The 57132-nt window shown below is 44.0% G+C and carries 63 protein-coding genes and 1 pseudogene (2 of these 64 running past the window's edge); 18 read left to right on the top strand and 46 right to left on the bottom strand.

The window, feature by feature from the left end:
* The 5 genes from EKN56_RS08030 to EKN56_RS08010 all read right to left on the bottom strand — a co-directional run.
* Positions 1-145, bottom strand: partial view of an MmcQ/YjbR family DNA-binding protein gene (locus EKN56_RS08030; protein ID WP_142665318.1) — the 5' portion only. Its footprint begins 41 nt before the window's first position; 145 of the gene's 186 nt are visible here — the first part of the coding sequence; its start codon is at positions 143-145; its stop codon lies beyond the left edge, outside the window.
* A 123-nt stretch (positions 146-268) separates the two neighbouring features.
* The gene (locus EKN56_RS08025) at positions 269-481 is read right to left on the bottom strand and encodes a KTSC domain-containing protein (protein ID WP_130591299.1); all 213 of its coding nucleotides are present in this window, start codon (positions 479-481) and stop codon (positions 269-271) included.
* 16 nt (positions 482-497) lie between these two features.
* Positions 498-2258 (bottom strand): ATP-binding protein, encoded by a 1761-nt coding sequence (locus EKN56_RS08020; protein WP_130591298.1) that lies wholly within the window; start codon positions 2256-2258, stop codon positions 498-500.
* Positions 2248-3441 carry an SIR2 family protein gene (locus EKN56_RS08015; RefSeq protein ID WP_130591297.1) on the bottom strand — a complete coding sequence of 398 codons (1194 nt, stop codon included), beginning with the start codon at positions 3439-3441 and terminating at the stop codon, positions 2248-2250. The genes EKN56_RS08020 and EKN56_RS08015 overlap by 11 nt, the downstream gene beginning before the upstream one ends.
* An 80-nt stretch (positions 3442-3521) precedes the next feature.
* Complete coding sequence (locus EKN56_RS08010) at positions 3522-4094, bottom strand: recombinase family protein (protein WP_130591296.1); 573 nt, start codon at positions 4092-4094, stop codon at positions 3522-3524.
* Positions 4095-4253: 159 nt separating this feature from the next.
* On the opposite strand from EKN56_RS08010, the gene EKN56_RS08005 reads away from it, so the two are divergent.
* Positions 4254-7268 carry a Tn3 family transposase gene (locus EKN56_RS08005; protein ID WP_130591295.1) on the top strand — a complete coding sequence of 1005 codons (3015 nt, stop codon included), beginning with the start codon at positions 4254-4256 and terminating at the stop codon, positions 7266-7268.
* Here the strand turns inward: EKN56_RS08005 and EKN56_RS08000 are convergent.
* From EKN56_RS08000 to EKN56_RS07985, 4 genes are all read right to left on the bottom strand, one after another.
* Entirely contained in the window at positions 7246-7722 is a 477-nt protein-coding gene (locus EKN56_RS08000; RefSeq protein ID WP_130591294.1) for a hypothetical protein, read from the bottom strand. The two genes, EKN56_RS08005 and EKN56_RS08000, sit on opposite strands and share 23 nt — an antisense overlap.
* 166 nt (positions 7723-7888) lie before the next feature.
* On the bottom strand, positions 7889-8737 hold the full coding sequence (modD, locus tag EKN56_RS07995) for a ModD protein (RefSeq protein WP_130591293.1): 849 nt from the start codon (positions 8735-8737) through the stop codon (positions 7889-7891).
* A 4-nt stretch (positions 8738-8741) separates the two neighbouring features.
* Positions 8742-9554 (bottom strand): class I SAM-dependent methyltransferase, encoded by an 813-nt coding sequence (locus EKN56_RS07990; RefSeq protein WP_130591292.1) that lies wholly within the window; start codon positions 9552-9554, stop codon positions 8742-8744.
* Between the two features lie 267 nt (positions 9555-9821).
* Positions 9822-10298, bottom strand: coding sequence for a DUF2846 domain-containing protein (locus tag EKN56_RS07985; RefSeq protein ID WP_130591291.1), 477 nt, complete (start codon positions 10296-10298; stop codon positions 9822-9824).
* A gap of 302 nt (positions 10299-10600) precedes the next feature.
* Between EKN56_RS07985 and EKN56_RS07980 the strand changes: the two genes are divergently transcribed.
* On the top strand, positions 10601-10972 hold the full coding sequence (locus EKN56_RS07980; RefSeq protein ID WP_130591290.1) for a VOC family protein: 372 nt from the start codon (positions 10601-10603) through the stop codon (positions 10970-10972).
* A 52-nt stretch (positions 10973-11024) separates the two neighbouring features.
* Here EKN56_RS07980 and EKN56_RS07975 read toward each other — a convergent pair whose 3' ends face one another.
* The 7 genes from EKN56_RS07975 to EKN56_RS07945 form a co-directional block, all read right to left on the bottom strand.
* Entirely contained in the window at positions 11025-13709 is a 2685-nt protein-coding gene (locus EKN56_RS07975) for a bpX6 domain-containing protein (RefSeq protein ID WP_130591289.1), read from the bottom strand.
* Positions 13699-15297, bottom strand: coding sequence for a hypothetical protein (locus EKN56_RS07970; protein ID WP_142665308.1), 1599 nt, complete (start codon positions 15295-15297; stop codon positions 13699-13701). The genes EKN56_RS07975 and EKN56_RS07970 overlap by 11 nt, the downstream gene beginning before the upstream one ends.
* An 8-nt stretch (positions 15298-15305) precedes the next feature.
* Positions 15306-15551 (bottom strand): hypothetical protein, encoded by a 246-nt coding sequence (locus EKN56_RS07965; protein WP_130591287.1) that lies wholly within the window; start codon positions 15549-15551, stop codon positions 15306-15308.
* Between the two features lie 2 nt (positions 15552-15553).
* Positions 15554-15991, bottom strand: a complete 438-nt coding sequence (locus EKN56_RS07960) for a bpX5 domain-containing protein (RefSeq protein WP_260676971.1) — start codon at positions 15989-15991, stop codon at positions 15554-15556.
* Positions 15988-17106: an AAA family ATPase gene (locus tag EKN56_RS07955; RefSeq protein WP_130591285.1), complete on the bottom strand. Its 1119-nt coding sequence runs from the start codon at positions 17104-17106 to the stop codon at positions 15988-15990. The genes EKN56_RS07960 and EKN56_RS07955 overlap by 4 nt, the downstream gene beginning before the upstream one ends.
* 145 nt (positions 17107-17251) lie before the next feature.
* The gene (gene bhsA, locus EKN56_RS07950) at positions 17252-17506 is read right to left on the bottom strand and encodes a multiple stress resistance protein BhsA (protein ID WP_130591284.1); all 255 of its coding nucleotides are present in this window, start codon (positions 17504-17506) and stop codon (positions 17252-17254) included.
* 258 nt (positions 17507-17764) lie between these two features.
* A complete protein-coding gene (locus tag EKN56_RS07945; RefSeq protein ID WP_130591283.1) occupies positions 17765-18196 on the bottom strand; it encodes a carboxymuconolactone decarboxylase family protein in 432 nt (143 codons plus the stop codon).
* Between the two features lie 89 nt (positions 18197-18285).
* On the opposite strand from EKN56_RS07945, the gene pdxR reads away from it, so the two are divergent.
* Positions 18286-19713, top strand: a complete 1428-nt coding sequence (gene pdxR, locus EKN56_RS07940) for a MocR-like pyridoxine biosynthesis transcription factor PdxR (protein WP_130591282.1) — start codon at positions 18286-18288, stop codon at positions 19711-19713.
* Between the two features lie 37 nt (positions 19714-19750).
* Here the strand turns inward: pdxR and EKN56_RS07935 are convergent, their stop codons facing one another.
* Positions 19751-20335: an isochorismatase family protein gene (locus EKN56_RS07935; RefSeq protein ID WP_130591281.1), complete on the bottom strand. Its 585-nt coding sequence runs from the start codon at positions 20333-20335 to the stop codon at positions 19751-19753.
* A gap of 19 nt (positions 20336-20354) precedes the next feature.
* Positions 20355-21425, bottom strand: a complete 1071-nt coding sequence (locus EKN56_RS07930) for an alkene reductase (protein ID WP_407656534.1) — start codon at positions 21423-21425, stop codon at positions 20355-20357.
* 143 nt (positions 21426-21568) lie between these two features.
* Between EKN56_RS07930 and EKN56_RS07925 the strand changes: the two genes are divergently transcribed.
* Positions 21569-22438 (top strand): LysR family transcriptional regulator, encoded by an 870-nt coding sequence (locus EKN56_RS07925; protein ID WP_246020006.1) that lies wholly within the window; start codon positions 21569-21571, stop codon positions 22436-22438.
* A 43-nt stretch (positions 22439-22481) separates the two neighbouring features.
* On the opposite strand, the gene EKN56_RS07920 is transcribed toward EKN56_RS07925, so the two are convergent.
* From EKN56_RS07920 to EKN56_RS07910, 3 genes are read right to left on the bottom strand one after another with little or no spacing between them, the layout of a single operon-like run.
* On the bottom strand, positions 22482-22934 hold the full coding sequence (locus EKN56_RS07920; RefSeq protein WP_456085569.1) for a WapI family immunity protein: 453 nt from the start codon (positions 22932-22934) through the stop codon (positions 22482-22484).
* A 27-nt stretch (positions 22935-22961) separates the two neighbouring features.
* Positions 22962-23840 (bottom strand): arginase family protein, encoded by an 879-nt coding sequence (locus EKN56_RS07915; RefSeq protein WP_130591277.1) that lies wholly within the window; start codon positions 23838-23840, stop codon positions 22962-22964.
* Positions 23841-23865: 25 nt separating this feature from the next.
* The gene (locus EKN56_RS07910) at positions 23866-24459 is read right to left on the bottom strand and encodes a TetR/AcrR family transcriptional regulator (RefSeq protein ID WP_130591276.1); all 594 of its coding nucleotides are present in this window, start codon (positions 24457-24459) and stop codon (positions 23866-23868) included.
* Between the two features lie 186 nt (positions 24460-24645).
* Between EKN56_RS07910 and EKN56_RS07905 the strand changes: the two genes are divergently transcribed.
* From EKN56_RS07905 to nemA, 3 genes are read left to right on the top strand one after another with little or no spacing between them, the layout of a single operon-like run.
* The gene (locus EKN56_RS07905) at positions 24646-25227 is read left to right on the top strand and encodes a flavin reductase family protein (RefSeq protein ID WP_130591275.1); all 582 of its coding nucleotides are present in this window, start codon (positions 24646-24648) and stop codon (positions 25225-25227) included.
* A gap of 51 nt (positions 25228-25278) precedes the next feature.
* The gene (locus EKN56_RS07900; RefSeq protein WP_130591274.1) at positions 25279-25878 is read left to right on the top strand and encodes a TetR/AcrR family transcriptional regulator; all 600 of its coding nucleotides are present in this window, start codon (positions 25279-25281) and stop codon (positions 25876-25878) included.
* A gap of 54 nt (positions 25879-25932) precedes the next feature.
* Positions 25933-27030, top strand: a complete 1098-nt coding sequence (nemA, locus tag EKN56_RS07895; RefSeq protein WP_130591273.1) for an alkene reductase — start codon at positions 25933-25935, stop codon at positions 27028-27030.
* Between the two features lie 140 nt (positions 27031-27170).
* Here the strand turns inward: nemA and EKN56_RS07890 are convergent, their stop codons facing one another.
* Together EKN56_RS07890 and EKN56_RS07885 are read right to left on the bottom strand one after the other, a co-directional pair.
* On the bottom strand, positions 27171-27476 hold the full coding sequence (locus EKN56_RS07890) for a hypothetical protein (protein ID WP_130591272.1): 306 nt from the start codon (positions 27474-27476) through the stop codon (positions 27171-27173).
* Positions 27477-27600: 124 nt separating this feature from the next.
* The gene (locus EKN56_RS07885; protein ID WP_130591271.1) at positions 27601-28527 is read right to left on the bottom strand and encodes a LysR family transcriptional regulator; all 927 of its coding nucleotides are present in this window, start codon (positions 28525-28527) and stop codon (positions 27601-27603) included.
* Positions 28528-28716: 189 nt separating this feature from the next.
* Between EKN56_RS07885 and EKN56_RS07880 the strand changes: the two genes are divergently transcribed.
* Positions 28717-29880: a mandelate racemase/muconate lactonizing enzyme family protein gene (locus EKN56_RS07880; protein ID WP_130591270.1), complete on the top strand. Its 1164-nt coding sequence runs from the start codon at positions 28717-28719 to the stop codon at positions 29878-29880.
* 65 nt (positions 29881-29945) lie between these two features.
* Here the strand turns inward: EKN56_RS07880 and EKN56_RS07875 are convergent, their stop codons facing one another.
* The 4 genes from EKN56_RS07875 to EKN56_RS07860 form a co-directional block, all read right to left on the bottom strand.
* On the bottom strand, positions 29946-30293 hold the full coding sequence (locus EKN56_RS07875) for a hypothetical protein (protein WP_130591269.1): 348 nt from the start codon (positions 30291-30293) through the stop codon (positions 29946-29948).
* 20 nt (positions 30294-30313) lie between these two features.
* On the bottom strand, positions 30314-30607 hold the full coding sequence (locus EKN56_RS07870) for a hypothetical protein (RefSeq protein WP_130591268.1): 294 nt from the start codon (positions 30605-30607) through the stop codon (positions 30314-30316).
* Positions 30608-30706: 99 nt separating this feature from the next.
* Complete coding sequence (locus EKN56_RS07865; protein WP_130591267.1) at positions 30707-31036, bottom strand: hypothetical protein; 330 nt, start codon at positions 31034-31036, stop codon at positions 30707-30709.
* A gap of 308 nt (positions 31037-31344) precedes the next feature.
* Positions 31345-32781, bottom strand: a complete 1437-nt coding sequence (locus EKN56_RS07860) for a DKNYY domain-containing protein (RefSeq protein WP_130591266.1) — start codon at positions 32779-32781, stop codon at positions 31345-31347.
* 205 nt (positions 32782-32986) lie between these two features.
* Here EKN56_RS07860 and EKN56_RS07855 point away from each other — a divergent pair, with 205 nt between their 5' ends.
* From EKN56_RS07855 to EKN56_RS07845, 3 genes are all read left to right on the top strand, one after another.
* Complete coding sequence (locus EKN56_RS07855) at positions 32987-33787, top strand: hypothetical protein (protein WP_130591265.1); 801 nt, start codon at positions 32987-32989, stop codon at positions 33785-33787.
* A gap of 81 nt (positions 33788-33868) precedes the next feature.
* Complete coding sequence (locus EKN56_RS07850) at positions 33869-34423, top strand: hypothetical protein (protein ID WP_130591264.1); 555 nt, start codon at positions 33869-33871, stop codon at positions 34421-34423.
* 28 nt (positions 34424-34451) lie between these two features.
* Positions 34452-34715 carry a hypothetical protein gene (locus EKN56_RS07845; protein WP_130591263.1) on the top strand — a complete coding sequence of 88 codons (264 nt, stop codon included), beginning with the start codon at positions 34452-34454 and terminating at the stop codon, positions 34713-34715.
* Between the two features lie 15 nt (positions 34716-34730).
* Here the strand turns inward: EKN56_RS07845 and EKN56_RS07840 are convergent, their stop codons facing one another.
* From EKN56_RS07840 to EKN56_RS07810, 7 genes are all read right to left on the bottom strand, one after another.
* Positions 34731-34922: a hypothetical protein gene (locus tag EKN56_RS07840; protein ID WP_130591262.1), complete on the bottom strand. Its 192-nt coding sequence runs from the start codon at positions 34920-34922 to the stop codon at positions 34731-34733.
* 239 nt (positions 34923-35161) lie between these two features.
* Positions 35162-36265: an MBL fold metallo-hydrolase gene (locus EKN56_RS07835; protein ID WP_130591261.1), complete on the bottom strand. Its 1104-nt coding sequence runs from the start codon at positions 36263-36265 to the stop codon at positions 35162-35164.
* Between the two features lie 214 nt (positions 36266-36479).
* The gene (locus tag EKN56_RS07830; RefSeq protein WP_130591260.1) at positions 36480-37916 is read right to left on the bottom strand and encodes a 6-phospho-beta-glucosidase; all 1437 of its coding nucleotides are present in this window, start codon (positions 37914-37916) and stop codon (positions 36480-36482) included.
* A 45-nt stretch (positions 37917-37961) separates the two neighbouring features.
* Positions 37962-38351 carry a VOC family protein gene (locus EKN56_RS07825; RefSeq protein ID WP_130591259.1) on the bottom strand — a complete coding sequence of 130 codons (390 nt, stop codon included), beginning with the start codon at positions 38349-38351 and terminating at the stop codon, positions 37962-37964.
* Between the two features lie 29 nt (positions 38352-38380).
* Positions 38381-39841: an AMP nucleosidase gene (locus EKN56_RS07820; RefSeq protein WP_130591258.1), complete on the bottom strand. Its 1461-nt coding sequence runs from the start codon at positions 39839-39841 to the stop codon at positions 38381-38383.
* Between the two features lie 162 nt (positions 39842-40003).
* Positions 40004-40525: an RrF2 family transcriptional regulator gene (locus EKN56_RS07815; protein ID WP_130591257.1), complete on the bottom strand. Its 522-nt coding sequence runs from the start codon at positions 40523-40525 to the stop codon at positions 40004-40006.
* A gap of 72 nt (positions 40526-40597) precedes the next feature.
* The gene (locus tag EKN56_RS07810) at positions 40598-41266 is read right to left on the bottom strand and encodes an FMN-dependent NADH-azoreductase (protein ID WP_130591256.1); all 669 of its coding nucleotides are present in this window, start codon (positions 41264-41266) and stop codon (positions 40598-40600) included.
* Positions 41267-41504: 238 nt separating this feature from the next.
* Here EKN56_RS07810 and EKN56_RS07805 point away from each other — a divergent pair, with 238 nt between their 5' ends.
* From EKN56_RS07805 to yidA, 4 genes and pseudogenes are all read left to right on the top strand, one after another.
* Entirely contained in the window at positions 41505-41846 is a 342-nt protein-coding gene (locus EKN56_RS07805; RefSeq protein ID WP_130591255.1) for a metalloregulator ArsR/SmtB family transcription factor, read from the top strand.
* 74 nt (positions 41847-41920) lie between these two features.
* Positions 41921-43210, top strand: coding sequence for an arsenic transporter (locus tag EKN56_RS07800; protein ID WP_130591254.1), 1290 nt, complete (start codon positions 41921-41923; stop codon positions 43208-43210).
* A 4-nt stretch (positions 43211-43214) separates the two neighbouring features.
* Entirely contained in the window at positions 43215-43643 is a 429-nt protein-coding gene (arsC, locus tag EKN56_RS07795; RefSeq protein ID WP_130591253.1) for a glutaredoxin-dependent arsenate reductase, read from the top strand.
* 62 nt (positions 43644-43705) lie between these two features.
* Positions 43706-44516 (top strand): annotated as a pseudogene (gene yidA, locus EKN56_RS07790) (sugar-phosphatase).
* A 50-nt stretch (positions 44517-44566) separates the two neighbouring features.
* Here the strand turns inward: yidA and EKN56_RS21020 are convergent.
* From EKN56_RS21020 to EKN56_RS07735, 11 genes are all read right to left on the bottom strand, one after another.
* Complete coding sequence (locus EKN56_RS21020; RefSeq protein WP_210405340.1) at positions 44567-45574, bottom strand: NUDIX hydrolase N-terminal domain-containing protein; 1008 nt, start codon at positions 45572-45574, stop codon at positions 44567-44569.
* A 134-nt stretch (positions 45575-45708) separates the two neighbouring features.
* The gene (fghA, locus tag EKN56_RS07780) at positions 45709-46557 is read right to left on the bottom strand and encodes an S-formylglutathione hydrolase (RefSeq protein ID WP_130591252.1); all 849 of its coding nucleotides are present in this window, start codon (positions 46555-46557) and stop codon (positions 45709-45711) included.
* A gap of 74 nt (positions 46558-46631) precedes the next feature.
* On the bottom strand, positions 46632-47750 hold the full coding sequence (locus tag EKN56_RS07775) for an S-(hydroxymethyl)glutathione dehydrogenase/class III alcohol dehydrogenase (RefSeq protein ID WP_130591251.1): 1119 nt from the start codon (positions 47748-47750) through the stop codon (positions 46632-46634).
* Between the two features lie 61 nt (positions 47751-47811).
* Positions 47812-48087 carry a metal/formaldehyde-sensitive transcriptional repressor gene (locus tag EKN56_RS07770; RefSeq protein ID WP_130591250.1) on the bottom strand — a complete coding sequence of 92 codons (276 nt, stop codon included), beginning with the start codon at positions 48085-48087 and terminating at the stop codon, positions 47812-47814.
* Positions 48088-48231: 144 nt separating this feature from the next.
* Positions 48232-48612 (bottom strand): aspartate 1-decarboxylase, encoded by a 381-nt coding sequence (gene panD / locus EKN56_RS07765; RefSeq protein ID WP_456085568.1) that lies wholly within the window; start codon positions 48610-48612, stop codon positions 48232-48234.
* 25 nt (positions 48613-48637) lie between these two features.
* On the bottom strand, positions 48638-49486 hold the full coding sequence (gene panC / locus EKN56_RS07760) for a pantoate--beta-alanine ligase (RefSeq protein WP_130591248.1): 849 nt from the start codon (positions 49484-49486) through the stop codon (positions 48638-48640).
* A 23-nt stretch (positions 49487-49509) separates the two neighbouring features.
* On the bottom strand, positions 49510-50355 hold the full coding sequence (gene panB, locus EKN56_RS07755; RefSeq protein ID WP_130591247.1) for a 3-methyl-2-oxobutanoate hydroxymethyltransferase: 846 nt from the start codon (positions 50353-50355) through the stop codon (positions 49510-49512).
* Complete coding sequence (locus EKN56_RS07750; protein WP_130591246.1) at positions 50352-51200, bottom strand: Rossmann-like and DUF2520 domain-containing protein; 849 nt, start codon at positions 51198-51200, stop codon at positions 50352-50354. Before EKN56_RS07750 ends, panB begins: the two co-directional genes overlap by 4 nt.
* Before the next feature lie 40 nt (positions 51201-51240).
* A complete protein-coding gene (locus EKN56_RS07745; protein WP_130591245.1) occupies positions 51241-52005 on the bottom strand; it encodes a TIGR03915 family putative DNA repair protein in 765 nt (254 codons plus the stop codon).
* 8 nt (positions 52006-52013) lie between these two features.
* A complete protein-coding gene (locus EKN56_RS07740) occupies positions 52014-53276 on the bottom strand; it encodes a putative DNA modification/repair radical SAM protein (protein WP_130591244.1) in 1263 nt (420 codons plus the stop codon).
* Positions 53277-53655: 379 nt separating this feature from the next.
* Positions 53656-54084 (bottom strand): universal stress protein, encoded by a 429-nt coding sequence (locus tag EKN56_RS07735; protein WP_130591243.1) that lies wholly within the window; start codon positions 54082-54084, stop codon positions 53656-53658.
* A gap of 334 nt (positions 54085-54418) precedes the next feature.
* Between EKN56_RS07735 and ivbL the strand changes: the two genes are divergently transcribed.
* From ivbL to ilvN, 3 genes are all read left to right on the top strand, one after another.
* Entirely contained in the window at positions 54419-54514 is a 96-nt protein-coding gene (ivbL, locus tag EKN56_RS07730) for an ilvB operon leader peptide IvbL (protein ID WP_108899406.1), read from the top strand.
* 112 nt (positions 54515-54626) lie between these two features.
* On the top strand, positions 54627-56321 hold the full coding sequence (gene ilvB / locus EKN56_RS07725; protein WP_130591242.1) for an acetolactate synthase large subunit: 1695 nt from the start codon (positions 54627-54629) through the stop codon (positions 56319-56321).
* 2 nt (positions 56322-56323) lie between these two features.
* Complete coding sequence (gene ilvN / locus EKN56_RS07720) at positions 56324-56617, top strand: acetolactate synthase small subunit (RefSeq protein ID WP_130591241.1); 294 nt, start codon at positions 56324-56326, stop codon at positions 56615-56617.
* A 76-nt stretch (positions 56618-56693) separates the two neighbouring features.
* On the opposite strand, the gene EKN56_RS07715 is transcribed toward ilvN, so the two are convergent.
* Positions 56694-57132, bottom strand: partial view of a response regulator transcription factor gene (locus tag EKN56_RS07715; RefSeq protein ID WP_130591240.1) — the 3' portion only. Its footprint extends 173 nt past the window's final position; the window shows 439 of its 612 coding nt (coding positions 174-612); the start codon falls outside the window, past its right edge — the gene reads right to left on this strand; its stop codon occupies positions 56694-56696.

The raw sequence follows: 57132 nt of genomic DNA, 5'->3' as shown, positions 1-57132 counted from the left end.
AAATCTCTTCTACTGGCACAGAGCCATCCAGACGAATAGTTATCCAGTATTTTTTATTCATATGAAAACCCGGGAAATACTTTTTACCGTCGGTAAGCATAATGATGTCATTGGGATCCATACGTAAATGGGGTTTGAGGGCCAATGGGGCGAAAACCTACGCTAAGCGATAGACCATCAAATAAACAATGGGTTGCCTTATCGTATGAGATACCAATAGTGACTGCCTCCGATCTCTATTATGTTTCGGTGGCAGTTCATTCATAGGTTATCCCACTTGAGACTCTCGATAATTATTCTTTATGGAGCTATGAAAAAATTTACCGTGTGATTCTGCCCCATCAAATTCATACCAACTTGCAAGCGGAAAATCATAGTAATTCCATACTGCACCACTATTAAATTCAATCTCTAATGTAGAAATAGATTCGTCGTACCCGATACTCCGAATCATGTTTGATGAAATACTTCTTCGTTCCATTTTTACACTCCATTGGTTATATTTTCTGTTCACGTATTTTAGTTACAACAATTTTATAATTATCAGCATCGAGAGAAAATGTTTTTGTCCAACATTCAATTAACTTTGGATCTTCACTTGTAGGTCTTGGGTGATTCAATTTCAATCGAACTCTTGAGGGAATTTTTATAGCCTCACCTGAAATAACTGCCTCACCTATACGCAAAGACGAAAGAAGGTCCATAAGACTATTTAAATTATCGGGTGCTGATGATTTTACTATAGATTGATCGCTTGAATTGGTAAGCCTAAGAGCTATCAACGTACCAATTTGGGAAATTATAGTCTCTGACAACTCCGAGGGGCGTTGAGAAATGACTAGTGCTCCTACGCCAAATTTTCTACCCTCTTTAAATATTTTTTCAACTGCGGCTTTTGAATAATTACTCTTATCATTTTTCCCTAGATACGTATGAGCTTCCTCGAATGCCAAGAGCAGTGGTCTTTGCTTACCGGTATATGACTCTTTACGTCCCCAGAACATGCTGTCGTAAACAAACCGCGTAATCAAGCCTATGGTTATGTCTAGAACCTCAAATGGGACACCGCTAAGATCTAGTATTGTTAATCTCTGCTCACATCCTATCCAGTCAGCTAGTAAATCATGCAAATCTTTTTCAGAATCTGCCGTTTTATAATCTCCGGGATTGAAGAGAAAGTCATATCTCGTATCTCTAAGACGAGAAAGTAATTTTTTCTCATAAGCAAAATACTCTGTATGCTTGGACTTATAAGGAGCAGCAGTACCCATTGAATAAGGCTCAAATGTCGCAGGTGTCAATGTTTCTGCGTCTCCAGAATTCTTTTCTTGAGCAGTTTTCTTAGTTTGTTCATCTTTCGTTGTAGAAGAAAATGATGCATTAAGATACCAATTCATCTCATGCCACAACCGCCTTGCACTAAAAGGGATTGGTGAATCTGCTGTAACAAGATCTCCATTAACAATACCAGCCTTTAAATTTATATTTTCCTTCTTTAGCTCAGTTACAAGGTCCCTCAGTAATCGATATTCTATTTTTTGTTCATCACGATGATCTGCCCCCACTAAAAAATATGCAAGCTCCTCAAATGTCATAAGCCAAAAAGGTATTACTAATGGAGACCCTGCCTCATTAATTCTAAGCACTTTGGCATCAGGAAATGCAGATGCATATTCACCGTGCGGGTCTACCAATATAATTCTTGAACCAACATAACCATGTAAAATAGATTTCAAAATACTGACAGTAGTATTGGATTTTCCGCTACCTGTTGAGCCTAAAATTCCACAGTGGCGTAAAATTAAGTTATGAGTATCTACATAAACACCTAAGTTTTCAGATGAAGAATGTTTTCCAATTTCAATGGAACCTGCATCCTTTTCACCATAAATTTCAAATAAGTCGTATTCAATTACAAGGTGTACTTCATCACCTATTGTAGGATAAGTGCCCACTCCTTTTTCAAACTCACTGTCACCGATTTTTTCGCCAATCAGTTGTACTGAAAGAAATTTTGAGCTTACTCTATACTCATCATCACTACTATCTGTGAATGGTCTGTCACTTACCGCAGCAACGATAGCGTAGATAGTAATATTTCCCATTGGCATTTTTACAAATGTGCCAATCTGGCCAATTTTATACAGTCGACCATTGATTATTGGTGCAGCGGAAGGTATTTCTGATGAAACTTCCACCTCTACAGTACTGGAATCCACACGAATAACCTTTCCTAAATATGTAGAATCAGTCTTCATTTATAGATACCTCAATTTCACTACTACGACCAGAATTACCAACTAAGAACTCAACCAAATAATTAAAATCACCAAGCAAGAATTTTTCATCTTCGGCATTCCAAAAACTATCACATTTTTCTTTGTTTTTTAGCTCGGATTGGCCAAAGGACCATTTTCCTAATGTTCCGTTTATAATCGCAGTTGTTGGTCCGAATACAGATAGATTTAGATATCCTGCTGAGAGTGAATGTAGTTTTTTAACGTCACTGTCTGCATAAAAAAACACTACAACACTAAGCCTGTTGTTTTGCCTCAAGCAATTAAAAATAATTTCATTAATATGCTGATCTAAAAATGAGTATCCGGTAAAAATGAATAATAGCTCACTGCTCAATAAATAGTTTTTAAGGCGATCGAAGTAAACTAGAAAAGGTTGCCTACGAGATAGATCATATTTTTCTTTTGATGGGTAAATAACTATCTCATTTTTCTCTTCTTCAATTTTATCTATTTTCCCAAGACGTATAACTTTATGCGACTTCAGATTCTCTCTTTTTTTCCAAAACCAACTAAGAGAACCATGTATCTTCCATAGTCTAATCCAGTTCTGAGTTAGATCATTTCTACGAACAAGTGTTTCAACACTTTCTTGCCAAAAAAATGGTTCATAAGAACCAACAAATCCATCAAAATACGGAGCGCGAATAGCTTCAAGAGATTTTTCTATTACCAGATCATAATTTGTAGTAAAAATCTCTTTTGAAAAATCTCTGTTTTGCATGTTTAACCACGCAAAAAATTTCTTTGGGGCAGTCAGATTCGCACTAACTTCTTTCTCCGTGATTAGATTATAAATATTTTTGCAAATTTCAACATCCAGTTCACGTGCATTTATACCAGAAACCCCGAGAAATTCTCTATCAGACCTTTCTTCAGTAATTTCGCGAATCCGTCTTATCTGATTAAGAATATCTTCAATGCTAATTATTTCATCAGGTCTTGATAAGTCAGTTTTAATTATATGAAAATAATACAATAATGGTCCTGTTAACGCACTTTCGACTTGTTCAGTTAATTGAGATATATTTGGTAAGCCCAAAGCACAGGAGGTACCGGCCCCCATAAAAAAACCAATATTTTTAGCGTAGGATAGTTGACTTTTTAGCTCACGAATTTCTTTGAGTAGATTTATTTCTTCCATATTTTTAATTCCCTATCATAATTTGTTATTGTATGACCTGATCTCTGCTTAGAATAGTTTGTTTTAAATCATGGTTAATATTATCTTTCTGATGATTTTTGATTATTTTCCGATTTTTTTAACCGAAAATAAGTAGCCCGAGAAACCCCAGTCTTTTCTAGGATTATTTTTTCTGATTGCTTCTGATTGATTAATTGCCTGACAAGTGCTGCTTTCGAGTGCGGTTTCCGTCCAAATTTGACACCGGATGCCATAGCGAAAATTCTGCCATCATTAGTGCGTTCCAGAAGACGTTCTCGTTCTGCTTCTGCAACAGCTGCCAAAATTTGAATCACCATTTTCCCCATAGTTCCTTCTGTACTTAGTCCGTTCTCCAGAAAACGAATGGCTATTCCCTTTTTATAGCAAGCATCAACAATGTGGATCATGTCTGCGGTATTGCGACCAAGCCGATCCATTTTGGTACAAATAATGATGTCATCCTTTTCTGCACGGGCAAGTAGCCGTTGTAACCCTTCACGCTCATCCGTGGCTCCTGACATCATATCAGTAAAAATCCGGTCATCTCTGACACCTACAGATTTCAGCTCCATAATCTGTACCGTCAGTTTCTGATGGCTGGTTGATACTCTTGCATATCCCAGTAATGCCATATTGGTCTCACAAATCGATATTGATACTGCGTAGTATCATAAAGTATAAATCGCGATTTTTGATACTCATGTTTGAAGTCGTTTTGAGTGGTCTCAAAACTTATAACATTTGAGATAGTTAAAAATAGACCTAAGTCATAGTTACGCAAGGAGTGCTGGATGCCTATCGATTTTTTGACTGAAGAGCAGAAGCAAAATTATGGATGTTATGCGGCAGAGCCGAACGAGGTACAACTGGCCCGTTATTTTATTCTGGACGAAAATGACCTGACATTCATCGCACAAAGGCGCGGGGACCAAAACCGTCTTGGCATAGCCCTTCAACTAACATCAGTCCGATTTTTAGGCGCGTTCCTGTCTGATTTGACTCTGATTCCGCAAAATGTACAAACCTTTGTTGCCACGCAACTTTCAATCAGTCGGACTGACATTCTGGCTGAATACGCAAAACGCGAACCAACCCGCTGGGAGCATTACGCTCAAATCAAAAAATATTATTACTATCATGATTTCGGGGAGTTTCCGTGGACCTTCAGATTGAACCGGTTGCTGTATACCCGAGCTTGGATTAGCAACGAACGCCCCAGCCTGATGTTCGATTTCGCCACCGCATGGCTGGTACAGCATAAAATTTTATTACCAGGAGCCACAACACTCTCCAGAGTGATCACCGAAATCCGTGAACGAGCAGCTCACCGTCTTTGGCAAAGATTACTGGCATTGCCTAATGATGAACAGAAACAACAACTGGATGAATTACTGAGCTTTAGCGAAGGCCAGAGAGTATCCATGTTCGAGCAACTGAAAAAAGGCCCGGTGACAATCAGTAGTCCTGCGTTTAATGATGCACTTGATCGTTATAATAAATTGCACCAACTGGGTTTTCAGCAACTCGATTTTACAGGCCTTCCACCGGCTCAGCTAAAAAGTCTTGCCCGCTATGCCAATGTTACCTCGGTAAAAAAGATAGCTCGTATACCCATGAAGAAACGTACAGCGATACTTATTGCCTTTGTTAAATCATTAGAGGTCATTGCGCTGGATGAAGCCATCGATGTTTTGGATATGCTAATCACTAATATTGCCGGAGAGGCTAAAAAAGCAGGGCAAAAGAAGCGGTTGAGGACGCTGAAGGACTTGGACCGCTCTTCGTTGATACTGGCAAAAGCCTGCGCACTCTTGCTGGATGAGGTAACTGATGATGCGCACCTCCGAAAATCGATTTTTTCCTGTATTCCCAAAGAAAGACTGGCTGAGTCGGTAAAAATGGTCAACGAGTTGGCCCGACCGGCAGACAATAATTTCCACGATGAAATGATTGAACAATATGGACGAGTTCGCCGTTTTCTGCCCAGAGTGCTCAGGGAATTAACTTTTCTGGCCGCCCCGGCGGGAGAACATACTCTGGCAGCTTTTAACTATTTATCGTCGCTAGGCACTTCAAAAAAGCACATCCTTGACGATGCCCCGAAAAATATTATTACTGGTGCCTGGAAGCGTCTGGTTTTTGACGAAGAAGGCCGAGTAAGACGGCCTGGCTATTCACTATGCCTGCTGGAGCGGTTTCAGGATGCATTAAGGCGGCGGGATATTTATCTTGAGAATAGCGATCGTTGGGGAGACCCACGGTCAAAGCTATTACAAGGGACAGAATGGCAAGCTCAACGCATCCCTGTCTGTCGAGCATTAGGTCACCCAGTCAATGCTCGGCAGGCAACAGAAAAGCTTGCTCAGCAGTTAGATTTTGCCTGGAAAACAGTAGCTGATGGTTTTGATGATAATGCGTCAGTCCATATAGAACACGGAGGAAAATATCCTACGTTGACTATCAGCAGCCTTGAGAAACTGGATGAATCACCAAGTCTGATAGCTCTCAACAGGCAAGTCAGGCGTCTTTTACCTTTGGTGGATCTGACGGAGCTATTACTGGAAATCAATGCCCATACAGGATTTGCCGAAGAATTTACCCATGTCAGCGAGTCGAATGCGCGAGCGAAAGATCTGCATATCAGCATTTGTGCTGTATTACTGGCAGAAGCCTGCAACATTGGCTTTGAACCATTAATTAAGCACAATATTCCATCATTAACCCGGCATCGTCTTAGCTGGGTGAAACAAAATTATTTTCGGGCCGAAACGCTTATCAAAGCTAATGCTCGCCTGGTTGATTACCAGGCTACGCTCAGTCTGGCTCAGCGATGGGGTGGAGGAGAAGTCGCTTCTGCTGATGGTATGCGTTTTGTTACGCCAGTTAAAACGATTAACGCCGGCCCCAATAGAAAGTACTTTGGCTCCAATCGTGGAATTACCTGGTACAACTTTATCTCCGATCAGTTTTCTGGTTTTCACGGCATTGTTGTACCGGGTACGTTGAGAGACTCAATCTTTGTTCTGGAGGGGTTACTTGAACAGCAAACGGGGTTGAATCCACAAGAAATTATGACTGACACAGCAGGTGCCAGCGATTTGATATTCGGTCTGTTCTGGCTTTTGGGATACCAGTTTTCCCCGCGTCTGGCGGATGCCGGAGAGGCTGTTTTCTGGCGTGTGGATAAAAATGCGGATTACGGCCCTCTCGATGACCTGGCCCGTGGTTGCATTAATCTGGCACTGATTGAGGCGAACTGGGACGATATGATGCGGATTGCGGGTTCTCTTAAATTGGGAACTGTACAAGCATCGGAGCTAATCCGCAGTTTATTGAAGAGTACGCGCCCGTCCAGTCTGGCACAGGCCATCATTGAAGCGGGGCGAATAAATAAAACGCTTTACCTGCTGAATTATATTGATGATGAAGATTATCGTCGTCGAATACTAACGCAACTAAACCGGGGGGAAGGGAGACACAGTGTGGCTCGCGCCATTTGTCATGGTCAACGTGGCGAAATCAGAAAACGCTATCGCGAAGGGCAAGAGGATCAACTGGGATCATTGGGGCTGGTAACAAATGCTGCTGTTTTATGGAATACGCTGTATATGCAGGAAGCCCTTGGACATATTAATACCGATAGTCAGCCTGGTGAAATTAATGAAGACGATATATCCAGATTATCGCCATTGATGCATGGCCATATCAATATGTTAGGGCATTACTCATTCACCTTGTCTGAAAAGGTGATGAAGGGTGAGCTAAGGCCGTTGAATCAACAGGTTAACGAATATATAGACGCTTAGCGTAGGTTTTCGCCCCATTGGCCCTCAAACCCCTATTACTGCGGTTACGGAAAGAGAGCTGGTAGCGTTCCCCTTCTTTGGCACTCAGGGCGTATTCGCCGTTACTCCGCTGTTTGATTGCCATATTACGACCGCTGTCATCCTGAATATTCATTTTTACCGATGGTACTAAAGTCAGATCGGTTCGATTTTGGCCAGTGACTTTTGAAGCAGTATAATAAATTTCAACCAGGCTCTCTGGTGTATTACGTAAACGGGTAGCTTCAACGCTAACCACGTTTGAGTTAACATTCTCCCCCCATTTAGTACCAAGATTCTGAGAGAGTTTAGCCGCCGGTGCACTGTCTTCCATGGCCGGTGATTCAGAGGAAACCTGTTGTTGGCTACTGCATCCAGCAAGGATCATAACCAGACCAAAAATTAAGGCGATATTACGTTTGAGATTGATTTTCATGCCAGCTCCTGCCTGTGGTTTTCGTTCCTGTAAGATGATAAATCAAATTGGATATCCGTTGTGTGATAGCAACAAACTGGTTGTTGTTTAATCATTATTCATTAATGCTATTTGTTTTTCCAGTTTGATAGCCAACTGGAACGGCTTTTATAACATTGCTGGTTAACTAATTTGTCGGTTGTAATACCACCTTAATATCTGCCGGAATTGCATAATACGGAGCGGAAGTGACGATAAGTTCAACACCTGTTTCAGCATACTGTTGGATATTGTCCCGGTTTACACCACCGGCAACGGAAATCAGGCAATGTGGTGCTATTTGATGCGATAAGGCAATCAATTCCGTTATTTGTGGTGGTGAGAATTTATCCAATTGCAAAATATCAGGCTGTGCCTGTAGCGCTAACAGGGCTTCTTCCATGGTGTCGGCTTCAACGATGATCTTCTTTTCTGGTGCATCGGTGCGAAGCAATGAGACTTGATGGTGCCAGTTATCAGATTGAGCAAAAAAGTGCCGATGATTGGCAAACATCAGCACCGTTTCAGCCGTGCCTCCCCGGTGAATGATTCCGCCACCATCAATGACTGCCGGAATAGCCAAAAACTTAGTTCCGGGAATACTCTTTCGGGTACAGGCGATGCGAATAGCCGGATTGATTTTTTTTGCGGCCTCAACCATTTCTGCCATATAGCCAGCTACGCCACAACTCCACTCTAAAACGTTTTGAGTGACCTTCCATCCCTGATGGAGTGCCGCAGCCGATCCTGTTGCAGTAAGTAATACATCGCCGGCCAGAGCATCATGACCATCCTGAGCGTTAAGTGTCACATTAAGAGATAGTTTGGTTAACAAGCGAGAAGCCACCGTCAAACCGCTAATCCGCCCAGACTGTCGACGGATAAACACCATGTTTCCAGGATGCTGTCCAATTCCTAATGCGCGAGTGGTCAAATCTCCGTGTTGAATATCATCAGACAACAATTGATCTATTTGGCTATCAGCAATGTAAAACATAAGGTTAGCTCCGCCCCTGATTTTTATCCCATGAAATAAATGCCCAACCGCGCAGCGGCGAGATTAATGGTTCGGGCCCATTTTTACCCTGTTGATAGTATTTATGTAGGTTGTCGCGTTCCCGATCGGTTAATTCCCCTAGCGACCAGCTAACGGTTTTCTCAAACTCTTCGTAACTGTCTGTTCTGGCCTGACAGTTACGGCTATAGATGTAGTCCAGACGCGGATTAATACCCATCTGACACAAAATATTTAATGGATAGATATAGTTAGGCAAACCGGTATTTTCTCTACCCAATGCGCGTAAAATTCGAATATCCATGAAATGAGGATCAATAGGATGGGTGGTATAAACCCGCATTAGTGCTTTATCGTGAAGTTTTTTTAGTGCGGCACCCATATCAGCAACCAATGTGGAACGTGAGGCAACCACAATATCGCTTGGCGGAATGTCATCCCAGTTATCATCCCATGCTCGTTGAAACAAAGTTACGTTATCCAATTCCATCACGTTGGCCCGGCGTTCGGCAACTTCCAGCATTCCGGCACTGTAGTCCAGCCCGTAAACGTGCTCGAGCTTATTTGCAGCCTGCAGGCAAATGGTACCGGGACCACAACCAATATCCAGCAATGTTTTTGCCCCCGTTAAATCCATCATCGATAAAAATTTTTTCAGATACTCATCTTCAGGATTAGCACAGCTTTCAGCCATTTTTTCTGCTTTAGCATCCCAACTGCTGGCAGGTTTGGTTACCCTTCCTGCTTTGGCCATATGGTTTTTATACAGAGAGGAAAAATCAATATCGCTAATAATCATGGTTTCAACCTTATTAACTTTTATTCTAAGTTTGACAAGAAGATGCTTTCCTTATGGGAAGGCTCTCTCATCACTATATATCATTTTATATAACGATTTGGAGGATATTTAGGAGGCGATGATAAGAGAAGTTGGAAAATACGTTTATAACGGAGCTTATTCTCTCGGGTTTTAAAACAAAAAAACTCGTTGGTCAAACGAGTTTTTATGGGACCAAGGTTACACAAAGTAATTTTGATGTGATTGATAATCACATATGACAATTGTTCAGTTATCGCATACGCCAGGCTCTGCAAGATGAACATCTGCTTTAGTTATTACCCTTTTCCCTTCTTCTTCACTGGATACACTAAGTTTGGCTCCGCCGACGAAAACTCCCATTCTTATATGTTGTCTGATGAAGTAATTTTTTCCAGGTTCTGTGAAGATAGATAAGTCGTTAGGAGAAAATTCTGATTCAGTTGAAATCTTATGAGTCTGATTACCGGCTACCAAAGTATAGAAAAAAGTTTTATCTGCGGTTTCACCAACGCACTTGTCATCAACATAGATATCTTTTTTTAGTGCCTTACCGGTAAAGCTATCGCGGTATATATACAAAGCAGATTGGTTTTCTTGTGGAACTGGAAAACTTTTAGTTATGGCTGACTCCTGATCGTTTGCCAGAGGTACCGTACTGTTACATCCACTGAGTAGCAAGATACTTAAAAGGGAAACAGACAGAAGTAAACTTTTAATATTCATCAAAACAGATCCTTTTATATAAAAATAAAATCATCAAAATAATGTGGAACTTAACTTACTGGTGTCTTACCAGCTTATCGTTTTAAGCTTGCTAACCAAGGATACAAGAGTACCACCGATCATTATCTTATATTTTTGATTCATCTAATTTTATTATTAAATTCAGTTTGTTATATCATCTTTCTTATTAAAAAATTCACAAAATCGGATCCATTTGGCGTTTTTAACACGCTTTATACAGTAAAGTATTTGTTCAAATTTTACTGACATACGGTCTAACCACCTACCGAAGAGGAAACCCAATGAAATATAACCCAACAGTTTGGTTTAAAATTTATGTTTCAGATATGGAGAGAGCCGTTAGTTTTTATCAGTCGCTATTAGATATTGAATTAACAAAGCTGTCTGATACCGATACTGAGTATTTTATGTTTCCTTATCAGGAAGGTATTGAAGGTTCCGGTGGCGCGCTGGTTAAGAGTAATGAAGGTACTCCGGGAAGCACAGGACCTCGCATTTATCTCGCCTGTTCCGACTGCGCCATACAAGTGAGTAAAGTGGAAGCTATTGGTGGACGGGTGATTTCACCAAAGCAATCCATTGGCGAGTTTGGCTTCTGCGCCACCATTGAAGATACTGAAGGCAATGTGATTGGATTGCACAGTATGCAATAAAGACCCGTTGCAGCGGCAAATACTCTCTGACAATGGTATTCGCCGCTGTAATTTATCTGACACTAATATGTCTGATACCGCTTCGATGCCAGTCGAGATGAAGTAATCGCCCTTTTCGATCAAAAATTAACCATCCATCATCCAGCATTCGAATATTGGGTGTGCTATCTTCTGACCAATGAATTGATGCACACATCTGCGTTTGATTTTTACTGTACAAATTGATCTCTTGCCCTTGCTCATCAGGTGCAAAAATCAACATGGTACATACACCTAAATGAATCTGTAAATCTCGTCCCTGTTTTTCCATCATATCATCCGGTAATGCAATACGGTTAGTGGTACCACGATAGCCACTCTTATTACTGTGCAGACACAGTACTAAACCATTTTGTTGATCCCTGACGAATTCACTACAAAAAATAGCGGAGCTATGGGAGTCGATACCTATCCAGGTGCTATTTTCAAACAGGCTGATATTATCGCGCGCTGTCAATCGACGTTCTGGTAAAGAATATCGCCAGAATTCAGGTTCCTTAGCCATTATCAACCACTGTTCTTCTTTCAACGTGGTATTCACAGCTGTTACGTTACCGGGAAGATCGTTAACTTGCCAAAGCGTACCCATATTTCGTTCAACATCAACTACCCGAATATGGTTACCTTCGGCAATACTCCAAATAATTCCGTCGAACTGTTGTGCATAAACATCCATTTTGACCATACCGAGTTCTGTTACGGTATGAAGAACTAAATCGAGTTTATTAACCAGCCAGATCTCATCTCTGCGAGTTAAAACTAAAGCGACCTGACGGCTATGAGCTAATACAATTCGATAAGCAGGAACAGAATAACGCGATACGATCTGACCCGTTGAATTAACTATCGCAGCCCCTGCTTCGCCTAAGGCAACCAAATAGCGTTGGTCCAGCAATACCGCCGCATCATAAATTTCATGTAACCCAGGTTCGGGTGCGATGATATCTATTACTTTTTTTTGCTGTTCAAAACTTTTAAGTTCCGGTGAAGGGAATTTACCCTGAGGCAAATCGTTTTTCAGTACCTTATCGTCACTTAGCGCAATCAGTTTTGTAATCTCATTTCCGGTCAACTGAGCATGCCCGCTAAACTGATCGGATATCATGGTTCTGACCAGTCCTTTAGCCAGCCCACGACTTGCCGGAGTATGTTGTTGAACCGCCAGTAATTCGGCGGCTAATGCTGCCCGGTCCTGATAGCGATCCGCTGTGTGAATGAGCTTGGAAAGGTAGGATTGATAGATATCTAAAGTATCCGGCAATAATAATGACCGTTTTACTAAGGCTCGGGCGGCTAACTGCCCACCGGCAGATTCTGCATTTAATAACCATTGCTGCGCCTGATGTTGTTCTTCAGCTAAACGCCAAACCGCATCAACGGCGTCAAGCCACTTGCCCTGTTTCGCCAGCGATTGTGCCCACTCGACTCTTAAACGTTTAGCCGCATCCGGCCAGTTAGGTTCTAACAACAGTACCGCACTGGCAAATCCATTTTCCAGTCGGGCAATCGTAACGGCGGTTTGCCAGTCACCGCTACAACAATAGAGCCGAATAATTTGTGCGGTTGGAAAACGCCATGAACGCGCAAGTTCAGCCGCCTGCTGATAGCGCTGATGTTTTTCCAGATAATCTAATGCCTCTTGCCGAACCTGTAGCAATTCGGCTAAGACGAATAGTGCTTCATCAATTCGTCCAGTCTGGTCGAGGCGGGTAAACTGCTGGCGATACAACTGCTGCAAATACTGCTGTAACTGACTGCTTATACCAACAAAGGCACCTGAACCAGAATATGATTGATTTACATTCAAATTCTGACGAGCCTGTAAGCGACCTAACATTTGCTGTTGTGAAACATCATCGCTCCCCAACGGCAACGCATGACGCAGCGCATTTTCAATATCGTCAGATTCAAACATCTCCATCATCCGGCGGATATAGTTCGCATGTTGTCTTCCCATGATTGAAGATAATCCACTGGTCATCGCTAATTTAGCCAACCAGCGCTGCCAATGGGAGACTTGCGATAATCCTTTCTGAGGATCGCTATCTGTGATTGCCGATGTGGTCTTTTTCGAGATTAATCCACTGATTAATTTAGACGCCAGCGAAGCCAGAGAACCCGATGAATTCACCGTTTTATTTGATTGCGCTCTTTTTTTTGCAGCTTGTAAAAATTGCTGTTGTTCATTACTGACAGGAGGAATTTTATCTCCCAGCATAGTACGGACATCCTGGGTTTTTGCCAGTAATTCAGTTTGATTCAGAGTCAGAGCGTCGTAACAATCGTATGTATCCTGAAAATCGTACCCTGCAATGTCTATCCAATTGGAAAGCGAGACTTTTTCTGCATTTGAAAAATGCATCGCCTCAACCTGACCGCTACGAACCAGCCATACATCAGCGGGTGGTAATGTAGCAATTTCAATCGTCTCCAGCGGTGCAGAACAGTAAGTTCTCCCCAGACGAATCATTGGCCATCCGACAATTTTTTCGCAGTACAAGCGGCGAGCATCGCGATAACATAGCAGGTCACCCTGCTCAAAACGGTATATCTGAGCCTCTTTTTGCCAGTGTTTTAATATCAACATCAGACGATGTTGTTGATTAAACCAGTCAGCGGGAAACCAAAGCGCTACAATATCTTGTTCACCGGTTAATTGTGGGTGACGAATTGCTGAACTGGGTAAATTACTCATCATTTCCTCCACCAATGCGCTGAGAAAAAAGCCGTAGCGTATTCTCATGCACTGAATAAACGATGAGTTCTTTTGCTTCTGTAAGTAAGGCTAATAAACCAGATACCGGACAAAAGGTCTTTCTGACTATTTTGGAGGTTGGTGTGGTATACAGCTTTTCAAGCTGCCCATCAAAATAACGACCAATACTCCGTTTATTTAGATTAATTAGCAGCAAGTTTGCAATAGCATCTTTATCTGGCGTCACGGATGAATAGTAAAGACCAATTGCTTTCCATCCTTCAGGTAAACTGACATCCACCGTTAGATCGTTAATTGAAAGGTTATGAATACGCCAAACCTCAGAGGTATCAGACTTCATTTGTATGGCACATGGATAACCAAGATGATGCCTGCGCTGAAAGGCAAACATCACACTGGTATTTTCCGGTGCCGTATAACCAAGAGAATAGTAATGGCTGACGTTTCGTAGATCGGTTACAACCTGATGTAATACGTTGTTACGGTAACAAATATAGGCAAGCGCATTGTCTCCCATCCGGGCGATTCCCAATACTCCTGTCATAATTAATCTCATAGAATCAGCGCTGGATGAAAACAGTACTAATTGATGCCCTCTGTCTAATACATACATCGCCGCCGACTGCCCATCGGTCAGATAAGCTGAAGGCTGCAGGTTTGCTCTTGCCACTGTAGTTTGGAAATCACGATGTTCCGGCTTTTGAAATGAAGATAGTTTGTTGGTTTGCCAAAACGTTAATGTATCCCCCTGACTCAGCAAGGCTCCAGCCATTTTTCCCTGACAATGCATGGCTAATATCTGCCACCCCGACGGCATATGTTGCCGAACCGGCTTAGACGCCTGTTTAACAATATTTGAGTCATTTAACCGTGGAACTTTAAATAGCACCACACCCGGCTCATCTAACAATGTGACGCCCACACAGCTACCGTGAGAGGAGATAATCGGAGGAAACATCAGGGAAAGTCGATGGTTCTGATTGCTCTGGTGAGAAACCATAACCTGGAACTGTCCTCTAATCAGCTGTCTGGCAATATTTGTTGCGGGTAACGGAAGCGTTATTCGACGACAATGACTACCATCCCGTAACTGAACCTCCAGCGTCTCACTATCCTGAGTTGGCTGAACTATCACCCGATGAGATATCTCTTTACCGGGCCATAAATCGATGGAGGCGTCACCACCCACCAACCAGCGTTCTCCCATACTGTCGTGATAATCCTGCAGCTTCAGTTGCCACTGGCAAATATGCTCAGCATTGACCGGATAGTAAGTTCGCGTTTTTAATAGTTGCTGTAAATGTTCAGGACTGGAAAATTCATACAGTTCAGTGCTGTGTTGCAGAACACCCCAACGTAGTCTGGCTCCAACCTGCTCTGCCCGACGGGCTAATAAAATCAGCATTGCTATATGAACTAAACGACAACTACCCAGTTGAAGCGGCCCACTGTCAAATAACACAATAATCAGACTTTGAGCCTGTTTGGCCCGATAATGAGGAGCAAGAAACAGATGTTCAGTGCTAGCCGCTCTGCGCAAAAACTCATCAGGTAGCTCATCTGCTAACAACCATTCGCTTAGTAATAATCGCTCATAGTCACCTTTGCGCTGAATATTACCCAGCCCATCCGGCTCCGGTTCTCCGCCCTGTTTTCCCCTCTGACAGGTCCCAATAGAGGATTAAGGCGGCGTAAAAACTCGGCGATACCTGGATATATCTCCGGAGCAAACCAGGTTAACCAGGAATGCCATGGTCGCAATGCTTCCGGTAGCGGTTGTACTGGTTGTTTTAGCAACTCGATGGTTGGCGTTGTCCCTGCCATGATTAAGCTTCTTCCCAATATTTTTCAATGCGATCCAACAGTGCCGGACTGACGGGTAATTGCTTATCCAGAGGAATAATGACTTTAGGCTGATGCCATAACAGATAAGGCACTCGCAGGTAGCGTTGTTTTAACGCCTGAGCAATAAGTTCCGTTGGTAGTGAGGGTTGCCAGCGTGTCGGTAACCATAAACTGGGTGCAAATGTATCCGGTGCGGCATATTCGATACCATCAATCCAGGGTAACAGTGCTGTTTTCCCCGTCACGATAAGAACATCGCGATTTGCCGTCACATGCAGTCTGGCTTGATGCTCTGAAGGCATCTGGCGTAAGCAGGCTAATAGTTGAGGTGCAATGATGCCAAACCCAACCGCCGCCTGTGGTTCAACCTCTGACATGCTTTGTCGCCAGTGCCAATCAAGAAGAGATGATAAATTCATATCAGATGGCTTAACTGCACGGCCAGTTGGGTACGTAAATCAGCCAGCTCAACGGGAATATTCTCTGTTGAGAAGTTAGCATCAATCTCTCTCAGCAGGCTTTCTACATTTTGTTTAGAAGAGTCCTGGCCCTTAATCAGTGTTTCGGCTTGTTCAATTAAACGACTTACGCGAGAAAGTGGCTGTAATGTCGCCTCTTCCACCACGCTAAACAGATAGCCATTAGATGAGACAGCCAGTTGATCCCGTAAAGCTTCTCGCCCGTTTTGCTGCATCTCTTGCGTTGGTAATACATACAATAGTGGCCATAAATCGGCATCCGTCGCTTCCAGTCTGCCACTGAGCAAGGTTGCCGCGGCAATCAGACGCTGGGCCCTGACGATACGCCGATCGGAAAGCAAAATACCCGCCTGACGTAAAGTTCGTATTGCTGCGGCTAATGCCGGGCGGATACCATCCAGTGATACTTGCTTCATCATTTGATGAAGTCTGTCTAGTTGTTCAGTATCAACCAGTGACTCAATCTGACGAAGTTCGGATTGCCAGCCTCCGGCTAACATTGCTTCTAACTGATGATCGGGAACTGCCTCAATAAACAGATGAAGTAAAAAGCGGTCGGCAAATGCAGCCAGACTCTCATCATCCGGTAAACTGTTAGCGGCACCAACACAGACTTTTAATGGACATTGGATATCCGTATGACCACGCCGAAAGCGACGTTCATTCAGAATACCTAATAAGGTATTAAGAATAGCGGTTGAACCTAAAAAGACTTCATCCAGAAAAACGATATCCGCTTCAGGAAGCATACCCGTTACGTCAGTTTCAACGGTACCTTCCCTGAGTTTTTTTAGATCAACTGCGCCAAATAATTCAGACGGTTCAGTAAATCGCCCCAATAAATACTCAAAGTAGTTTCCTCCCATGGCCTGAGAGACGCGGCGTACGACGGCACTTTTTGCCGTTCCGGGAGGGCCAATGACCAATAGATGCTCTCTGGCAACGGCGGCTAAAACCATCAGTTCAGCCAGTTGCTCCCGTCCGATTAATCCTTCTGTCGCAGAATGGATGGCTTCCCGAATTTTTGCCGTAATCTGTTTTAATTCAACGACCATAATATTTATGTCCTTATAATATGATGGTTGATTCTAACCGATCTGATTATCTCGCTATAATTTTTTTATTTCCATAATTGCCTGTTTATGGCATTTACCCGCAGAAACAAAAAAAAAGGAGGAAACCCTCCTTTTTTCATGTTGATTACTTATAAATAATAGCTACACCATTCAATTTATCATCACCACCGGCGGAGATAATTTTATAGGAGGTGGCACCTGCTTCATCGGCTTTTTTGGCTAACTGTCTTTCCAACTGATCGAGGGTACTGGCACCAGACACAGAAACGCTGCCCACTTTATTTAGACCATTACCAGAACTGACCTGATTTGCCGCAAATGCACTTACAGAGAAGGCTCCCGCCATTAATGCTGCTAATACTAATTTAGTTACTTTCATTTAATTACACCTCGTAAAATATTAGAAAAAGTACTGCTTTCGGGATGTATTCTACGGGGGGATATCTGACCTGAGCATGACCGATAAATGACAATTTTGTCATCTGACAAAAATATACATTTCTTTATAAAATATGGAGATAGTAAAGCACTGCCCCATCAATATGCATGACATCGACGGGGCCTGAAATTAACAATGTTGGTTAATCTCTATTTAAAGTGAAATATAAATAATCAACTTAATACAAAGTGCTTAATCTTACTGGCGTAAGCTAATGGCAATACGATTAAACGCATTCATTAAACCAATTGCTAACGTTAAATCAGATATTTCATTATCGGTGAAATGCTGCTGTAACCGTTGATAAAGTTCATCAGAACTGTTTTCAACCGAGATATGAGTTAAACCTTCAGCCCATTGCAACGCAACCTTCTCTTTTTCATTAAAGGCTGACGATATTTGCCATCCTGCCAGCGTGTCGATTTTATCGTTAGAGACATTCAGTTTACGCAGTTCATCGGTATGCATTTTCAAGCAAAAAGCGCAGCCATTAATTTGAGAAATGCGTAAATCGAGCAACGCAATCAGTTCAGGACCCACTGAACTGCTATGCAGCGCTTGTTTACAGGCAATCAGACCCTGATATGCCTGAGGGGAAAGTTTAGGATAAGAAAGACGTAACTGAGACATAATGTTCTCCATGGTGATATTTGATGACTAGTTTTGTCTAAATATGCCCTACAATAAAGAGCCATAAATTAACTTTTTTTATAGGCCATATGAATCGTTTTTTAACTGACATCAACTTCTCTACCCAATTGCCTGTTTATCAGCAGCTATGCTGGCATATAAAACAGGCGATTTTTGATGGGCAGCTAAAATCCGGCCAGCGAATTCCATCAACCAGAAATCTGGCAAATCAACTGAATATCGCCAGAGGTACGGTGGAAAAAGCCTATGGCATACTGGCAGATGAAGGATTGCTGATGACCAATCAGCAACACGGTACTTTTGTCGCTAATATTCCATTAGCCATTCAGCCAGCGCAAAACGTACAACATCATCATTTAAGTTCGGATTTGAAGGTCAGCGATCGCCTGCTGCCTTTTCAGCTGGGAGTACCTGCGGTCGATGCTTTTCCTTTAGCTAAATGGAACCGGCTGCTGGGCCATATTAGTCGAACCATCAGAAACTCACTGTTGGCCTACCCGGATCCGCAAGGTGAGATGCCATTGCGTGAGGCTATTGCCAGCTATTTAAGAATCTCACGCGGTATTGATTGTCATCAGAACCAAATCTTTATTACCGCAGGATACAGCTCGGCTATTCGCTTAATTACATCGGTTATTCTATCTGCCAATGATAAAATAGCCCTTGAAAACCCTGGTTTTCCTCAGTCTCGTACCCTGCTGTCAAATCTTGGTTATCAAACCATTCCTGTAGAGGTTGATAGTAACGGTCTTAATCCCGAGTTTCTCAGTCCTGATATTGCTAAAGCCGTTTTATTAACCCCTGCTCATCAGAGCCCGTTAGGCGTGACGTTAACGCTGGAACGCAGAATTAAGCTCATCGACTGGGCCACACAAAATAGCCATTGGCTGATTGAAGATGACTATGACGGCGAGTATCGCTATACCGGCTACCCTTTACCTGCATTGAAAAGTCTGGATACCCAGCAGCGCGTTTTTTATGTTGGATCATTCAGTAAGGTATTGTTTCCGGCTCTCAGACTGGCCTATTTCGTCGTTCCTGAGTCCCAAATTGAAGCCTTCAGTCAGTATTTCAAATTCCAGCCCTGTTTATGCCCGGTATTAACTCAATTGACCGTGGCTAAATTTATGAACGATGGGCACTTTTTTCGCCATTTAAAAAAGATGCGGCAGTTGTATGCCAAACGACGTGAGCTGTTAGCCAATACTCTGGAAAAAAACTGTCCATTGGTCTCTAAAATTGAATGTCATCAGGGAGGTATGAATATTATTGCTCATCTGCCATCTTCTCTTAATGATAAAAAAATATCGATCAACGCCAGACAACATCACTTAGCCGTTGAAGCACTGAGTGATGGATATGCGATAGAAACAGCGCCAGAGAAAAGGCAAAATGGATTACTGCTGGGGTTTACCAATATTGATAACAGAGAAAAAGCGGAACAGATTTGTTGTGCGCTACATAAGGTAATTAATGATGAATCTGGACTGTTATGAGAAAAGGCTCCCTTAATACCGGGAGCCTTGATATCAATTATGCAGTCAGGGATTCCATAAGAACCTGCACTAGTTGACCGCCTTGCGGGGTAGCCCAACTGCCTGCCAGTTCAGCAATCAACTGATTGGTCGTCGTTAACGTGACGCCATTCTTCTCCATGCGTCGCAGCGCAATATCATCTGCCATTCGGGTTGGTGAAGCCCCCGCATCAGCAACTACCTGAACGTCAAAACCGTCTCTGACTAAGCTCAATGCAGGATAAACTGTACATACGTCATTGGTTACGCCCGCAATAATCATCTTTTTACGACCGCTGGCTTTTACCGCCGCCGCAAAATTCTCATCATCCATAGCATTAACCATCCCCTGACGTTTTATCCGGGTTGCAAACGCTTGGGGTAAAATGGCTTCCAGCTCACGCAATAATGGCCCCTGAGCCTGCTCTTCCATACTGGAAGTTAATACCACGGGCAACTTCAAAATATTGGCGGACTTAGCCAGCATCAAAGCGTTACGTTTCACCTCTTCAAATGGTGAAGATTTTGCCCAGCTCATGGTGCCAATTTGATGGTCGATCAGCAATAAAACGGCATTATCGGCATTAAAATTTTGATAACTCATGATTGTCTCCCGAATGCTTTTAGATTGCGTTCAGTACAGGATAATCGGTATATCCCTGTGCGCTACCACCAAAAAAGGTATTACGATCCGCTTCATTCATCGGTGCGTTCGACTTTAACCGTTCAACAAAATCCGGATTGGCCAATACCATCTGACCATAAGCCTCCAGTTCCGCCAGACCGGATTGCACATCGCTACCCATTTTCTCCCGGGGCTGTCCGGGGCGATTAACAATAAGAGTTTGCGCCCAGCGTTCACGTATCTCTTTCAGCAAGGGTTCATTGCCCTGCTCCATAATATGCAGATAGGCCAGACCTAATTTATTCAACTCAGCAACCAGATAACGATAAAGCGCAGGTCCTTCTTCACCTTCATCAATACCCCATATCGTGATGCCTGGAGATAGACGGATAGCCGTTCTGTCAGCACCAATCTCTTCCGCTACCGCAGCGGCTACTTCTAATGCAAAGCGAGCCCGATTCTCTATTGAACCGCCATATTCATCAGTGCGGGTATTGGCGCTTGGCGCTAAAAACTGTTGGATCAGATAGGCATTGGCACCATGAATCTCTACGCCATCTGCCCCGGCTTCAATGGCACGGCGTGCCGCAAAACGAAAATCGGCCATGGTCTGGCGTACCTCTTCAGTACTCAATGCCCTGGGTTCCGGAATATCCTGCATGCCTTTAACGGTAAACATTAGCGTTGCTGGCGCAATGGACGAAGGTGCAACCCCCTGACGATGGTGAGGCGTATTATCAGGGTGTGACATACGTCCGGCATGCATCAATTGAATAAAGATATGCCCACCCTGGTTATGTACGGCGGTGGTTATTTTGCGCCAGCCAGCAACATGTGCATCAGTATAGATTCCCGGTGTCATCAAATAACCTTGTCCGTCATCAGAGGGTTGAGTCCCTTCCGCAATAATGAGGCCAACAGTGGCGCGTTGCGCATAATATTCCGCCGCCAACTCGCCCGGAGTGCCATCGTATTGCGCTCTGCTTCGGGTCATTGGAGCCATAACCAAACGGTTTGATAAGGTATAACCACCAACCTGAACCGGAGTAAATAACTTATTCATGATCAATTCCTTGCGTATTGTCGGTATTGGCAACAGCGTCTCTGTGCCACCCGAAGGTTAATGTGTGCTCGGGACTATCATGGTTTAAAAACAAAATGGGATAAATAGGGTAAAATGGAAATCATTAATCCATTTATGGAACAATTGAAATGCTAAATGATATGGAACTGTTTGTTGAAGTGGTAAAAGTCATGAGTTTTCGCAGGGCGTCGGAAGCCACTGGCGTACCCAACTCAACGGTTTCACGGCGCATCAGCGCATTAGAAAAAGCCATCGGATTGAGGTTATTACACCGCACAACCCGAAAAATCGAACTAACGGAAGCGGGCCAAATTTATTATGACCGCTGTCGACGCATTGTAGAGGAAGCCAGGCTGGCGCATGAAGAGTTAGGTGATATTTTGGCACAGCCCAGCGGCCTGTTGCGCGCCTCTTTACCAGTAGATTTTGCCATTAACTATATGGTGCCGCTGTTGATTGAATTTGCTGAACAATACCCGGATATTCGGTTTGAATTTGACCTAACGCCTCGCAGAGTTGACCTGGTAGCCGAACCTTTTGATGTGGCTATTCGCATTGGGGAACAAAAAGATTCAAACCTGATCGCCCGACTATTAGCCAATCTGCCTGCTCATCTTTATGCTTCACCAACATATCTAGAAAAGCATGGCGCACCTTCTCACCCACAGGAACTTATTCAGCACCAATGTTTAGGTTTCCCCCGAAATGGCGTCTGGACGCTACATAATTTCGAGGCGGAAGAAAAAGTTGAAGTGAATGTGAGTGGCCGATTTATGCTGAATAACGTGGGAATGATCCGACGTCTTGCCGCCTTCGGTCAAGGGATTGTCCTGTTGCCACAGGAAGTGGTGACCGAAGATCTGGCGGAGGGTCACCTGTGTCGAATATTGCCACAGTGGCAGGGAGTGCCGGTTCCCGTCTATGCGTTGACAGAAACCCGACTGTTACCGGCCAAAACCCAACGTTTTATTGAGTTTTTGCGAGATCGGATGAGATAACTGATTAATGGTAATCGTTGCGAAACAGCGGGTTTTATAAAAACTATCGTCTTGATGGGTAGTTATCAATCCACTGCTTCAGTGAGCTTAAAATTTGGCTGAAATCCTCTTTTTGTAAAGCAAAAACCAGATTCCAATGCTCTTTTTCCCCAAATGGATTCTTCAGTGGAAAGTGTGGCTTTAATTCACAGTTAAGGGTAATCGCTATTCTGACTACATTATTCTTGTAAGAAAGGAAAGCCAGTTCCAGACAAGGCTCGGTAAAAGATAAATTCGCATATTCCGGTAATCGGTTTTCTGCCAGCGCGCTAAACCAATGATAAAGGCGATTAAGATCGCCCGTTTCTAACGCAGGATCAATTTTATCAAAATGTTCCGCGCCTTGTTTAACTGACACCCTTAACAAGCACCAGTTATCTGATCTCTCTGGGAATTGATAACCCGCAATATCAAGATCTAATTCAGTGCAACCATCAACACTTGTCAGTGAAATCAATTGATTATCTCCATTTGGTATAAACAATCACCGCATAAGCGGTAATCTTGCCAGCATATGTTTTAATGCTATTGCATCCCACGGCGTATGTTCTGCGATGGTGATACCTACTACATTTGATATGTTAGCCACATCTTCCAGCATGTTAACCAGAGTTTCCAGACGTAATTTGCCATGAGGGATTCCGGGAAGCGCAGTTTCACCTTCAGGAACCGGACGGGCAAAAAGCAACGATCTAAACCAATGAGGATCGAGCGCATCTAAATCTAAATGGACAACCAAATGCTTAGCGCCGGTGTTTTTAAACCAGTCAAGCAGGCCATCGGTGCTTTGAACCAACTCTTCTGCCGATATTAAAGGTAATTGCAGACGCTTCATCACTTCCATCTCATAAGGTTCGCCACCGGAGAACCCCGCATAAAGTACCCGGTTAGCCTGAAATGGTAACGCCACTTTTCCCACAAAATCGGCATCGCCTTCCCCTAACAAATTACCTAAAACCATGGCATGACCATGAGAAAAATGCTGTGGAATATTAAGATCCGGATGAGCATCAATCCATAACACTGCCACATCACCATCATAAAGCTGATTTAAATAGGCAAATGGCGCCAGACTCACCAGACAATCGCCCCCCAGCGTCACAATCCGTTTTGGCTGATGACGCTGAATAATCTGTTTTGCCGAATCTATCTGTTCAAGTAGTGCCTTGCGCGCAACCAGACCATTTTCAATAACCAGTGAATCATCGTGCAACACGTTCTCCGGCGGCGATACCGGAACGCTTTCCGTTATTCCATGATGTTCTGGTGCCAGCCAGGCAAGTAGTTGTGCTCCAAAGTGGTAAACCGCATTATTCCCGCCCTGCCACTGAGGCATCAGCAGGCGAAGTGTGGTATCTGACATGGCAAAATCTCCTGAGATAAAGACGTTATTTACTTAACGCTTTAGTCACTAATTTGTTGAATAAATCGATATGAACAGAAAAATCGAAATCAGGATCGATTGCCGTACGGGCTATCATTCCATCGACTAAGGCGTAGAGCCAAATGGAGGTGCCATCAGGGTCGATATCATCGGCTATTAATCCTTTCTTCATGGCCTGTTGTAACAGATGTTTAAACGCGGTTCGCATCCGACTGTCGTTGGCTTTAAATACGGTTCTTAACCGTTCGTTTCTTGCAGTTTCAGCCAGGATCTCGATCCATAATCGATGATCCATCGGATAACCCGGGTCAAAAATGCAGCTACTAATCACGCCAAGAATATTTCTCAATGGAGATTCAGAATCATCGAGATCATTCATTTTGGTAATGGCACCCGACATTTCATCTTCTACCAGTGTCGTAATAAAAGCCTCTTTATCTGGAAAGTAACGATAAAGGTTACCGGTACTCATCCCTACCGAGTTGGCCAACTCGGCCATCCCTGTGCCCCGAAACCCCTTTTCAGAAAAACATTTAGCCGCTGACTCAAGAAGTTGAATCTGTGTAGCGACTTTCTTTTGCTTGCGGGTGGTTGTCATAGTTATTCTCAGTAAACGATCATTTACTAAACTTAAACGATCCTGAATCTTAAAACAATAGTGAATGATCGTTTACTGAGTTTCTTCAACCATTGGTATTTAACATTCACTTGTTTATTAAATTGATTAGTTTATGTTTTCTTCCTATGTTGAATAGCAATGCAACTGTAATGAAAGGATCGCCTGATGAGCCATTTCCTGCCAATAGAACTAAAACATGCCAGCCGCTTACTTAACCACGGACCAACGGTACTCATTACCAGCTACGATCCGGAAAATGGTCATCGTAATGTGATGGCTGCCGCCTGGTCGATGCCGGTGGAATTTGAACCACCAAGAGTCGCTATTGTGGTGGATAAAAGTGCCTGGACCCGTGAACTGATTGAGAAAACCGGATCTTTTGGTATTTGTATTCCTACTGTCTCGATGGTCAATCTGACTTACGCCGTGGGTAGCGTATCGGGTCGCGATGAAGATAAATTTAACCGTTTCTCAATTATTGCTCATCAAGGCCCATCTATCGGCCTTCCGGTAATTGAATCTGGCTGTGCTGCCTGGATGGAGTGTCGGCTTTTAACCGAGTCTGGCGCTCAGGAAAAGTATGATACTTTTTTTGGTGAGGTGGTTTCGGCCGCTGCCGACCAGCGCGTTTTTATTAATGGTCACTGGAATCTTAATGAAAACAATGCAGATTTGCATACCCTACACCATCTGGGAGGAGGAAATTTCCTCACCGATGGTCGCCAGATTAAGACCCAATTTGTTTAAAAACGTAAATCAGGATTGCATTAGACCGACCGGTCTATTATAGTGAGTTTTATGAATCGACATCCAGAACATGATACGCGTGAACATCTCCTTGCTACCGGGGCTCAACTTTGTCTGAGTCGCGGCTTTACCGGCATGGGATTAAGCGAAATGCTGGCGAAAGCAGAAGTGCCTAAAGGCTCTTTTTACCACTATTTCCGGTCAAAAGAGGCATTTGGTGTCGCTATGCTCGATCGCCACTATGCGTTGTACAATCAGCGATTACAGCAGCATTTTTGTCAGGAAAATGCCAGTTGGCTTGAACTGATCGTCAACTGGTATCAACAGAGTCTGGACTATTTCAATCAGAATGGCAGTTCCCCCAATTGTCTGGTGGTAAAACTGTCTGCTGAAGTTTGTGACCTGTCAGAAGATATGCGTAACGCACTGGATAACGGAAGCGTTCAGGTTATCGCTCACCTTGCCAACGCGCTTGAAAAGGGACGATCTGAGAAATGTTTCGATTTTCCCGGCGAAGCCCGGATGCAGGCACAGGTGATGTACGCCCTTTGGCTTGGTGCCAGTTTGCAGGCAAAAATTTCACGTAGCTCGATACCGCTGGAATGCGCTATTGACCACGTAACCCGGCTTTTAGTGGAGCCTGTCTCCTGACAGGTTCTTTTATTTTTCTTATTTATAGACGACCGGTCTACTTGAGGATGTATCATGTCAGCAGATAAATTGTTTACCCCATTAAAAGTGGGTGCCATTACGGTGCCAAACCGCATTTTTATGGCTCCATTAACCCGTTTACGTAGCATTGAACCTGGCGATATCCCTACTCCACTCATGGGTGAATATTATCGTCAGCGCGCCAGCTCTGGTCTGATTATCAGTGAAGCAACCCAAATATCAGCGCAGGCTAAAGGCTATGCGGGAGCTCCGGGGTTACACAGCGCTGAACAGATCGCAGCCTGGAAAAAAATTACCAACGGCGTACATGCAGAAAATGGCCATATGGCCGTACAGTTCTGGCATACCGGACGTATTTCTCATAACAGTTTACAACCAGGCCAGCAGGCTCCGGTTGCCCCGTCCGCGATTAGTGCCGGAACCCGCACCTCTCTGCGTGATGAACAGGGCCATGCCATACGGGTCGATACTTCCATGCCACGCGCATTGGAAACGAATGAAATTCCTGGCATCGTTAATGATTTCCGTCAGGCTGTTGCCAATGCACGAGATGCAGGATTTGATTTAATCGAGCTGCATTCTGCACACGGTTACCTGTTGCATCAGTTCCTTTCTCCGGACGCTAACCATCGTACTGACCAATATGGTGGCAGCCTGGAAAATCGCGTTCGTCTGGTGCTGGAAGTGGTGGATGCTGCCAGTAAAGAGTGGAGCGCTGACCGCATAGGTATTCGTGTCTCGCCTCTTGGCACCTTCCAGGGAGTGAGTAATGGCGATAATGAAGAAGCTGACGCCCTTTATCTGATCGAACAGTTAGGTAAACGTGGAATGGCCTATTTACATATGTCTGAGCCTGACTGGGCTGGTGGTCAGCCTTACAGCGATGAATTCCGTCAGAAAGTGCGTGAGCGTTTTAGCGGTGTGATTATTGGTTCTGGTGCTTATACACCAGAGAAAGCCGAAGCCTTGATTGCCAAGGGTTATATTGATGCCGTTGCCTTTGGCCGCTCATATATTGCTAACCCGGACCTGGTAGAGTGTTTACATCGTAAAGCCGCGCTTAATGAGCCGCGCCCTGAATCATTTTATGGTGGTAATGCGGAAGGTTATACCGATTACCCAACGCTGTAATCACTGAATAAAGGTGGATCAGGTGATGCCGGATCTGCCTTTTTTATTGATATCAATTGTGACAATGTAACGTTATTTGATTGTCGATACAAAAAAGCCAGTGTTTTTCTCACTGGCTTTCTTATCTCAATACAATACTTTTATTCTTTCGGATAACCCTGTTCTTGCAGCCAGACGCGCCCTGCTTCAATGGTTGGGCTTTGTACTAAAACAATGAACAAGAACGCAACAAATACCCCGATCATTGCACCACCAATAAGGCCACCTAAAGGCAGGAAGAGTGCAACGACAACGGATAGAACAATGGCAATAACAAGACGAATCCAGAACGCAGAGCCAATACGCTTACGCCCTTCTTTATTGCACTCTTTGAATAAGCGCTTTTGTTCTTGCTTATCTAATCCCTTTAACTCCGGAACGTTATCAACAGCCCAATATATTTTCATAAATTCCTCTAAATCCGTTTATATGAATGAAAAAACCTGATCATTATAAAGATTATCTTCTACAGGAACCAGTCATCCACTGCTAATTGCAAATTCAAATACTGCAAAAATGGGGTTAATCATTCTACTGTTGGGCTTCAACAAAAATACGCCATAGCTCTTCAACTGCTTTAGACATTTTGGTTGCCGGTCGATATAAACGAATTTCCACCGGGATACACAGATCTGAATCTTTATCAGCGACCGCGATAATGGTTCCGTTTTTTACCTCCGGTTCAGCCAAAGACTGCGGCAGCCAGGCTACACCATCTCCTGCTCTGACCATCGCCAGCAGCGTTGCTGCCAAATCGGAGGTAAAGGCCACTTCCATCCCTCGCTTAACCCGGTTAATGGATGCGGTGTTTGAAATAATACGCCCTAAGCCTGACTCGCCGCTAAATGACAGATAACGAAATTTTTTCCTGCCATTCAGCGCCCATAACGGTTTTGTTGAATCAGCAGAAACCGCGCTGTAAGGAATGAGCCTGTCCAACCCTAAACTGATACTAAAGAACTTTTCCGGCTCGAGATTAATATGCATATGAGGATGATAATGGCAGAGCAAAAATTGACAGCCTCCCTGTAAAATCAATCTCTCACAGGATTTCAACGTATCAGATAGCAGTCGGAAAGATCCAAATCGCACAATCTTGTCATTGCGCCTTAATAGTTCAGGAAAAAAGGAAAAAGATAGTGCGTGAGTCGCAGAAAAAACCACATCGGGCTGTTCTTGCCCGGCCACATCCAGCGCTTCAGTTCTTACTGCATAAAGTGTTCTGATTAGCTCGGGTGCCTGACCACAAAACACCTCTCCGGCTCGCGTCAGGTCAACGCCTCGTCTGTTACGTTCAAACAATGCGGTGCCTACCCATTCTTCAAGAGACTGGATCCGTCGACTAAATGCGGGTTGCGTCACATAACGTAACGCTGCTGCTTTAGAGAAATTAAGGGTTTCTGCCAGTGCTACACAGTCTTCAAGCCATGTTAATTCTAGGTGATGCCGATTTTGCATTACAGCCATCCTTACAGGCATTAGATGAAGATGATTTATCCCCTTAGTATGTAGCTATACCAGATTGCTTTTCAATCAAATAGTGGCTGTGACGGTAATAACTGTTTTAAATACAATTCATTAATACAGTGTGGCATACGATGCCATCCTGTCTAGCCACCTTTTCAGCCGCAAAATAAGGAGAAAAGAATGCGCATAATTGACGTTGTTGAAATCACCAAGCCCATTGCGTCCCCTATCAGAAATGCTTATATCGATTTCAGTAAAATGACAACCAGCCTGGTTGCTGTGGTCACGGATGTGGTTATTGATGGTCAGCGGGTAGTTGGATATGGCTTTAACTCTAATGGTCGCTATGGTCAGGGTGGCCTTATTCGCGAGCGTTTTCGCGAACGGATCTTACAGGCGGATCCAGGCAGTCTGCTTAATCAACGTGGCGATAACTTCGATCCTCATCGCATATGGAATGTGATGATGAACAATGAAAAACCCGGCGGTCACGGTGAGCGTTCCGTTGCCGTGGGAACGCTGGATATGGCAATTTGGGATGCTACGGCAAAGATTGCCGGCAAACCATTATTTCGTATGCTGGCAGAGATGAAAGGCGTTGAAGCGAATCCTCGCGTTTTTGTCTATGCCGCTGGAGGCTATTACTATCCGGGTAAAGATCTGACCGCTCTGCGACAAGAAATGCGTAGCTATCTCAATCGCGGTTATAACGTGGTTAAAATGAAGATCGGTGGTGCGCCACTGGAAGAAGATCGCCGCCGTATTGAAGCGGTGCTAGATGAGATTGGTAACGAAGCACGACTTGCCGTCGATGCTAACGGACGTTTTGATCTGGAAACCGGCATTGCTTACGCCAAAATGCTGCGTGATTATCCGCTATTCTGGTACGAAGAAGTGGGCGATCCCCTTGATTATGCATTGCAGGCAGCGCTGTCAGAGTTCTATCCCAGCCCAATGGCAACCGGTGAAAACCTTTTCTCACATCAGGATGCCCGTAATCTTTTACGATATGGCGGCATGCGCCCGGATCGTGACTATCTGCAATTTGACTGCGCCCTCTCCTATGGTTTAGTGGAATATCTGCGCACTCTGGATGTATTGGAGCAGTTTGGCTGGTCGCCAACCCGCTGCGTTCCACACGGCGGGCATCAAATGTCATTAAATATTGCCGCCGGCCTGGGACTTGGTGGCAATGAGAGCTACCCTGACCTGTTTCAACCCTACGGCGGATTTCCTGATTCAGTGATCGTTGAGGATGGGCATATTGTCATGCCTGAACTGCCGGGCATTGGCTTTGAGGGAAAATCGGACTTAATAAAAGTGATGCGTGAACTGGCTGAATAGCTCACTGGGGATCATTAAACTGCAGGCCTGTGGTTGATCGGTTCTGGCCTGCAGTTCAATACCAACTATACTGCGACGGCTTGTGCTATTCCTTCCGCAATATAACCATCAAAACTTTTGGTAATGTCTTCAGTAGCAACATGAAAGTTTACCGTTTGTGTTGCCGTCAGCATCCCTTTTACTCGGATCAAACCTCGGGTTGAATCATCCGGATCCCGGCAAAATATCAGGTTCGCGTCACTACTGGACTGATATTGATTAATCCATTCGCAAAGCGTTCCTGCATCTATTGACCAGTTTTTCTTTCCATTCACCGGAGAACGAAAATTGGTGGTTGAGTTTCCACTCAGGTAGATATCTGCAAAATAAGGTACTTCTAACTGTTGCTCATTACACATCAGAAGCACTTTCATTACATGACCGACAGGAATGCTTACAGGAACCGTATTTTTAATGACACGGTCATGTTGGGAGTAAGACCATTTCGGTTATCCGCAATTCCGGTAACGGCAGCTTTTTGATGTACTTCAAATACTTTTTGGCTTTGATCAAAAACTAATTTAGTCGCGATCTTATCGACTAAATATCCATATAATCCGCCATTATTACCCGGTCCATTAGTAAACCATTGCCCATCAGCAGGATCTATTTCGGTATTAAGGTTATTTTGCCACGCATCTATTATGATGGCACCAATATATCTTTTATCTAAAAATTGAAGCCCCATTACTTATCCTCCAGATGATATCTCTATCACTGCATCCATATTTACCTAACATAATTAACTTTAGAATAGATATGAACAACTCATTAAAACAGATGGTTACTATGATACATCAATTAGACCGAGATCATTATTTAACGTTGTTCCGCTAATATTATAATTCGCCGTGGTTGTATTTCCTTTTTCAAATATGAATGCCCTGCGAGCTTCATTATCCGTTCCCCAAACAACAAATGCATGCATATATACCATTGAGCCATCAGGAACACCAAGCTCATCAGGCGCAATGGTTTTTGATCTTCCCAGAGTGATATCATTACTTTGTTTTGTAAGATGTTTCTCGCCACTATCATCCATATAACTATATTGAATGCGGGCAACAAAACCACCAGAATTTTTAAGATTCATTTTGCCAATTTTTTGCATAGCCATATTAATTTTCCTTATTTAGAAAATAAAAATTCAATAATAAAACATATAATAATAGATAGTTATTATTCAGGCGTCAGGTAAATATGGTTGAAATGCTATTCATTCTGAAATGAAAACCATCTACAAAATAAAGAGTAGTTCAATAATTTAATTATTACCAAATTATTTCAAGATATTTCAATTGATGAAATTAAATTACTGTTAATTAAAAATAAAAACACGATGACGATTGAAGTTAAATCAAACAAAAATAGTGACCCATCTGAATAAATAAGTATTATCTTATATAATATAAGTAATTTATTATTTTAATTCCAAAATGAATAAGATGATTTGGCGTGATCGATATTATTAACCTCTGGCATATCACGTACACTACGTAAATATTGCTCCTTCAGTTTTCTGGTTATCCGTTGATCTTGCTGTAATTGTTGTTTGAATGCCGGGTAATCAGTAATTAAATAGAGTGATTCGTCCATACTAATATTTTGGCCACTGGATGATGAAAAATAATGGTTACCTTTAGCCAACCATACGGTGCCGAGTGCCCTTCCGTTGCGCTCGAAAGTATCAACCGGTTGCCAGTCAGATAATGACACGCCAGATAAAACAGAAAGTACGGTATTTTTGCTTACCAATCCCCGGCTTCTTTTCCCCCAAACCTCATACGAGATTAAAACAATGGTATTTTTATCCGTAACCCATACTCCCGGAGCCTTTTGTTCTGAAAGTAGTTGTGATTTATCGTTACCAAAAGGGTTTGGTCCCGCATATTTAAATTTTTTCCCCTGATAATCCCAATAAAAAACGCCATTATCGTTGATAAATAGCTCATGGTTTGCCCGATCGCGATCGGCGACAAAGAGATTTAGCCCACGGGTATTTTTTCCATCAATCACCGCTGGAAAAGGCGTTGCGCCAAAATAGTAGGTGTTGATTTTGGCATCCCAACCATAATCTGTCCGCCACTGATCGCTGTCCGGAGAAAATGCACTAAAAGTCACAGGGTTTGCATCGGACAAAGGCTGCCCCTGATAATAAACACGAGTATTATCCGCTAAATAACGGTCATGTATTCTGTCTTTTAAATGCCCTTGCCCATACGGTACAGATTGAATACTGCTACCGTCGGCTTTTGAAATCATGACACCTTCATAAAACAGATGTTGGCCATCGGAGAGATAATTCTGCCCCCAGGTTTTCAGGTTGCCATAAACGACATTATCTACCGGGCTTAAAATAAAATCCCGACGCCTCGGGCGATCAGGGTTGTCATAAGCTTTATCACGTACTATTTCGTGCCACCAGTAATAGTCGGGGTTTTTACGTTCTTCGCTACAAAAATAGGTATTGTGACCATCGCTGATATATCCCTGAGAGGTATAAATTACCCGTTCAGGCTGCAACCCTTGAATGATATGGGTACCACAGAATACTGACTGATTATCTTTGGCTAATGGCGCCAGATATCGGGAAGAATAGACCTGAAAATCACGACTATTTACACCAGGTAGCAGGTAATACCCCTGAAATGGAATATTGACATAAACTTTTTGCTGATAGCTGTAATAACGCCCGCCAAGCGACTTGCTGTTACGGCTAAAATCACTGGAATTTGAATCTCGCCAAAGGTTAGTAAAGACAAATACCGAGAACAATAACCCCAGTAAAATAGAGAAAATGGCAAAAAGTCTTAGCCAAAATGTGCGGGGGAATTTTCTGGTTTTTGGCGTCTCTACGATCATAAGGTGTTCCTTTACCTGATTCCAATAACATCCTGCTATTGTACTGCTATATAATACACGGGTTGGGATACGTGATACAAAACCAATAATAACCCCGGCAAATATTCACGTATTATCACAACCTCTTTTTGCTATGGAATGGCTGTTGAGCACATCAACATGACCCGGTTTTGTTCGCCAATAAATCATCGGAAGAGTGACGAATATGCTGAAGAAATTGATCTACCTGCTGTTAGGCGCGTTTTTATTCACCAATAGCTTGCCTCTGTTAGCCAAGACACGTGTTGTTCATGTTGTGGTTGCCCTGTGTGATAACAAATATCAGGGAATTGTCCCGGTGCCAGAAAAAATTGGCAATGGGCAAGATCCGGTGAACAATCTGTATTGGGGAGCGGCTTATGGTGTGAAAACCTTCATTAAGAAACAGCCGAACTGGCAGCTTGTCACCTCTTCAGTCAACCCGCAAAAAAACATACTGGAACGTATCGTTTTTAAACATAAAACCGATGATGTTTATCTGGTCGCTGATGCTTACGATGGTCAATATATCGGTCAAACCATTGATGATTTTTATCAATACATTGGTGGTGCTAAAAAAGGCAGTCTGGATATCCAACAGAAATCTATCGATACCGGCGGTGGTGCCGATCTGGTGGTTTATATTGGTCACAATGGACTGATGGATTTTTCAATTGCCCGACTCAATTTAACCGTGCCAGAAATCAGTGATGAAAAAACCAAAAATCTTAATGCGCAAAGGCAAGCCGCCGTATTTGCCTGTAAAAGTAAACCCTACTTTCTGCCTCAGTTTGAACGAGCAGGTATTCGCCCGGCAATGATGACTACCAACTTTATGGCGCCGGAAGCCTATATTCTGAATGCGTTGGTCGATTCCTGGATTAAAAAGCAGTCTCCGGAACAAACGCGCGAAGCGGTGGCACAGGCCTATGCTAAGTATCAAAAAATTAGTGTAAAAAGCGCCAAAGGACTATTTGCAACGCAGTAGGATAAACGGTGGCTGCGGGTAAAATTGACCAACAGCGACTGAAGATTTTTATTCATCCGGGGATATAAAGGAATAGTGGCCATGGATGCGATCAAAAAACCGAGAAGAGTTATTGCTCTGATACTCACTGCTACTATTGCGGTGATTATCTGGCTTACCCTCTTTTCATCACGCCAGCATCAGATTGTGTTAACCCATCAGGGAGATAATCCCCCATCCTTACAACGTTTGTTTCAACAGTTAGAGAAAGATAAGTTCACCACAGAACAACGCTCTTCTTCTGACGCCTTCGCTTTTTATCGTTGCGAAACCAAAGAAGATTATCGTTTCACTGGTTCCGGTGTACGCAGTTTCTACTTTAGTCGTACTTTTCCAATAAAAGCGCCTATTGGTAATGTTTACCCTGATTTCCATTTATATGTATTGAGTTTTGAGAATGCGCAACAGGCCAGTGCCTATGCCATGAAAATCAACGCCGCTAAACGTTATTACGATAGTAATAATGATAAGTGTGAATTCGATAAGGCCCCCTGGAAAATCGTCACTAATGGCCCAACGCTGTATTACCTTGATACCAGAGCGCAAATGTTGATAGATTTTATTGAGCGGTACGGCAAATTATTAGAAAAAGAGTAAGTTAACGTCACTATCACCGGAACATTTTATGGTCAGAAAAAGAAATTTTATCATTGCGATCCTGTTAGTTGTGCTTTTCGCCATGATCTTTTACGTTATCTGTTATGCCAGAATTGGTACCGGACGATATTGTTATGAAAGCCCGGAAGTTCGCTGGCGTTTAGCCATTTATACCGGCGAATGTAATGATGAAACGGGCTGCTTTTACACTAAAAGAGCAGGGACAGGGATACTGGAATACTTTGGTCTTCGCCCTGCACCGGACAATGGCTGTCGGGAGGCCGGGCAGTAAGTTATCTATCCCCTGCTATCTTGGCTTATAACAAGAACGCCCATCGCGACACTTATGATGCCCCTGATAAGAATTCTCTCTGTCTCTTGGTTTATCTCGATGATGATGTCTGTCATCATCACTGTCGCTGTCCATTAACAATACTGCCGCAGCAATACTAACCAGCCCAATAATAAGCCCGGCAGATGTGACATCATCAGAATCCATATTTGCGCACCCTACCATCGATAAACAAACGGCGCCAATCATTGAATTTCTCAATCCTGCTTTCACTTTTTATCTCCCTCTGCCGCCACCTGTTGGGCTATTTAACAGTACGGGTAATGGCCAGTATGCTCAATGCCGCTTAAGGTAAAGTAAGTGAAAAGATTGAGTAAAGGAGAAAGGAAAAACGATCTCTATATCTTCAATCGCTAAGGGATAAAGATCGTTTTGAAATAATGCTATTAATTAGCGATCTTTTCCCACCAACGGTGAAAAATTTGAGTTCTATCATCAAGCCGGATTGGTTCACCGATCATCGGCGTCAGCAAACGATAACTCCTGTTTACGCTGGCTTTAAACGCGCGAATAAACGGATCGTCCCAGGCGTGATAAGCCAGAGAGAATTTTCCCGTATGGGCGGGTAACAGCGCGCTGGCCCGAAGGTCTTCCGCCGCTTGTGCAGAGTCTTCCGGCATCATATGAACATAGCGCCATCCATCGTCATATTGCCCGCTATCTAAAATAGCTAAATCGAAGCCATTAAACTGCTGTCCTATTTCAGCAAAATGAGGACCATAGCCACTATCACCACTAAAAAATAGTTTTTGCCCGTCGGTAATTAAAGCAAAGGATACCCATAGGGTTGAATTACGGATAAACCCACGACCGGAGAAATGGCGGGCGGGTAAAATATGGACAGTTAAATTCTCATCCAATTGCAAAGACTGATTCCAGTCACCTTCATAGATGAGATGCGGATTATACCCCCAGCGTTTAAAGCTACTGCCTACCCCTAAACCGGTAATCACCCGTTTAACTTTATCTTTCAAGGCAATAATGGTTGGGTAATCAAGATGATCCCAATGATCGTGGGAGAGCAGTAAATAATCAATATCTGGCATCTCCTCTACGCTGTACAAACTGGTACCGGCGAAAGCCTGATTGGTGAATGGAACCGGGGAAGCATTGACGCTAAATACCGGGTCGATAAGAATGCGTTTACCCGCCAGTTGCAGATAATAGGATGAATGTCCCAGCCAGATAACCACATCCTGACTTGCATCTAATGTTAGCAGGTTGGTTTTGGCTGAAGGTATCGCTACCGATGGCACTGCTCGCTCTTTTTTAGTGAACAGATATTTGATCAGGATGGTTACCATGTTCTCTTCATTATCACTTGGCGGTATTGGCAACTGATTCTGAAACGCGCCATTGACATAATTTGGTGACTGGCTGATCCGTACTAAGTCTGCGCCTACAGGCCGTTGACCAAACTTTGGCTGCTGCATATAGGCATAACTCCCGGCAGCCAACAGCCCAAGGAGTACCAATAAACTCAATAACATTTTGCTTACTCCTCGTTTCATCAGGGCCTCTCTGGACGATGGTGCTACCCATTTTCACCAAACCATTATCTAACATTACAATGGTTTAGCTTATGCTACCAGAGGGTGAAATACGCAAGAGCCTATGAATTAAATTCATCAATCATTTACTACAGAGAGCTAACCAGAGGCTCAACTATTACCTTTATAGATAATAGTTGAGTTCAGCCTTGAATTAACGTTGAGCACCGTTGGAGGCGATTACGTTTTTGTACCAGTCAAAACTTTTCTTTTTAGATCGGGCCAGCGTACCGCTACCGTCGTCATTGATATCAACATAGATGAATCCATAACGCTTGGCATATTCACCGGTAGTAAATGAGACACAGTCAATGCAACCCCACGGGGTATAACCTAATAAATCTACCCCATCAATAGCCACCGCCTTCTCCATCTCAACGATATGCGCTTTTAAATATTCAATTCGATAATCATCATTAACGCTGCCGTCTGTCTCTTGTACATCAATGGCACCAAAACCATTCTCCACAATAAACAGCGGTTTCTGATAGCGTTCATACAGTTCTGAAAGGCTATAGCGCAGGCCGACCGGGTCAATTTGCCATCCCCATTCAGAAGCCTGCAAATAAGGATTTAATTTACTGCCTTCAAAAAAAGTTAACGCATTTTCAGACTTGGTGTACTCCGGCGAGACAATATTAGACATGTAATAACTGATGGCAAGATAGTCAGCACAGCCATTGCGCAGGATCTCATCATCACCGGGTTGGGTGGTAATCGTAATATTGTTACGCGCCCATTCTTTTAGGATATAGGCCGGGTAAGTTCCACGCATCTGAACATCGCTGAATAAGTATTTCTGCCTCATCGCTTCCTGAGCAAAAACCAAATCCTCCGGACGACAGGTTGCCGGATACAACGGCATCATATGAATCATGCTGCCAATTTTGAAATCCGGATTTATTTGATGCCCACGATAAACCACCTGAGCGCTGGCAATGAATTGGTGATGAAGTACCTGATACATCGACTGTTCCGGATTATCATAATCGGTAAATATCACTCCCGAATTACAGTAGCCAAAGAGCGGGTATTTCCAGTTCCGTTGATTGTTAATTTCATTGAAGGTGATCCAGTATTTCACTTTACTTTTATAGCGTTCCATCACCACTTCACTAAAGCGAACAAAGAAATCAACCACTTTTCGGTTATGCCAGCCACCGTATTCTTTCACCAAATGGTAAGGCATTTCAAAATGAGAGAGGGTAATGACCGGTTCAATCTGGTGTTTCAATAGTTCGTCAAACAGATGGTCATAAAACTGCAATCCGGCCTCATTAGGCGTTTGCTCATCACCATTAGGGAATATCCGGGTCCAGGCAATGGATGTTCGAAAACATTTGAATCCCATTTCGGCAAACAGAGCGATATCGTCTTTATAGCGTGAATAGAAATCGACGCCCAGATGATTAGGGTAAACGTATTCGGGCAGTACACCATCAGTCATTACACGGTCAACGCCATGGGAACCTTTGGACAGAACGTCCGCGATACTCACGCCCTTTCCACCCTTATTCCACCCGCCTTCAACCTGATGAGCCGCAACGGCGCCACCCCATAAGAAACCTTCAGGAAATCCATTTTGCGCCATATCTCTCTCTCCTCCATTTCTGCCGTATTTGACAGAAGCTTATCATTAGTTTTTTACGTAATAGACAAACGCCAGCTTATTACCGTCAGGATCGCGCACATATGCGCTGTAAAATCCTTCACCATATTGAGGACGAAAGCCGGGAGCACCTTCACTGGTACCGCCATTGGCAACAGCAACAGCATATAAACGATCGATGGTGTGGGTATCTGGCGCATTAAACGCGGCCATTACGCCGTTACCGATTGTGGCTTTTTCCTGATTAAACGGACGACCGACGCATAAACCAACGCTGTGGTTGTCACTGAATGTACCCCATGACGCCCCTTCATCATTGCTGCCACCTCGAGGATGACCCAGAATCTCCATCAGGGGATCGTAAAACGCGATCGCCGTAGGGAGATGGTTAGTGCCCAACATAAGATAAGAGAACATTCTAACCTCCTGACTTTTTTACCGCCGCTTTAACGGAATGGCGGTTCGTTAAAGGTACGTAGTTTGCGAGAATGGAGCTTATCACCTTCTGCCCGCAGTAAATCTATGGCTCGAATACCGATTTGCAGATGTTCTGATATTGCCCCTTCGTAGAAATGGTTTGCCTGTCCCGGCAGTTTAATTTCCCCGTGCAGCGGCTTATCAGAAACACATAACAGCGTGCCATAAGGTACCCGAAAACGATAACCCTGAGCGGCAATAGTAGCGCTTTCCATATCCACCGCAACCGCACGGCTCAGGTTAAAGCGTCTGGCAGATACCGAGAAACGCAGTTCCCAGTTGCGGTCATCGGTAGTAACAACGGTACCGGTTCTCAACCGCAGTTTTACCTCTTCTCCCGGCATTCCACTCACCACTTTAGTGGCGTCATATAAGGCGCGCTGGACTTCAGCAATGCTGGGGATAGGAATATCCGGTGGTAACACCGCATCCAGAACGTGGTCATCTCGTAGATAGGCATGGGCCAAAACATAATCGCCAATGCGCTGGCTTTCGCGCAATCCACCACAGTGGCCAATCATTAACCAGGCGTGTGGACGCAGTACCGCTAAATGATCGCAAATGGTCTTGGCATTAGAAGGCCCTACGCCAATATTAACCAGTGTGATTCCCTGTCCTGAGGCAGAAATGAGATGGTAAGCCGGCATTTGGTGCTTTTTCCAGGCCAGATCTGATGCGGTTCTCTCCGGATCGGCGTTTTCCGCCGTTATAAAGCTGCCACCTGCACAGGACAACGCCTGATAAGGGCTGGTTGGATCAAGAATCTGTTTGCAAGCCCAACTGATGAATTCATCCACATAACGGCTATAGTTGGTAAACAGAACATAAGGTTGAACATGTTCAACCGGCGTTCCGGTATAGTGTTTAAGTCGTGCTAAAGAGAAGTCGGTACGTAGCGCATCAAAGTGAGATAACGGGAAAGTATCTCCGGCACTCGCCAGACCATCAGTAATATCATCACCAATTTTAGCCAGGTCGGTAGTGGGAAAGTGCTGCACTATCCCTGCTGTCATGGTGCGATCCAGCATCAGGTCGGAACCGTCGATCACAAATGGATAAGGTATCTCTTGCTGTGACGGTGTCACTTCAAAAATAGCGCCATAATCATGTTCCAGCAATCCTAACTGCTCTGTCAGGTAGCGGCGAAACAGATCCGGACGGGTAATCGTCGTGGTGTATTGCCCCGGATGAGCAAAGCGCCCGTAAGCACGGGTACGTAAATGTTCCTGAAATTTACCATCCCAACAAACCCGCAATTGAGGATAGGAAAATAACCCCTTCTCTCTGGCTTTCTGGTCCGGCAAGGTTCCCTGTTCAATAAAGGCACCAATGGCGCTACGCAGCGCACTCAAGGCGGATTCATATTGTTGTTCCAGCTTATCAATGGCTTCAGAAGCAGTAAGACGGGTACTAAATGGTTGCTGATTCAAGAGAGCTCCTTTAAGGGTAAATGGAGACAGTCACTAAACTAGTGGGTTGAGATAATAATAGAATAACTTATTTATCAGTGGAAGTTTTTGATAAATAAGCGCTGTGGCAAATTTCCCACAGCGCAGCGATTTTAAAAATTCAAAATCAGAAAAGGACAGGAGTCATTCAGATGAAACGCGATGATTTGAAGGTCGGGATTCAAACCACTGTAATATTTGCTGATTAAATTCAGCCGGTGCCTTTTTATTGGTAGCCGCAGAGAGCGTTGCCAGCGTGTGCTGAGAGAAAACTTGCCGCATGGCCTGCTCTGCTTCTAACATAATGCGGTGAATTGAACATACTCCTTCAGTTGCCCACTGAGGTGCGGGTTGTTCAAATACCGCACAGCGTTCACGTATCTCTTTGCACTCAAATAACCCTTTATTGCCATCAACGGCTTCGACCACATCCTTGACCGAGATAGATTCAGGTGAACGAGCCAGATGAAAACCGCCTCTGGCCCCTTCTGTTGAGTTCACAATGCCGGACTTTTTTAACTTAGTAAAAATCTTAGCCAAAAAGTCGACGGGAACCCCCTGTAATTCAGCTAAATCACGCACGTTTGCTTCTTTGATTCCGTCACGCTGGCTAATATACAGCAAACAATGCAGTGCATACTCAACCCCCGAACTGACAAACGCCATGACTCCCCCCTGAATAATTAAAAGTGTTATTGCTGCGCTAAAGTCTACCGCAGAACGCTTTGGGTGTCCTGCTTATACCGCCATTTCCGGCTGGTTGCACTTAGCCATCGTGGTAGCCCATTGCACGGCCAGTTGGTCCAGATCATTATGAGCACGAACTAATGCGGCTTCACGAGCCTCCGCAACGGTAAATTGCAGCGGTTGAGCATCAACAAACTGCGGCGCTTCTACGCCAATGAAGGCAAAAGCTGCTTTAAGTACCGGCGTCATGGCATCCATATGGCTATAAGGTGAACCCTGGCGTAAATCAGCACCGCGAGTGGTAATAAATAGCACCTTTTTATCACCCAGTTTACCAACGGTAGAACCATCCGGCAGTAAATCATAGGTCACGTTAGTACGGGTAATAGCGTCGATAAAGGTCTTAAACGTTGATGGAATGGTCCAGTTGTACATTGGCATTGCACATACCAGCACATCAGCATCCATAACTCGCTGACACATGGCATCAGATGAAGCTAATACCTCGTGCATTCTCTCAGTCCGCTCTTCTTTCGGCGTATAGGTTGCCTGCACAAACTCTGCGGAAACGTGAGGCTGAACGTCTTCAGTGACATCGAGATAATCAATTTCAAACTCAACACCATTGCTCTTTAATTGCTGAAGAAAATAGCGACCCAGAGCGCGTGAGTTAGACCACTGGTGGAATTTTGAGCTCGCATCAATATGTAATATTTTCATTTGTGTTCCATATGCTTAATTGAAAATGAATGCTGAAGATTAACTACGACTAATTTTGTCGTAGTTAAGATATCCCTTTTTACGTTTTCCGACAAGAGGAATTTTTTTCATATTCCAATCTAAAGATTGCGATGTGTTTCATTAAACAAACACATATGAAAAAACAGATATATTTATTTTGACTCTACCATTTATCGTCGTATGATAATGCCTGACTTTCAGCTAATCAGGATTCATTATGGGATCATTAACACCACTTCAACTGTTTAAAACGTTGTCAGACGAGACGCGTCTGACCATCGTATTACTATTGAAAGATTCCCATGAGCTCTGCGTTTGCGAATTATGTGAAATCCTTAAGCTACCTCAACCTAAGATATCCCGGCATTTAGCCATGCTCAGGGAAACAGGTATTCTGCTCGATCGTCGTGAAGGTAAATGGATTCACTATCGCCTTTCACCCAATATACCGCTGTGGGCAGGTAATATTATTGAGCAAGCCTTTAGCAGTGAGCTTAATCAAATAAAAGCCGTTCGTTATTCAGTATTAACAGAGAGTAAACAGACCCGCTGTCGATAAATTTTTTATTCACACATATTCGTTTATACGTATATGTTAAAAATTAAAACACCAATAATATTCATGGAGATTTTATGTGGTTAGCGCTTAGCATTTTTCTTCTCACCATCACTCTGGTTATCTGGCAACCAAGAGGATTAGGTATTGGCTGGAGTGCCTCTCTTGGTGCCCTTCTGGCTTTGGCTACCGGTGTGGTTCATCTGAACGATATTCCTGTTGTCTGGAACATTGTCTGGAATGCTACTGCAGCCTTTATCGCAGTGATTATTATTAGTCTATTGCTGGATGAGTCAGGCTTTTTTGAATGGGCGGCATTACATGTTGCCCGTTGGGGAAATGGTAAAGGTAAGCGGCTTTTTACCTATATCGTTTTGTTGGGGGCCGCAGTGGCTGCACTGTTCGCTAACGATGGTGCCGCCTTAATCCTAACGCCAATTGTCATTGCCATGCTTCTGGCATTAGGGTTCAGCCGGGCCGCTACATTAGCATTTGTCATGGCGGCAGGATTTATTGCCGATACCGCCAGTTTACCTCTGGTGGTATCAAATCTGGTTAATATCGTATCAGCTGACTACTTCAATATTAGCTTCAGCCATTATGCGGCCATCATGGTTCCGGTTAATATTGTGGCTATTCTGGCTACATTAATCATGCTTCACTGTTTTTTTGCCCGGTCGATTCCCGCCAGTTATGACATGAAACGATTAAAATTACCTGAACAGGCGATACGGGACCGAAAAACCTTTAAAGCCGGATGGTTAATTCTGGCCCTGCTGTTGATTGGATTTTTTGGCTTAAATCACTTAGGCGTTCCCGTTAGTCTGGTCGCCGCAGTAGGAGCTATTACACTTTGGGTTATTGCACGACGAAGCCGAATCATTGATACCGGTAAGGTGATCCGCGGGGCACCATGGCAGATAGTCATCTTCTCACTGGGCATGTATTTAGTGATTTATGGCTTACGTAACGCAGGGCTTACCTATTATCTTTCTCAAATTTTAGACCTGTTAGCCGAACAGGGATTATGGGCTGCTACACTAGGTACTGGTTTTTTAACCGCGTTAATGTCAGCAATAATGAATAATATGCCTACCGTGTTAGTCGGCGCACTTTCAATTGAAGGCAGCTCTGCAACAGGTGTAATAAAACAGGCGATGATTTATGCCAATGTTATCGGTTGCGATCTTGGCCCCAAAATTACACCAATTGGCAGTCTGGCGACCCTGCTTTGGCTACATGTGTTAGCACAAAAAAATCTCACCATTACCTGGGGTTATTATTTCCGGGTTGGTATCATTATGACGTTTCCCGTTCTGTTGATAACGTTAATTGCTTTGGCCATCCGCCTCTCACTTTTGGTATAACACGATGCGAAAAATCACTATTTATCATAATCCTGCTTGCGGAACCTCGCGGAATACTCTGGCATTAATCCGTAATAGTGGCGTTGAGCCAACGATTATTCTCTATCTGGAAAATCCTCCCAGCCGCAGCGAGTTACTTAATATCATCGAAGATCTGCAAATGTCTCCCCGAGAGCTGTTGCGTAAAAATGTCGAACCTTATGAAACATTAAATCTGGCGCAAGCGCACTGGAGCGATAGCCAAATTATTGATTTTATGCTGCAATACCCCATTCTGATTAACCGTCCAATCGTGGTTACTGAACTGGGAACTAAACTTTGTCGCCCTTCTGAAGTGGTGCTGGAGATATTACCGGATCGCCAATCAGGTGCTTTCACTAAAGAGGATGGCGAACAGATAATTGATGAACAGGGTAATCGGATTATTAAGTAACAATATTCATTAGCAATCTGTCTCTTTCGCTAATCTTTCAGCCTACTGTGTAAGGGAACGTCATGACCGTAAAATTAATCGCCATCGATCTGGATGACACGCTACTTCAGGATGATAAGACCATCTCTCCCGCTGTAAAACTGGCAGTGAATCAGGCGCAGTCCCAAGGGGTTCATATTGTTTTAGCTTCAGGACGTCCTTATAGCGGTATGCGGGGATATATAGAGGAATTAGGGCTGAATAAATCGGGCTGTTACTGTATTTCTTATAATGGTGGATTAGTGCAACACGCGGGCAGCGGTGAAGTGATTAAGCAAACCCTGTTAACCATTGAAGATTATAATCATGTCAGCGCCCTGTCCTTGCATCTGAATATTCACTTTCATGCCCTGACTTACGATGCCCTGTATACACCAAACCGGGATATCAGCACTTATACCGTACGGGAAGCCTTCCTCAGTCACGTTCCGTTAATCTACTGCCCGATTGACGAAATGAAAGCTGACCTGATGTTTCCTAAAATGATGTTTATTGACGATCCAAAGATTCTCGATGCCGCAATAGAAAACATCCCGCCCAGCTACCATGACAAATATACGCTGGTAAAAAGCTCCCCCTTTCTTTCTGGAAGTGCTGCATAAGGATGTCGACAAAGGGGCTGCGGTTAAATTTCTATCCCAACAGTTAAATATTCAGCAATCAGAAGTGATGTGCATTGGCGATCACCATAACGATCTTCCGATGATCAAGTTTGCTGGCATTGGGATTGCCATGGGGAATGCTTCTGATGAAATTAAGCAGCATGCCCAGTTTGTTACCCGCACCAATCAGCAAGATGGTGTAGCGTTTGCCATCGAGAAATATTTAGTTTAATTATCAGAAATGCTGTTCAGGGGAGATCGGGTACGATTTCCCCTCGCCAATCAGTCAAATACCGGCTGCCAGTTTTCAGTGTGATACGCTTCAAAACAGAGTGCAATTTGCTGTGCCGTGGTTTTATCTTCTGACAGTTCAGGAAGCTGCTCCTGACTAAACCAACCGCTTTCTATGGTTTCGCTGTTAGCAACAAAATAGCCGCCAACGACTTCGCACTGAACAAAAACTTTACAGATACCATAGGCATAAATCGGCGTGTTATGAAGATTGCGATCCTGTAGCGCAATTAATCGGGTGGCGATAACATCTAATCCCGCCTCTTCTTTCACCTCTTTTACCGTATTAGCCCGGATAGACTGATTCACATCCACCCATCCCCCCGGCAAAGACCAATAACCGCTATTCTCTTTGACCAGTAATATTTTTCCCTGATCAAATATTGCCGCCCGACAGTCCAACTTGGGGGTTTGAAAACCGGTTTCATTGCAGAATACATTATTGACATGGGCCATCGGCAGGCCGCTATATTGGCTGACTATCTCCGCCGATAGCTGGCGAATTCGTTCAAAACGCTCCAGATCGTAAACGTCCTGCGAGTAATAACATCCCGTCTGACCAATAAACTGCAACTCAACTGCCCACTTTAGCCAGCGCATCTCATCTGATTCAGTGGGTTTCTGTTTCAAAACCATAAAGATATCATCAGGTAAATTGAGATAGTAATTAGCATAAATATGCTTTACTGAACGACAGCGCCATAAAGCTAAAGCAAAATCTATCCCCGATTCTGACGCCAGACAGGCACTTTCACCGGATGCACCAATCCATAATGTCTTAGTTTTATCTTTAACGGTCTGCGATAAGTCATCGGTTAAATCACCTGTTTGGATGTCAAAACCTATAACTTCAGCGTATTGAGACAAAGCCGGTGGCAGTTGAACATTTTCAGAACAGCGTAATCCCACCTGGTAGTTTTGTTGTTTTAACTGTTGCAGGAGCAAGACGGCATTATCGGGTAAACATTCATAATCGAAAATAATTTGGCTGTAACGCATAGTGACCTGATGAAGGAGTCTGGGGGCTGAGTAGCGTTATCGTAGCAGTATGACGGGGTATTTTACAGAAGGATAAGGGAAGTTATCCGGCACCGTGATGAGCGCCGGATAATATTTCAGTTACAACGTCACTACTATGCCTGTTGCAAATGTTTCATATGAAACTCAAGATGTTGCTCAATAAAGCTGGCGATAAAATAGTAGCTGTGGTCATAACCTTGTTGCATACGCAGGGTTAACGGGTAGTTTCTGTCGGCAGCAACCTGAACTAAACGTTCCGGCTGAAGTTGCTCACCAAGGAAGCTGTCGTTATCCCCTTGATCCACTAACATAGGAATGGGTTTTCCCTGATAGTTTTTTAACAGTTCACAGCTATCCCATTGCTGCCAGCTTTGGCGATCCTCGCCTAAATAAGTCTGAAATGCATTTTGTCCCCAGGGAACGTCCATTGGGTTAACGATAGGAGAAAACGCCGAAACGGAACAGAAACGTTGCGAATTACGTAACGCTATCATCAATGCGCCATGCCCCCCCATGGAGTGACCAGATATGGCTTGAGCCCCGTTAAAACCTAGCTTATTACTTAACAGTTGAGAAAGCTCATCACAGATATAGTCATACATCCGGTAATGCTCAGCCCAGGGCTGCTGAGTGGCATTCAGATAGAACCCTGCTCCCTGACCTAAATCCCACTGGCCTACATCTGCCACGGCTTCCCCTCTGGGACTGGTATCCGGCATCACTATCGCCATCCCCAATCGGGCCGCAATACGCTGTGCTCCGGCTTTAGTCGTGAAATTTTCATCGTTGCAGGTTAATCCTGACAGCCACCATAACAGTGGAGGCGCTGGCCAACGCGATTGATTGGGAACAAACAGGCTGAAAGTCATGGCACAACCCAGTGTGGATGAATAGTGGCGATAACGTCGCTGGCTACCATCAAACACCTTATGTTGTTCAATAAGCTCTAATTCATTCTGCATCTAAAAGACTCCTTTGGTAAATTTAGCGATACTGAAACAGAGCGCGGCGATAAGCGCGCTCCATCGGCTAATCACTACTTATCGCCAAAGTGAATGACGGTACGAATAGATTTACCTTCATGCATCAGATCAAACGCCTGATTAATCTCCTCCAGCGGTAAGGTATGGGTAATAAACGGATCCAGTTGAATATCACCTTTCATTGCCTGTTCTACCATACCCGGTAATTGGCTGCGCCCTTTTACACCGCCAAAAGCAGAACCGCGCCATACGCGTCCGGTAACCAGTTGGAATGGCCGTGTACGGATCTCCTGACCGGCACCAGCTACGCCGATAATGACGCTTTCACCCCAACCTTTATGGCAACACTCCAGCGCTGAGCGCATCACATCAACATTACCAATACATTCGAAACTGTAATCCACACCACCATCGGTCATCTCAACGATGACATCCTGAATGGGTTTATCGTAATCTTTAGGATTGATGCAGTCTGTCGCGCCCATCTCTTTAGCTAGTTTAAATTTGTCCTGGTTAATATCAATGGCAATAATACGACCCGCTTTGGCCTGTACTGCCCCTTGAATCGCAGCCAGACCAATACCACCTAAACCAAAGATAGCTACGGTGTCTCCTGCTTTTACTTTGGCGGTGTTGTGAACTGCGCCAATGCCGGTGGTGACACCACACCCCAGTAAACAAACCTTCTCCAGTGGTGCTTGCGGATTAATTTTTGCCAGTGAGATTTCTGCTACTACCGTGTATTCACTAAACGTACTGGTGCCCATATAGTGATAGATAGGCTGACCGTTGTAAGAGAATCGGGTCGTTCCATCAGGCATTAGGCCTTTGCACTGAGTCGCTCGAACTGCCTGACACAGATTGGTTTTACCTGATTTGCAGAACTTACATTCACCACATTCTGCGGTGTAGAGTGGAATAACATGGTCTCCGGGCTTTAATGAAGTGACACCGTCACCAACTTCAACCACAATACCGCCACCTTCATGGCCTAATACCGCAGGGAAAACCCCTTCCGGATCGTCACCGGATAGCGTAAAAGCATCCGTATGACACACGCCGGTATGGGTGATACGCACTAATACTTCGCCTTTCTTTGGTGGAGCAACGTCAATTTCAACGATCTGTAACGGTTTTCCGGCTTCAAAAGCCACGGCAGCACGAGATTTCATAGGGTTTCTCCATCAACATTTATTTGCAACTGGTCACATCAGACCAGTCAGGTAGAAATAGTTACTTCAGATAGGAATGAATAAGACCAGCAAGTTCATCAACTTTTGCGGATTGCGGCTCGCCCGGAGGTAGTAAATCCCGCAGCTCATCGCGTAAATGGGTTTCTAAAATATCATTCATTAATCCATTGGCCGCACCGCGAAATGAAGCGATTTGTTGTAGCAGCAACTGGCACTCTTTACCGGACTCCAGCGCCTTTTCCAGTGCTTCTACCTGCCCTTTAATTTTACGTACCCGGGTAAGGATTCGTTTTTTATCAGCGTCCAATTTTGGCATGATGCAGCCCTCTATATAGTATAGGGGGGTATACTATATTAAGATAATAGACGGATCAAACCACATCGATAATAACTGAGTGATTAATAAAACAAAGGCTGACAAATTGTGGCCTGAACAGGCTCAGGCCACAACGCAAAGGGATTAAGCCAGGTCTTCTAAACGACCATGCTTTTCATAGCGGGAAATTCGGATAACACCATTATCATCATCAACAAATACCACTTTAGGCTGATGTGTCTTCGCCTCTTCCGGCGTGAGCTGGGCATAACACATGATGATAACCTTATCACCCACTTGTACATGACGAGCTGCCGCACCGTTAAGACAAATCAAACCGCTGCCTCTTTTACCTGAAATAGTATAGGTTTCAAATCGGCTACCATTATTGATATTCACAATCTGAACCTTTTCATATTCCAGAATACCGGAGGCATCTAACAGATCCTGATCTACAGTAATGCTGCCGATATAGTCCAGTTCAGCCTGAATTACCGTTGCCCGATGGATCTTGCTTTTTAACATGGTTAATTCCATGACCGCCTCTTAATTAAAGATCAAACACAAAGTTATCAATTAAACGCGTTTTACCAATGTAAATCGCCATGGCACACAGCACTGGAGCATCAATGCGCTCAACCGGCGTCAACTTACTGGCATCAACAATCGATATATAGTCAATTTTCGCCATCGGCTCCTGCAAAATGCAGTTCTCCATTTGGGAGATAATCACCGCACACTGCTTTTCGCCCTGCTGCATTAACTTACGACCCAATTGAATCGCCCGATACAGGCAAAGCGCAGCCTGTCGCTGTTCAGCATCTAAATAGCTATTACGTGAACTTTTCGCTAAACCATCATGCTCACGAATAATTGGACAACCAACTACCTGAACATTAATATTCAGATCGTTGACCATTTGGCGAATTACCGCCAGTTGCTGAGCATCTTTTTGTCCAAAATAGGCGCGGTCAGGCTGCACAATATTAAACAGCTTGCTCACCACCGTACACACGCCACGAAAATGGATTGGACGACTGCGTCCGCACAGTTCTTCGGTCAGGCCCGTCATATCAACAAAACTGCAAAAATTTGCTGAATACATTTCTTCAGCTTCCGGATGGAAAATCAAGTCCACGCCAACTTGTTGGCAAAGCAAACTATCTTTATCAAGATCTCGTGGATAGCTGGCTAAATCTTCCGTTGGCCCAAACTGCATTGGATTAACAAAGATTGAGGTTACGACTCTGTCATTTTCTGCTTTTGCCTGAGCCATCAGACTTTGGTGGCCTTCGTGTAGATATCCCATGGTAGGTACCAGACCAACCTGTAGTCCGGCCTTTTTCCAGGCCTTAACCGTTTCCCTTACTTGCTGAATGGTTTTGACTATCTGAACCAAAGTGTCTCTCCTGTTGATAGGCGTTATGCGCGGGAAAACTCTCGCTGGAGTTTTGCCATAATGGCATCATCGATACGGAAAATATGCTCTTCTGCCGGGAAACTGCCTGATTTAGTTTCCCGAATATAACTTTCAAAACCCGTTTTCATCTGTTCACCAACATTATTGAACTGTTTGGCAAACTTCGGCGTTATTCCGCCATATAATCCCAACATATCCTGATAAACCAGCACCTGACCATCACATCCGGCTCCGGCACCAATACCAATGGTTGGTATTGTCAGACATTCTGAAATCAAAACCGCCAATGCGGCAGGAACACACTCTAATACCACTGCGAATGCACCCGCTTGTTCAACAGCCAGTGCTGAATGGATAATTCTGCGCGCAGCCTCTTCATCGCGCCCCTGCACTTTAAATCCACCAAATGCATTAACCGATTGTGGCGTTAATCCTAAATGCCCCATCACTGGAATAGCGGCTTGAGTAATGGCTTTAATCTGTGGGCAAACTTCCTCGCCCCCTTCCAGCTTAACCGCCTGAGCCTGACCTTCTTTTACCAGCCGGCCTGCGTTGTACAGCGCATCCTGTACCGAAATCTGATAGGACATAAATGGCATATCGGTTACAACTAGCGCACGCTTAGCCGCTCTGGCAACTGCTTTACTGTGATGAATCATATCTTCCATCGTCACTGCCAGAGTATCTTCATAGCCCAGCATAACCATGCCCAGAGAGTCACCTACCAATAGCGCATTGATACCCGAATCATCCATCAGTTTAGCGGTTGAGAAATCATAGGCCGTTAACATGGTGATTTTGTCGCGACTGATTTTTTGCTGTTGTAATGTCACAACGGTGTTTTTCACTTTTTTAACTCCGCTTCAATGAATGAGTAATCCCGTTCTGGATTCTTTTGTTTAGCTAGCCTCAGTAATACCTGCGACAAGCCAATATAAATAGCACGATCCGGCTCATCTAATGCCTCAAGATGATGGCGAATAGTCATCGCATCGCCTCTTTCCAGAGGTCCGGTTAATGCGTTAACCATGCCGGATGAACAGACATTTTCAGCGTTGCCAAGAAATAGAGCATTCCAGGCCTTATCTGAAAACTCCCGATCAAATCCACACTGCTGAAAAATATCGGAACCTATTTTAGTCAAACCAATCACTAAATTGCTAACCATAACAGAAGCAGCGTGATACAACGCTTTGTTTTCTGCGCTCATGGTTCTTACTGAATTACCCAGCGACTCGATAAGTGTGGTTATTTTTATCAGATTAGTTTGGCTACCTTCAACGGTAAAATAGACAGAGGGTAACGATTCAACGGAATGAAACCGGTCATGAATGGCATAGATGGGATGAATGGAATATCCACAGACACCATATTGTTCACTATCATCAAATACGGTTGATGATAGTGCTCCACTACAGTGACAGATATTTTTTCCCGCGATGGGATACTGTTTCAGCTCTTGCCAAAGTGTTGTAATTGCCGTGTCCGGTACGGTTAAAAACAGCGTGTCGCAAGCCTGAACTAAAGATGAAAGCTGACTGAAAAATTGACTGTCGGTGAAGCTTGCCGCAGCGCTGGCATCATCCGGATTACGACTGTAATAGCCAACAACGTTAATGCCCCGGCTGGCAAAATATCTGCCTAAGGTAAACCCCACCTTCCCGGCACCAATAAACCCTATATTCAAACGCATCACCCAACATGTTGTCTATTTGCAGGGCTATACCATAACGTTAATTTTGCATTTCCGGTAGTAAATGCCAAAAGCGAGCGGGCATATGTTGGCGTTGCTGTCGCTTATTAATTCTTTCTCTGATGGTTATTGCTTTAAAATAGTTTCGCCACAGCGTCTGGAATTGCTGCTCATCTTCTGCTAACAACGTAGGGTTAATTTTTCCATCAATCAGAGCATTTTCATCCGGTAAGGTTATTTGTTCAACTCGTTGCAAATCATAATAAAAACCATATCCACGGCGAATGTCATACAGCGCCCAATGCTGATCGGCAAAGCGATCAATAAAATGGCGTAAGGCTAATGGTAGCGTATTGTAGTCCGGCGCCACTGGAGCAAAAAAAATGTTCTGTGTGGTTTTCTGAAAACGGACAAACTCGATCAGATACATGGTGTCTTTACTCACCTTTTTGGCCAGTTTTAGCATCGCCATCACATCTTCATCAGCAAAGTGTGTTTCAACGGAATGGGATGAATCGATCACTTTGCGAATATAGCGAAATATCAAATAGTCTGCCTCTGGCAATTCTGATTGCCAGACGTGATGAATATGATTCAGTGCCTGTTTGGATAACTTTTTGCGCAGAGCAGTCCATACCCGGTCAGACTTACCTGAGTCAGTAACCGTTGTGTGAACCCTTTCCATAAACATCGGCTCAATGTCACCTTCTGCCAATAGCGCCTGAGGAAAATGCTTAATCTTGTAAGCATCAAATACTACGCTTAACAGGCCATCAAACGTTTTGTCATAATAGAAAATAGACATCACATCCCCTAATCGGTAAAACCGAATGAGAGCTGTTGCTCTGCGGGTGATGGCAATGACGGTGTATCCCGTAACACACGTTTGACATACTCCGGCGTCGCTTCATGAATGGTGTAATGTGGCAGTTCATTATTGGTAATAAAGTACTGAGCTCGTTTTAGCACTACGCCGATTTTCTTTAAGCCATTCAGGTTCAGTCGCCCATGTTTTCGGGCCACCATAATCATTTTTGCCGATTTCACACCAACACCAGGAATGCGCAATATCGTGGCGTAATCTGCCGTATTGACATCAACCGGAAAGCGTTCCGGATGGCGAATAGCCCAGGCCAGCTTAGGGTCCATATCTAAATCAAGATAAGGACTTTTATCATCAAGGATCTCGTTGGCATTAAACTGATAGAAACGCATTAGCCAGTCCGCCTGATACAGTCGATTCTCCCGTTTCAGGCTGGAATCTTTCACTACCGGTAAGCGTTTATCATAGGTATTTACCGGGATATATCCGGAGTAATAAACGCGTTTCATACTTTGACGCTGATACAACGCGGATGAGAGGTGCAGAATATCTTTATCATTATCTTTAGCTGCACCAACAATGATTTGAGTACTTTGTCCTGCTGGCGCAAAACGGGGAGCTGAACGAAATTTACGCCGCTCTTCGAGGCTTTGCACCATGCCTTGTTGAATGTAGTGCATAGGCTTATACACACTCTGATGATCTTTCTCTGGTGCCAGCAGTTTCAGATCCTGTTCCAGCGGGATTTCCAGATTCACACTCAATCGATCGGCATACAATCCTGCCTGATGAACCAGTTCCTGACTGGCTCCCGGAATTGTTTTCATATGGATATAGCCATTGAAGTGGTGAATTGTGCGTAAATCTTTCACGACCCGCAGCATTTTCTCCATGGTGTGATCGGGACTTTTTATCACTCCTGAGCTAAGAAACAACCCTTCAATATAGTTGCGTCGATAAAATTCAATCGTCAGTTCCGCAAGCTCACCAGGCGTAAAGGCGACCCGTTCAATATCGTTACTGCGGCGATTAACACAATAAGCACAATCAAACAGACAGAAATTAGTCAGCAATATTTTCAGTAACGATACACAGCGACCGTCTTCAGTAAAACTATGACAAATTCCCCAACCGCTGGTACTGCCTGTCATCCCTGCTTTGTTACGTCGTATGGTTCCACTGGACGAACAGGAGACATCGTATTTTGCTGACTCCGCCAGAATGGTCAGCTTGTGAAGTACACTCTCTTTCATGTTGCTCTCCGGGCGTTATCATTTATTACCAATATACTGTATAAATATACAGTCATCAATATTTGATAATCACCAGAACAACAGAAGTCAGTGAGAAAAGTAACAATACAAATTGAATCAAACGGATAAAAGAACTCAATATAACCAATCATCGGGAGGGACTAGCGTGGGGGTCGTAGCAGCTTTAGCTGCCTGATGCACTCCAATGTTAAGTACAAATTGTTTTCCGACCGGGCACATTATCAAGATAAGCACAATGCCATCACGGGCGGAATATTCTTAAATTTCAATTTTCTTGGTTTAATCACCATTCAAATGAAAAGTTATATGTGATGAGCCATCATCCGACGGCCCATCACAGAATGGTGAACCATCAGGCTTACCTTACAATAAGCACCGATGTGGTTGCGTAGCGAACAATGCTGGAAGCATTAGATCCTAATAAGTGTGTTTTTATATTAGGTCGTTTGGAGCCAATAACAATTAAGTCAGCGCCAATCTGCCCGGTAACCTCGACAATCTCATCTCTGACAGATCCAAAACTCATTGAATAAGAAACGCGATCTTTAGGCAAGTCGATAGTGGCTGCAATTTCTTCCAGTTTTTTCTTGGCTTTAACCGCTGCTTTATCTTGCAGCTCCATATAGCCTAACTCGTAAGAATTGATGATGGTTGTTGACATGGGAAATACATGAAGCAGTCGGATTTTAGCGTCTGACTGTTTCGCCAAATGCACCGCGTATTCCAATGCTTTGCGGGTTAATTCGTCTTCCATGATATCTACGGGTACTAAAATAGATTTGTACATGTTGCACGCTCCTATTTTTGTATACCTGGATCATCTTTTTAATTATATCGGAGAAATGGATAATCTGTTGTGAGCTGGTTAACTTATTGAACTATCGATACCCGAAATTAGTTTGTATGAAAAATAACCTTACCAGAAAATAAAATTAGACTACGCATAATGAGGGCCTGAAGACAGCTCAGGGAGCATGACGATGCTCCCGGTTATACAGTGATAAACCTCTCATTTTTTATGTCTAAACAAAAAAATTAATCAAACCGGGTTGTGCATGTTTCACCACTGTGCTTTTATTAACGGTACTGACATTTTATATATTGAAAAGGTAAACCCTGTGATGCCATCTCAATTCACTTCGACTCTCCTCCTTACCGCGCAACCTGCCGCGGTGGTCGTCGTGCGTGTGGTGGTGGTCGTCGGCAGTGCGCCGTAACGGGTCCTAATCAACGTAACGATTTCGAAACCCCGCCGGCGCAAACCGGGCGGGGTTTCTGCTTTATAGACTCCCTGCCCCGAGTGCCCGGCCTAACGTAAAGGAAAAAATTATGGCCACTTCGGGTATGCCACATCAACGGACCCGTTTTACGGGTGCTGAGTTAATTGTTTATTTACTGGAACGTCAAGGGATCAAGACGGTCGCAGGCATTCCTGGAGGTGCAGCGTTACCACTGTATGATGCACTGGGGCAAAGTACGATTATTCATCATGTGCTGGCACGTCATGAACAAGGTGCTGGCTTTATTGCTCAGGGAATGGCTCGCTCTACCGGTAAAGCTGCCGTTTGTATCTCATCCAGCGGCCCTGGCGCTACCAATCTGGTAACGGCGATTGCCGATGCCAAATTAGATTCAGTTCCCTTAGTCTGTATTACCGGTCAGGTTGCTTCCAGCATGATTGGTACCGATGCCTTTCAGGAAGTAGATACCTACGGTATTTCGATTCCTATCACTAAACATAACTATCTGGTACGGAATATTAGTGAATTACCTAAGATTATGTGCGATGCATTTCGTATTGCTGAATCTGGTCGCCCCGGCCCGGTATGGATTGATATTCCTAAAGACGTTCAAACCGCCACTATCGAACTGAGTGAACTACCGCCAATTCCGGTACCCGATCAACCGCCAATGTTTGATACAGCCTTAGTGGCTCAGGCCGCTGACATGATTAATCAGGCAAAGCGACCGGTGCTGTATCTGGGGGGCGGAATTATTTGTGCTGACGCCCATAAACTGGCGATAGCGCTGGCAGAGCGCGCTAATCTGCCAACTACCATGACCTTAATGGCGCTGGGAACCCTGCCCGCTGAGCATCCATTATCGTTGGGGATGCTGGGAATGCATGCCAATCGTAGCACCAACCTGATTTTACAAGAATCCGATCTGTTGATTGTTATGGGCGCACGCTTTGACGATCGCGCTATTGGTAAAGCAGAACAATTCTGTCCGAATGCCAAAATCATTCATGTGGATATCGACCGCGCTGAACTGAGTAAGATTCGCCAACCACAAATTGCTATTCATGCGGATGTAGGTCAGGTTTTAGAGCAGCTATTACCTCAAATTACGGCACAACCTCGTAGCGAATGGATTGAAACAGTTAACCAGTTCCGCCAGCAATATCCGGTTCAAATGCCAGATGCGGATAACCCATTAAGCCATTATGGGTTGGTGCTGGCCGCCGCCCGTGCCGTTGATTGTGAGGCGGTTATTACTACCGATGTAGGACAGCATCAAATGTGGGTTGCTCAGGCCTATCCACTGTGTCGCCATCGTCAGTGGTTAACATCAGGTGGGTTAGGCACCATGGGTTTTGGCTTACCAGCTGCCATTGGCGCCGCGCTGGCGGATCGCAATCGTAAAGTTTTATGCTTCTCCGGAGATGGCAGCCTGATGATGAATATTCAGGAAATGGCAACGGCAGTTGAGCATAATCTGGATGTGAAAATTATTCTGATGAATAATCAGGCACTAGGTCTGGTTCACCAACAGCAAACGCTGTTTTATCAGGAGCGCATTTTTGCTGCGGCTTACCCTTACCGTACCGACTTTATTAAAATTGCCGCTGGTTTTGGCATGGATACTTGCGATCTGAATACCGAACAAGACCCGGAAGCCGCACTGGCAGAAGCCATTCGCCGCCCAGGCCCTTGCTTGATTCACGCGTTAATCGATATTAATCAGAAAGTTTTCCCGATGGTGCCACCGGGTGCCGCTAACATCGAAATGGTTGGAGCTTAATTATGTCTACAGAACAGTCTCAACAACATCAAATCGCTTTAGAGCTAATTGTTCGCAACCATCCGGGTGTTATGTCACATATTTGTGGCTTGTTTGCCCGCCGGGCATTTAACGTAGAAGGCATTCTCTGTATGCCATTAAAAGGCGATACACAGAGCCGGATCTGGCTTTTAGTCCAAAAAGATCAACGTCTGTCCCAGATGGTCAGTCAGGTAGAAAAACTGGAAGACGTACAACAGGTCAAATACAGTGAAGATTTAGGTGTATTTGACCAACTAAGAAGTTTTATACAGTAATATAACGATTTTCTCTGTGAGGGTAACTTTAACTACCCTCACAGGAAAATTAAACCTAATTCAGGTTTCATAATGATTATCCTGGTAAACCACAAAGTTTATACAGGTCCATTGAATTTTTAATATTGAGTTTATACATAATATTATAGCGATGAACACTCACGGTTTTCACACTAATATTAATTTTGTCGCCAATGTCTTTATTGCTCATACCCTGAGATATGTATTGAAATATTTCGTATTCTCGTTTAAATAATGAATCAATTCTTTTAACGTCATCATCATAAAGGTTATATTTAGGAATGCATTGGAATCCATCAATGACCAATTGAGAGACTAAGATTAATGATTTAATATCATGTGTCTTATCAATAATTCCATCAATAGAGTACTTCATAGCATTCAGAATATTCATACCAGATGTTTCTGATACTAAAGCAATAATTTTAGTTTCCGGGCTAATGCTACGAATCCCTTCTACCAGTTTATCTCTGCCTGAATTTATCAGATCAATA

The organism is Limnobaculum zhutongyuii (genome assembly GCF_004295645.1).
Lineage (GTDB): Bacteria > Pseudomonadota > Gammaproteobacteria > Enterobacterales > Enterobacteriaceae > Limnobaculum > Limnobaculum zhutongyuii.
The sequence above is the reverse complement of the archived record's forward strand: the minus strand, read 5'-3'. Positions and strand labels throughout refer to the sequence as shown.

Bases quoted from the DNA above. Each gene is read 5' to 3' on its own strand.
- EKN56_RS07960 (WP_260676971.1), bottom strand. From the start codon at position 15,991: ATGAATTTATCATCTCTTCTTGATTGGCACTGGCGACAAAGCATGTCA.
- EKN56_RS07825 (WP_130591259.1), bottom strand. From the start codon at position 38,351: ATGTTCTCTTATCTTATGTTGGGCACTAACCATCTCCCTACGGCGATC.
- EKN56_RS07915 (WP_130591277.1), bottom strand. From the start codon at position 23,840: ATGTCAGATACCACACTTCGCCTGCTGATGCCTCAGTGGCAGGGCGGG.
- modD (WP_130591293.1), bottom strand. From the start codon at position 8,737: ATGTTTTACATTGCTGATAGCCAAATAGATCAATTGTTGTCTGATGAT.
- EKN56_RS07870 (WP_130591268.1), bottom strand. From the start codon at position 30,607: ATGGGGCTTCAATTTTTAGATAAAAGATATATTGGTGCCATCATAATA.
- EKN56_RS08005 (WP_130591295.1), top strand. From the start codon at position 4,254: ATGCCTATCGATTTTTTGACTGAAGAGCAGAAGCAAAATTATGGATGT.
- fghA (WP_130591252.1), bottom strand. From the start codon at position 46,557: ATGCAGAATGAATTAGAGCTTATTGAACAACATAAGGTGTTTGATGGT.
- pdxR (WP_130591282.1), top strand. From the start codon at position 18,286: ATGAATCGTTTTTTAACTGACATCAACTTCTCTACCCAATTGCCTGTT.
- EKN56_RS07770 (WP_130591250.1), bottom strand. From the start codon at position 48,087: ATGCCAAAATTGGACGCTGATAAAAAACGAATCCTTACCCGGGTACGT.
- EKN56_RS21020 (WP_210405340.1), bottom strand. From the start codon at position 45,574: ATGCGTTACAGCCAAATTATTTTCGATTATGAATGTTTACCCGATAAT.
- EKN56_RS07800 (WP_130591254.1), top strand. From the start codon at position 41,921: ATGTGGTTAGCGCTTAGCATTTTTCTTCTCACCATCACTCTGGTTATC.
- EKN56_RS07830 (WP_130591260.1), bottom strand. From the start codon at position 37,916: ATGGCGCAAAATGGATTTCCTGAAGGTTTCTTATGGGGTGGCGCCGTT.
- bhsA (WP_130591284.1), bottom strand. From the start codon at position 17,506: ATGAAAGTAACTAAATTAGTATTAGCAGCATTAATGGCGGGAGCCTTC.
- EKN56_RS07850 (WP_130591264.1), top strand. From the start codon at position 33,869: ATGGATGCGATCAAAAAACCGAGAAGAGTTATTGCTCTGATACTCACT.
- ivbL (WP_108899406.1), top strand. From the start codon at position 54,419: ATGCCATCTCAATTCACTTCGACTCTCCTCCTTACCGCGCAACCTGCC.
- EKN56_RS07955 (WP_130591285.1), bottom strand. From the start codon at position 17,106: ATGGTCGTTGAATTAAAACAGATTACGGCAAAAATTCGGGAAGCCATC.
- EKN56_RS07740 (WP_130591244.1), bottom strand. From the start codon at position 53,276: ATGAAAGAGAGTGTACTTCACAAGCTGACCATTCTGGCGGAGTCAGCA.
- EKN56_RS07905 (WP_130591275.1), top strand. From the start codon at position 24,646: ATGAGCCATTTCCTGCCAATAGAACTAAAACATGCCAGCCGCTTACTT.
- arsC (WP_130591253.1), top strand. From the start codon at position 43,215: ATGCGAAAAATCACTATTTATCATAATCCTGCTTGCGGAACCTCGCGG.
- EKN56_RS07925 (WP_246020006.1), top strand. From the start codon at position 21,569: ATGCTAAATGATATGGAACTGTTTGTTGAAGTGGTAAAAGTCATGAGT.
- EKN56_RS07835 (WP_130591261.1), bottom strand. From the start codon at position 36,265: ATGTTATTGAGTTTATTGGTACTCCTTGGGCTGTTGGCTGCCGGGAGT.
- EKN56_RS07975 (WP_130591289.1), bottom strand. From the start codon at position 13,709: ATGATGAGTAATTTACCCAGTTCAGCAATTCGTCACCCACAATTAACC.
- EKN56_RS07910 (WP_130591276.1), bottom strand. From the start codon at position 24,459: ATGACAACCACCCGCAAGCAAAAGAAAGTCGCTACACAGATTCAACTT.
- EKN56_RS07865 (WP_130591267.1), bottom strand. From the start codon at position 31,036: ATGGCTATGCAAAAAATTGGCAAAATGAATCTTAAAAATTCTGGTGGT.
- EKN56_RS07735 (WP_130591243.1), bottom strand. From the start codon at position 54,084: ATGTACAAATCTATTTTAGTACCCGTAGATATCATGGAAGACGAATTA.
- EKN56_RS07855 (WP_130591265.1), top strand. From the start codon at position 32,987: ATGCTGAAGAAATTGATCTACCTGCTGTTAGGCGCGTTTTTATTCACC.
- EKN56_RS07840 (WP_130591262.1), bottom strand. From the start codon at position 34,922: ATGGATTCTGATGATGTCACATCTGCCGGGCTTATTATTGGGCTGGTT.
- EKN56_RS07935 (WP_130591281.1), bottom strand. From the start codon at position 20,335: ATGAGTTATCAAAATTTTAATGCCGATAATGCCGTTTTATTGCTGATC.
- ilvB (WP_130591242.1), top strand. From the start codon at position 54,627: ATGGCCACTTCGGGTATGCCACATCAACGGACCCGTTTTACGGGTGCT.
- EKN56_RS07965 (WP_130591287.1), bottom strand. From the start codon at position 15,551: ATGGCAGGGACAACGCCAACCATCGAGTTGCTAAAACAACCAGTACAA.
- EKN56_RS07990 (WP_130591292.1), bottom strand. From the start codon at position 9,554: ATGATTATTAGCGATATTGATTTTTCCTCTCTGTATAAAAACCATATG.
- EKN56_RS08020 (WP_130591298.1), bottom strand. From the start codon at position 2,258: ATGAAGACTGATTCTACATATTTAGGAAAGGTTATTCGTGTGGATTCC.
- EKN56_RS08000 (WP_130591294.1), bottom strand. From the start codon at position 7,722: ATGAAAATCAATCTCAAACGTAATATCGCCTTAATTTTTGGTCTGGTT.
- EKN56_RS07900 (WP_130591274.1), top strand. From the start codon at position 25,279: ATGAATCGACATCCAGAACATGATACGCGTGAACATCTCCTTGCTACC.
- EKN56_RS07815 (WP_130591257.1), bottom strand. From the start codon at position 40,525: ATGGCGTTTGTCAGTTCGGGGGTTGAGTATGCACTGCATTGTTTGCTG.
- EKN56_RS07885 (WP_130591271.1), bottom strand. From the start codon at position 28,527: ATGCAAAATCGGCATCACCTAGAATTAACATGGCTTGAAGACTGTGTA.
- EKN56_RS08010 (WP_130591296.1), bottom strand. From the start codon at position 4,094: ATGGCATTACTGGGATATGCAAGAGTATCAACCAGCCATCAGAAACTG.
- EKN56_RS07980 (WP_130591290.1), top strand. From the start codon at position 10,601: ATGAAATATAACCCAACAGTTTGGTTTAAAATTTATGTTTCAGATATG.
- nemA (WP_130591273.1), top strand. From the start codon at position 25,933: ATGTCAGCAGATAAATTGTTTACCCCATTAAAAGTGGGTGCCATTACG.
- EKN56_RS07805 (WP_130591255.1), top strand. From the start codon at position 41,505: ATGGGATCATTAACACCACTTCAACTGTTTAAAACGTTGTCAGACGAG.
- EKN56_RS07880 (WP_130591270.1), top strand. From the start codon at position 28,717: ATGCGCATAATTGACGTTGTTGAAATCACCAAGCCCATTGCGTCCCCT.
- EKN56_RS07985 (WP_130591291.1), bottom strand. From the start codon at position 10,298: ATGAATATTAAAAGTTTACTTCTGTCTGTTTCCCTTTTAAGTATCTTG.
- EKN56_RS07860 (WP_130591266.1), bottom strand. From the start codon at position 32,781: ATGATCGTAGAGACGCCAAAAACCAGAAAATTCCCCCGCACATTTTGG.
- panD (WP_456085568.1), bottom strand. From the start codon at position 48,612: ATGTTAAAAAGCAAGATCCATCGGGCAACGGTAATTCAGGCTGAACTG.
- EKN56_RS07750 (WP_130591246.1), bottom strand. From the start codon at position 51,200: ATGCGTTTGAATATAGGGTTTATTGGTGCCGGGAAGGTGGGGTTTACC.
- EKN56_RS07890 (WP_130591272.1), bottom strand. From the start codon at position 27,476: ATGAAAATATATTGGGCTGTTGATAACGTTCCGGAGTTAAAGGGATTA.
- EKN56_RS07745 (WP_130591245.1), bottom strand. From the start codon at position 52,005: ATGTCTATTTTCTATTATGACAAAACGTTTGATGGCCTGTTAAGCGTA.
- EKN56_RS07945 (WP_130591283.1), bottom strand. From the start codon at position 18,196: ATGTCTCAGTTACGTCTTTCTTATCCTAAACTTTCCCCTCAGGCATAT.
- EKN56_RS07845 (WP_130591263.1), top strand. From the start codon at position 34,452: ATGGTCAGAAAAAGAAATTTTATCATTGCGATCCTGTTAGTTGTGCTT.
- EKN56_RS08015 (WP_130591297.1), bottom strand. From the start codon at position 3,441: ATGGAAGAAATAAATCTACTCAAAGAAATTCGTGAGCTAAAAAGTCAA.
- EKN56_RS08025 (WP_130591299.1), bottom strand. From the start codon at position 481: ATGGAACGAAGAAGTATTTCATCAAACATGATTCGGAGTATCGGGTAC.
- EKN56_RS07810 (WP_130591256.1), bottom strand. From the start codon at position 41,266: ATGAAAATATTACATATTGATGCGAGCTCAAAATTCCACCAGTGGTCT.
- EKN56_RS07875 (WP_130591269.1), bottom strand. From the start codon at position 30,293: ATGAAAGTGCTTCTGATGTGTAATGAGCAACAGTTAGAAGTACCTTAT.
- EKN56_RS07775 (WP_130591251.1), bottom strand. From the start codon at position 47,750: ATGAAATCTCGTGCTGCCGTGGCTTTTGAAGCCGGAAAACCGTTACAG.
- ilvN (WP_130591241.1), top strand. From the start codon at position 56,324: ATGTCTACAGAACAGTCTCAACAACATCAAATCGCTTTAGAGCTAATT.